This is a genomic window from Pseudomonas sp. S1(2024), assembly GCF_046557535.1.
The window spans coordinates 1-48,909 of sequence record NZ_JBKGFP010000008.1 but is presented as its reverse complement, the minus strand read 5'-3'; the positions used below and the strand labels follow the sequence as shown (position 1 = coordinate 48,909).

At 63.2% G+C, this 48,909-nt stretch carries 47 protein-coding genes and 1 pseudogene; 25 read left to right on the top strand and 23 right to left on the bottom strand.

Features of this window, described 5'->3' with window-relative positions; translation table 11 throughout:
• Positions 1-128: 128 nt before the first annotated feature.
• Positions 129-1,622 (bottom strand): aldehyde dehydrogenase, encoded by a 1,494-nt coding sequence (locus ACLCGK_RS05645; RefSeq protein WP_039612332.1) that lies wholly within the window; start codon positions 1,620-1,622, stop codon positions 129-131.
• Between the two features lie 196 nt (positions 1,623-1,818).
• Between ACLCGK_RS05645 and ACLCGK_RS05640 the strand changes: the two genes are divergently transcribed.
• Complete coding sequence (locus tag ACLCGK_RS05640; protein ID WP_410951458.1) at positions 1,819-2,178, top strand: cupin domain-containing protein; 360 nt, start codon at positions 1,819-1,821, stop codon at positions 2,176-2,178.
• A gap of 215 nt (positions 2,179-2,393) precedes the next feature.
• Here ACLCGK_RS05640 and rpmG read toward each other — a convergent pair whose 3' ends face one another.
• Positions 2,394-2,549: a 50S ribosomal protein L33 gene (gene rpmG, locus ACLCGK_RS05635; protein ID WP_003253507.1), complete on the bottom strand. Its 156-nt coding sequence runs from the start codon at positions 2,547-2,549 to the stop codon at positions 2,394-2,396.
• A 10-nt stretch (positions 2,550-2,559) separates the two neighbouring features.
• Complete coding sequence (gene rpmB / locus ACLCGK_RS05630; RefSeq protein ID WP_003258972.1) at positions 2,560-2,796, bottom strand: 50S ribosomal protein L28; 237 nt, start codon at positions 2,794-2,796, stop codon at positions 2,560-2,562.
• Positions 2,797-3,157: 361 nt separating this feature from the next.
• Between rpmB and ACLCGK_RS05625 the strand changes: the two genes are divergently transcribed.
• Positions 3,158-4,765, top strand: a complete 1,608-nt coding sequence (locus ACLCGK_RS05625) for an ABC transporter substrate-binding protein (protein ID WP_100412836.1) — start codon at positions 3,158-3,160, stop codon at positions 4,763-4,765.
• Positions 4,766-4,888: 123 nt separating this feature from the next.
• Here ACLCGK_RS05625 and radC read toward each other — a convergent pair whose 3' ends face one another.
• Entirely contained in the window at positions 4,889-5,569 is a 681-nt protein-coding gene (radC, locus tag ACLCGK_RS05620; protein WP_189121452.1) for a RadC family protein, read from the bottom strand.
• Between the two features lie 128 nt (positions 5,570-5,697).
• On the opposite strand from radC, the gene coaBC reads away from it, so the two are divergent.
• From coaBC to argB, 4 genes and pseudogenes are all read left to right on the top strand, one after another.
• Positions 5,698-6,909 carry a bifunctional phosphopantothenoylcysteine decarboxylase/phosphopantothenate--cysteine ligase CoaBC gene (gene coaBC, locus ACLCGK_RS05615; protein WP_003253409.1) on the top strand — a complete coding sequence of 404 codons (1,212 nt, stop codon included), beginning with the start codon at positions 5,698-5,700 and terminating at the stop codon, positions 6,907-6,909.
• A 5-nt stretch (positions 6,910-6,914) separates the two neighbouring features.
• Positions 6,915-7,370 carry a dUTP diphosphatase gene (gene dut, locus ACLCGK_RS05610; protein WP_061550240.1) on the top strand — a complete coding sequence of 152 codons (456 nt, stop codon included), beginning with the start codon at positions 6,915-6,917 and terminating at the stop codon, positions 7,368-7,370.
• A gap of 144 nt (positions 7,371-7,514) precedes the next feature.
• A pseudogene (locus ACLCGK_RS05605) lies at positions 7,515-8,882 on the top strand (phosphomannomutase/phosphoglucomutase); the annotation flags it as partial.
• Positions 8,883-8,912: 30 nt separating this feature from the next.
• On the top strand, positions 8,913-9,818 hold the full coding sequence (gene argB, locus ACLCGK_RS05600; RefSeq protein WP_003258198.1) for an acetylglutamate kinase: 906 nt from the start codon (positions 8,913-8,915) through the stop codon (positions 9,816-9,818).
• A gap of 180 nt (positions 9,819-9,998) precedes the next feature.
• Here the strand turns inward: argB and pyrE are convergent, their stop codons facing one another.
• Positions 9,999-10,640, bottom strand: a complete 642-nt coding sequence (gene pyrE, locus ACLCGK_RS05595) for an orotate phosphoribosyltransferase (protein WP_003253405.1) — start codon at positions 10,638-10,640, stop codon at positions 9,999-10,001.
• A gap of 80 nt (positions 10,641-10,720) precedes the next feature.
• Here pyrE and ACLCGK_RS05590 point away from each other — a divergent pair, with 80 nt between their 5' ends.
• Entirely contained in the window at positions 10,721-11,500 is a 780-nt protein-coding gene (locus ACLCGK_RS05590) for an exodeoxyribonuclease III (RefSeq protein WP_003253401.1), read from the top strand.
• Between the two features lie 132 nt (positions 11,501-11,632).
• Here the strand turns inward: ACLCGK_RS05590 and ACLCGK_RS05585 are convergent, their stop codons facing one another.
• Both ACLCGK_RS05585 and rph read right to left on the bottom strand, forming a co-directional pair.
• Complete coding sequence (locus tag ACLCGK_RS05585) at positions 11,633-12,001, bottom strand: DUF4870 domain-containing protein (RefSeq protein ID WP_003258195.1); 369 nt, start codon at positions 11,999-12,001, stop codon at positions 11,633-11,635.
• Positions 12,002-12,024: 23 nt separating this feature from the next.
• Positions 12,025-12,747, bottom strand: a complete 723-nt coding sequence (gene rph / locus ACLCGK_RS05580; protein WP_013974792.1) for a ribonuclease PH — start codon at positions 12,745-12,747, stop codon at positions 12,025-12,027.
• Between the two features lie 228 nt (positions 12,748-12,975).
• On the opposite strand from rph, the gene ACLCGK_RS05575 reads away from it, so the two are divergent.
• Positions 12,976-13,839 (top strand): YicC/YloC family endoribonuclease, encoded by an 864-nt coding sequence (locus tag ACLCGK_RS05575; RefSeq protein ID WP_015272331.1) that lies wholly within the window; start codon positions 12,976-12,978, stop codon positions 13,837-13,839.
• A 13-nt stretch (positions 13,840-13,852) separates the two neighbouring features.
• On the top strand, positions 13,853-14,473 hold the full coding sequence (gene gmk / locus ACLCGK_RS05570) for a guanylate kinase (RefSeq protein ID WP_024087917.1): 621 nt from the start codon (positions 13,853-13,855) through the stop codon (positions 14,471-14,473).
• Between the two features lie 72 nt (positions 14,474-14,545).
• Here the strand turns inward: gmk and ACLCGK_RS05565 are convergent, their stop codons facing one another.
• The 3 genes from ACLCGK_RS05565 to ACLCGK_RS05555 form a co-directional block, all read right to left on the bottom strand.
• On the bottom strand, positions 14,546-16,087 hold the full coding sequence (locus ACLCGK_RS05565; RefSeq protein ID WP_013974795.1) for an APC family permease: 1,542 nt from the start codon (positions 16,085-16,087) through the stop codon (positions 14,546-14,548).
• Between the two features lie 112 nt (positions 16,088-16,199).
• Positions 16,200-16,973 carry a gamma-glutamyl-gamma-aminobutyrate hydrolase family protein gene (locus ACLCGK_RS05560; protein WP_015272333.1) on the bottom strand — a complete coding sequence of 258 codons (774 nt, stop codon included), beginning with the start codon at positions 16,971-16,973 and terminating at the stop codon, positions 16,200-16,202.
• A 4-nt stretch (positions 16,974-16,977) separates the two neighbouring features.
• On the bottom strand, positions 16,978-18,360 hold the full coding sequence (locus ACLCGK_RS05555) for a glutamine synthetase family protein (RefSeq protein WP_015272334.1): 1,383 nt from the start codon (positions 18,358-18,360) through the stop codon (positions 16,978-16,980).
• A gap of 207 nt (positions 18,361-18,567) precedes the next feature.
• Between ACLCGK_RS05555 and ACLCGK_RS05550 the strand changes: the two genes are divergently transcribed.
• The 5 genes from ACLCGK_RS05550 to ACLCGK_RS05530 all read left to right on the top strand — a co-directional run bounded on the left by ACLCGK_RS05550 (position 18,568) and on the right by ACLCGK_RS05530 (position 23,317).
• The gene (locus tag ACLCGK_RS05550) at positions 18,568-19,440 is read left to right on the top strand and encodes a LysR family transcriptional regulator (protein ID WP_013974798.1); all 873 of its coding nucleotides are present in this window, start codon (positions 18,568-18,570) and stop codon (positions 19,438-19,440) included.
• 250 nt (positions 19,441-19,690) lie between these two features.
• Complete coding sequence (rpoZ, locus tag ACLCGK_RS05545) at positions 19,691-19,954, top strand: DNA-directed RNA polymerase subunit omega (RefSeq protein WP_003253383.1); 264 nt, start codon at positions 19,691-19,693, stop codon at positions 19,952-19,954.
• A 59-nt stretch (positions 19,955-20,013) separates the two neighbouring features.
• Positions 20,014-22,122, top strand: coding sequence for a bifunctional GTP diphosphokinase/guanosine-3',5'-bis pyrophosphate 3'-pyrophosphohydrolase (spoT, locus tag ACLCGK_RS05540; RefSeq protein ID WP_410951457.1), 2,109 nt, complete (start codon positions 20,014-20,016; stop codon positions 22,120-22,122).
• A 23-nt stretch (positions 22,123-22,145) separates the two neighbouring features.
• A complete protein-coding gene (locus ACLCGK_RS05535) occupies positions 22,146-22,526 on the top strand; it encodes a RidA family protein (protein ID WP_009684531.1) in 381 nt (126 codons plus the stop codon).
• Between the two features lie 59 nt (positions 22,527-22,585).
• Positions 22,586-23,317, top strand: coding sequence for a hypothetical protein (locus ACLCGK_RS05530; protein WP_410951456.1), 732 nt, complete (start codon positions 22,586-22,588; stop codon positions 23,315-23,317).
• Positions 23,318-23,458: 141 nt separating this feature from the next.
• Here the strand turns inward: ACLCGK_RS05530 and ACLCGK_RS05525 are convergent, their stop codons facing one another.
• Positions 23,459-24,328 carry an SDR family oxidoreductase gene (locus ACLCGK_RS05525; RefSeq protein WP_410951455.1) on the bottom strand — a complete coding sequence of 290 codons (870 nt, stop codon included), beginning with the start codon at positions 24,326-24,328 and terminating at the stop codon, positions 23,459-23,461.
• Positions 24,329-24,518: 190 nt separating this feature from the next.
• Between ACLCGK_RS05525 and exbB the strand changes: the two genes are divergently transcribed.
• The 6 genes from exbB (at position 24,519) to ACLCGK_RS05495 (ending at position 31,238) form a co-directional block, all read left to right on the top strand.
• Positions 24,519-25,493 (top strand): tonB-system energizer ExbB, encoded by a 975-nt coding sequence (gene exbB / locus ACLCGK_RS05520; RefSeq protein ID WP_013974802.1) that lies wholly within the window; start codon positions 24,519-24,521, stop codon positions 25,491-25,493.
• A 3-nt stretch (positions 25,494-25,496) separates the two neighbouring features.
• Positions 25,497-25,925 carry a TonB system transport protein ExbD gene (gene exbD, locus ACLCGK_RS05515; RefSeq protein WP_013974803.1) on the top strand — a complete coding sequence of 143 codons (429 nt, stop codon included), beginning with the start codon at positions 25,497-25,499 and terminating at the stop codon, positions 25,923-25,925.
• Positions 25,922-26,653, top strand: a complete 732-nt coding sequence (locus tag ACLCGK_RS05510) for an energy transducer TonB (protein WP_410951454.1) — start codon at positions 25,922-25,924, stop codon at positions 26,651-26,653. The genes exbD and ACLCGK_RS05510 overlap by 4 nt, the downstream gene beginning before the upstream one ends.
• Positions 26,654-26,747: 94 nt before the next feature.
• Positions 26,748-27,674, top strand: coding sequence for a hydrogen peroxide-inducible genes activator (locus tag ACLCGK_RS05505; protein WP_013974805.1), 927 nt, complete (start codon positions 26,748-26,750; stop codon positions 27,672-27,674).
• Positions 27,675-27,677: 3 nt separating this feature from the next.
• Positions 27,678-29,756 (top strand): ATP-dependent DNA helicase RecG, encoded by a 2,079-nt coding sequence (gene recG / locus ACLCGK_RS05500; protein WP_410951453.1) that lies wholly within the window; start codon positions 27,678-27,680, stop codon positions 29,754-29,756.
• Between the two features lie 78 nt (positions 29,757-29,834).
• Positions 29,835-31,238 carry an aminoacyl-tRNA deacylase and HDOD domain-containing protein gene (locus tag ACLCGK_RS05495; RefSeq protein ID WP_015272341.1) on the top strand — a complete coding sequence of 468 codons (1,404 nt, stop codon included), beginning with the start codon at positions 29,835-29,837 and terminating at the stop codon, positions 31,236-31,238.
• A gap of 129 nt (positions 31,239-31,367) precedes the next feature.
• Here the strand turns inward: ACLCGK_RS05495 and ACLCGK_RS05490 are convergent, their stop codons facing one another.
• The 4 genes from ACLCGK_RS05490 to ACLCGK_RS05475 all read right to left on the bottom strand — a co-directional run bounded on the left by ACLCGK_RS05490 (position 31,368) and on the right by ACLCGK_RS05475 (position 33,709).
• Positions 31,368-31,742, bottom strand: coding sequence for a helicase (locus tag ACLCGK_RS05490; protein ID WP_003258183.1), 375 nt, complete (start codon positions 31,740-31,742; stop codon positions 31,368-31,370).
• Positions 31,743-31,890: 148 nt separating this feature from the next.
• Positions 31,891-32,190, bottom strand: a complete 300-nt coding sequence (locus tag ACLCGK_RS05485; RefSeq protein WP_013974808.1) for an HU family DNA-binding protein — start codon at positions 32,188-32,190, stop codon at positions 31,891-31,893.
• Positions 32,191-32,376: 186 nt separating this feature from the next.
• Complete coding sequence (locus ACLCGK_RS05480; RefSeq protein WP_410951452.1) at positions 32,377-33,525, bottom strand: NAD(P)/FAD-dependent oxidoreductase; 1,149 nt, start codon at positions 33,523-33,525, stop codon at positions 32,377-32,379.
• Between the two features lie 16 nt (positions 33,526-33,541).
• Entirely contained in the window at positions 33,542-33,709 is a 168-nt protein-coding gene (locus tag ACLCGK_RS05475) for a rubredoxin (RefSeq protein ID WP_003253349.1), read from the bottom strand.
• A gap of 227 nt (positions 33,710-33,936) precedes the next feature.
• Between ACLCGK_RS05475 and ACLCGK_RS05470 the strand changes: the two genes are divergently transcribed.
• Both ACLCGK_RS05470 and ubiA read left to right on the top strand, forming a co-directional pair.
• The gene (locus ACLCGK_RS05470; RefSeq protein WP_015272344.1) at positions 33,937-34,494 is read left to right on the top strand and encodes a chorismate--pyruvate lyase family protein; all 558 of its coding nucleotides are present in this window, start codon (positions 33,937-33,939) and stop codon (positions 34,492-34,494) included.
• Positions 34,494-35,384 (top strand): 4-hydroxybenzoate octaprenyltransferase, encoded by an 891-nt coding sequence (ubiA, locus tag ACLCGK_RS05465; RefSeq protein ID WP_015272345.1) that lies wholly within the window; start codon positions 34,494-34,496, stop codon positions 35,382-35,384. The genes ACLCGK_RS05470 and ubiA overlap by 1 nt, the downstream gene beginning before the upstream one ends.
• A gap of 26 nt (positions 35,385-35,410) precedes the next feature.
• On the opposite strand, the gene ACLCGK_RS05460 is transcribed toward ubiA, so the two are convergent.
• Positions 35,411-35,782, bottom strand: coding sequence for a hypothetical protein (locus tag ACLCGK_RS05460; protein WP_024087921.1), 372 nt, complete (start codon positions 35,780-35,782; stop codon positions 35,411-35,413).
• A gap of 172 nt (positions 35,783-35,954) precedes the next feature.
• Here ACLCGK_RS05460 and phoB point away from each other — a divergent pair, with 172 nt between their 5' ends.
• The 3 genes from phoB to ACLCGK_RS05445 all read left to right on the top strand — a co-directional run bounded on the left by phoB (position 35,955) and on the right by ACLCGK_RS05445 (position 39,514).
• Positions 35,955-36,644 carry a phosphate regulon transcriptional regulator PhoB gene (phoB, locus tag ACLCGK_RS05455; RefSeq protein WP_003253341.1) on the top strand — a complete coding sequence of 230 codons (690 nt, stop codon included), beginning with the start codon at positions 35,955-35,957 and terminating at the stop codon, positions 36,642-36,644.
• A 48-nt stretch (positions 36,645-36,692) separates the two neighbouring features.
• A complete protein-coding gene (gene phoR / locus ACLCGK_RS05450) occupies positions 36,693-38,000 on the top strand; it encodes a phosphate regulon sensor histidine kinase PhoR (RefSeq protein ID WP_023661986.1) in 1,308 nt (435 codons plus the stop codon).
• 173 nt (positions 38,001-38,173) lie between these two features.
• A complete protein-coding gene (locus tag ACLCGK_RS05445) occupies positions 38,174-39,514 on the top strand; it encodes a hemolysin family protein (protein WP_013974815.1) in 1,341 nt (446 codons plus the stop codon).
• A 100-nt stretch (positions 39,515-39,614) separates the two neighbouring features.
• Here ACLCGK_RS05445 and ACLCGK_RS05440 read toward each other — a convergent pair whose 3' ends face one another.
• The 7 genes from ACLCGK_RS05440 to ACLCGK_RS05410 all read right to left on the bottom strand — a co-directional run bounded on the left by ACLCGK_RS05440 (position 39,615) and on the right by ACLCGK_RS05410 (position 48,718).
• Positions 39,615-40,511 (bottom strand): M23 family metallopeptidase, encoded by an 897-nt coding sequence (locus ACLCGK_RS05440; RefSeq protein WP_013974816.1) that lies wholly within the window; start codon positions 40,509-40,511, stop codon positions 39,615-39,617.
• Positions 40,512-40,709: 198 nt separating this feature from the next.
• Positions 40,710-41,612 carry a response regulator gene (locus tag ACLCGK_RS05435; protein ID WP_410951451.1) on the bottom strand — a complete coding sequence of 301 codons (903 nt, stop codon included), beginning with the start codon at positions 41,610-41,612 and terminating at the stop codon, positions 40,710-40,712.
• Between the two features lie 164 nt (positions 41,613-41,776).
• On the bottom strand, positions 41,777-42,547 hold the full coding sequence (gene phoU, locus ACLCGK_RS05430; RefSeq protein WP_013974818.1) for a phosphate signaling complex protein PhoU: 771 nt from the start codon (positions 42,545-42,547) through the stop codon (positions 41,777-41,779).
• 150 nt (positions 42,548-42,697) lie between these two features.
• Positions 42,698-43,531, bottom strand: a complete 834-nt coding sequence (gene pstB, locus ACLCGK_RS05425; RefSeq protein ID WP_003258171.1) for a phosphate ABC transporter ATP-binding protein PstB — start codon at positions 43,529-43,531, stop codon at positions 42,698-42,700.
• A gap of 72 nt (positions 43,532-43,603) precedes the next feature.
• Positions 43,604-45,220 (bottom strand): phosphate ABC transporter permease PstA, encoded by a 1,617-nt coding sequence (gene pstA, locus ACLCGK_RS05420; RefSeq protein ID WP_182329544.1) that lies wholly within the window; start codon positions 45,218-45,220, stop codon positions 43,604-43,606.
• 71 nt (positions 45,221-45,291) lie between these two features.
• Positions 45,292-47,580 carry an ABC transporter permease subunit gene (locus ACLCGK_RS05415; protein WP_015272350.1) on the bottom strand — a complete coding sequence of 763 codons (2,289 nt, stop codon included), beginning with the start codon at positions 47,578-47,580 and terminating at the stop codon, positions 45,292-45,294.
• Between the two features lie 139 nt (positions 47,581-47,719).
• Entirely contained in the window at positions 47,720-48,718 is a 999-nt protein-coding gene (locus ACLCGK_RS05410) for a phosphate ABC transporter substrate-binding protein PstS (protein WP_013974822.1), read from the bottom strand.
• Between the last annotated feature and the right edge of the window lie 191 nt (positions 48,719-48,909).

The following is a 48,909-nucleotide window of genomic DNA, read 5'->3' as shown; positions in this document are numbered from 1 at the left end:
CAGGCAGGTAGCTTTATTGGGGCTGCTGTGCAGCCCTATCGCGGCACAAGGCCGCTCCTACAGGGAAACGCATACCCCTGTAGGAGCGGCCTTGTGCCGCGAATGGGCCGCGAAGCGGCCCCACGGGATTACAACTTGATCCAGGTCGCCTTCAGCTCGGTGTACTTCTCCAGCGCATGCAGCGACTTGTCACGGCCGTTGCCCGACTGCTTGAAGCCACCGAACGGCGCGGTCATGTCGCCGCCGTCGTACTGGTTGACCCAGACGCTGCCAGCGCGCACGGCGCGGGCGGTCTTGTGGGCCTTGGAGATGTCCGAGGTCCAGATGCCAGCGGCCAGGCCATACGGCGTGTCGTTGGCGATGGCGATGGCTTCTTCGGCAGTATCGAAGGCGATCACCGACAGCACCGGGCCGAAGATTTCTTCCTGGGCGATCTTCATGGCGTTGGTCACGCCGTCGAAGATGGTCGGCTCGACATAAGTGCCACCGGTTTCTTCCAGGGTGCGCTTGCCGCCAGCAAGCAGCTTGGCGCCGTCCTTGTGGCCAGCCTCGATGTACGACAGCACGGTGTTCATCTGCTGGGTGTCGACCAGGGCACCGACGGTGGTCTGTGGGTCCAGCGGGTTGCCTGGCTTCCAGCCTTTCAGGGCCTCGACCACCATCGGCAGGAACTTGTCCTTGATCGAACGCTCGACCAGCAGGCGCGAGCCGGCGGTGCACACTTCGCCCTGGTTGAAGGCGATGGCGCTGGCGGCAGCTTCGGCGGCAGCTTGCAGGTCCGGAGCGTCGGCGAAGACGATATTCGGGCTCTTGCCGCCTGCCTCCAGCCAGATGCGTTTCATGTTCGATTCGCCCGCATAAACCATCAGCTGCTTGGCGATCTTGGTCGAACCGGTGAATACCAGGGTGTCGACGTCCATGTGCAGGGCCAGGGCCTTGCCCACAGTGTGCCCGTAGCCTGGCAGCACGTTCAGCACGCCAGCCGGGATACCGGCTTCAATGGCTAGCTGGGCGATGCGAATGGCCGTCAGCGGCGACTTTTCGGACGGCTTGAGTACTACCGAGTTACCGGTGGCCAAGGCCGGGCCGAGCTTCCAGCAGGCCATCAGCAGCGGGAAGTTCCACGGTACGATGGCTCCGACCACACCCACCGCTTCGCGGGTGACCAGGCCGAGCTGGTCATGCGGGGTCGGGGCGACTTCGTCGTAGACCTTGTCGATGGCTTCGGCAGTCCAGTGGATGGCATTGGCCGCGCCAGGTACGTCGATGCTGGAGGAGTCGCCGATCGGCTTGCCCATGTCCAGGGTTTCCAGCAGCGCCAGCTCTTCGACGTTCTTGCGCAGCAGGTCGGCGAAGCGGATCAGCTTGGCCTTGCGCTTGGCCGGGGCCAGCTGCGACCACACGCCAGAATTGAAGGTGGCACGGGCGTTTTCCACAGCGCGGTTGGCATCGGCCAGGTCGCAGCTGGCAACCTTGGCCAGGAAGCGTCCGTCGACCGGGCTCAGGCACTCGAAGGTTTCACCAGATGCGGCATCGGTGTATTCGCCGTTGATGAAGGCACGGCCTTCGATCTTCAGTTGCTGGGCACGTTGTTCCCAGTCCGCACGAGTCAGGGTGGTCATACGAAACTCCTCCTCTTGTATAGGTGCAACGCCGCACTGAGGACTCACAGGCGTTGTCAGAATTCTGCCCAAGCGTCGAGGGCATTTTAGCTACCGACACCCTAAACCAGCCCGTGTAAACTATCAATATATTTGACACGAATGGCTCAAAAGCCTACTCATGTGCATTTTATTAAACAACAACAGGAGCCGAACCATGAGCATCGACAGCATCATCGACTTCGCGCAGGTCATTACCGAGGCCGAACGCTACCGCCCGGCGGCGGAAAAAATCCTCAAGGGCGAGCCAGACCAGGCGGTCTACAACCATTATTCCAGCCCGTGCGGGCAGTTTGCCGCGGGCGTGTGGGAAGGCGAGGTCGGGCAGTGGAAGGTGAACTACACGGAGAATGAGTACTGCGAGATCGTCCAGGGCGTTTCGGTGCTGCGTGACCAGGACGGCGGAGCCAAGACCCTGCGTGCCGGTGACCGGTTTGTCATCCCGGCCGGCTTCAAGGGCACCTGGGAGGTGCTGGAGCCTTGCCGCAAGATCTATGTGATGTTCGAGCAGAAATGATCTGAGGCTGTGCCGGCCTCTTCGCGGGTGAACCCGCTCCCACAAGGATTTGTTGTGCTGTCCTTTTCAGGGGTAACCCCGCCCCAAAAGGCGTTCCACCACCCTAAAGGCTTGTGATGTACCTGTGGGAGCGGGTTTACCCGCGAAGAGGCCAGCACAGGCATAAAAAAACCCGCGTCCTTTCGGATGCGGGTTTTTTTCAGGTCGCCGATCAATTACTTGATCTTGGCTTCCTTGTACACCACGTGCTTGCGAACAACCGGATCGTATTTCTTGATCTCGATTTTGTCCGGAGTGGTGCGCTTGTTCTTGTCGGTGGTGTAGAAGTGGCCAGTGCCAGCACTCGAAACCAGACGGATCAATTCACGCATGACGTTCTCCTTAGAACTTTTCGCCGCGAGCGCGCAGCTCGGCCAGCACTACGTCGATACCACGCTTGTCAATAACGCGCATGCCTTTGGCAGATACGCGCAGACGCACGAAACGCTTCTCGGATTCAACCCAGAAACGGTGGTGCTGCAGGTTCGGCAGGAAACGACGACGGGTTTTGTTGTTTGCGTGGGAAATGTTGTTCCCGGTTACTGGACCCTTACCAGTAACTTGACAGACTCTCGACATGACTCAGCCCTCTAAAACCACATGCCCAACCCGGCATGGGTTGGCCGCTTAATCTCTCAGTCTTTGGCGCCTGGGCGCCGTGATTCTGGAGGTCTTATCGGCCGCATTCGCTGATGCGACAGGCCGAGCCCCTAGAAAAGAGCGCTGCTTTATACCAGAAAGACTCGGCCGCAACAACATTAGATGAATATTGACACGAGCCCCGACGCGCCGGGCCAGCATAGCGGCAGGCCCCGCCAGCCGTCGACCGCTCGTCGCCAATTTTGTAAAAAAGGGTGTGGTCATTTCCCGACGGGCACACTAGGGTAGGCCTTTTCCAGACTGCACTGGCAGATGGGCCACTGACAGCCAAGGAGCCACTATGCGTGCCGCCGCCCTTTCCTTATTGTTCAACTCCTTGTTCGCCGCAGGCGCCCTGATCGCCGCCAGCGTTGCCCAGGCCGCCCCGCTGAGCGTCTGCAGCGAGGCCAGCCCCGAAGGCTTCGACGTGGTGCAGTACAACTCACTGACCACCACCAACGCCACAGCCGATGTGCTGATGAACCGCCTGGTGGAGTTCGACGCGGCGCAAGGCAAGGTGGTGCCGAGCCTGGCGGCCAGCTGGACGGTATCGGCCGACGGCCTGATCTACGACTTCACCCTGCGCGATGATGTGAACTTCCACACCACCGCCTACTTCAAGCCAAGCCGCCCACTGAACGCCGACGATGTGCTGTTCAGCTTCCAGCGCATGCTCTACCCCGCCCATGCCTGGCACAAGACCGCGCCGGGCGGCTACCCGCATGCCCAGTCGCTGCAACTAGGCAGCCTGATCAAGGCGATCGAGGCACCCGCGCCAAACACCGTGCGCTTCACCCTCAACCACCCGGACGCCACGTTCCTGGCCACGTTGAGCATGGGCTTCGCATCGATCTACTCCGCCGAGTACGCGGACAAACTGCTCAAGGCCGGCACGCCGGAGAAGCTCAACAGCCAGCCGATCGGCACCGGGCCGTTCATCTTCCAGCGCTTCCAGAAGGACGCCGTAGTACGCTATCGCGCCAACCCTGACTACTTCGCCGGCAAGCCGGCGGTCGATCCGCTGATCTTTGCCATCACCACCGATGCCAACGTGCGCCTGCAGAAACTCAAGCGCGGCGAGTGCCAGGTCGCGTTGTCGCCCAAGCCGCTGGACATTGCCGAAGCTGGCAAGGACGGCAACCTCAAGGTGGCCACCACCCCGGCGTTCATGACAGCCTTCGTCGCCATCAACAGCCAGCACCCGCCGCTGGACAAGCCGGAGGTGCGCCAGGCCATCAACCTGGCCTTCGACAAGCAGGCCTACCTCAAGGCCGTGTTCGAAGACTCCGCGGTGGCCGCCAACGGCCCCTACCCGCCCAATACCTGGAGCTACGCCAAGGACCTGCCCGGCTACCCGCTGGACCTGAAGAAAGCCAAGGCCCTGCTGACCAAGGCCGGCCTGGCCGAAGGCTTCAGCACCACGATCTGGACCCGCCCGTCGGGCAGCCTGCTCAACCCCAACCCCAGCCTCGGTGCGCAGATGCTGCAGGCCGACCTGGCCAAGATCGGCATCAAGGCCGAAATCCGCGTGATCGAGTGGGGCGAGCTGATCCGTCGCGCCAAGGCGGGCGAGCATGACCTGCTGTTCATGGGCTGGGCGGGCGACAACGGCGACCCGGACAACTTCCTCAGCCCGCAGTTTTCCTGCGCGGCGGTGCAGTCGGGGACCAACTTCGCACGCTTCTGCGACAGCCGCCTGGACCAGTTGATCAGCGCCGGACGCACCACCAACGACCAGAGCGTGCGCAGCCGGCTTTACCAGCAGGCACAGACGCTGATCCAGCAGCAGGCGCTGTGGGTGCCGCTGGCGCACCCGACAGCGGCGACGCTGCTGCGCCAAGGGGTCGAGGGGTACCAGGTGAGCCCGTTCGGGCGGTTGGATTTCAGCAAGGTGTCAGTGAACAAGTAAGCCTGCACCGGCCTCTTCACGGGCTTGCCCGCTCCCACAGGGACCGCGCCAACTTTCAACATGGCACTATTCCTTTAGGAGCGGGTTTACCCGCGAAAAGGCCGGGACAGACAGCACAAGTGCCTAAGCCACAATCCACCCATGCTCGACCATCGACAGCGGCTCCCCGTCGCCGATGATGATGTGATCCAGCACCCGCACATCGATCAACGCCAGCCCCCGCTTCAACGACAGGGTCAAATGCACATCATCCTGGCTCGGCTCGTTGTTGCCTGAAGGATGGTTGTGGCACAGGATCAACGCCGCCGCGTTGTGCAGCAGTGCCCGCCGCACTACCTCCCGCGGGTAGACACTCGCCCGGTCTATCGTGCCCCTGAACAGGATCTCGAACGCCAACGGCCGGTGCTTGGTATCCAGAAACAGGCAACCGAATACTTCACTGATCTCATGGCGCAGCATGGCCTTGAGATAACGCCGCACCGCCGCTGGGCTTTCGAGAGCCGCTGCGCGCTCGATGTCCTCATCCAGATAACGCCGGCCAATTTCCAAAAGCGCCTGCAACTGTGCGTATTTCACAGCGCCAATGCCCGGCTCGCGAAGCACTGCTGCGCGATCGGCCTCGAGAAACTGCCTGAGCCCACCAAAACGCCCCAGCAGCCCCCGCGCAAGGTCCAGCACATTCCGCCCGGCAACCCCCGACCCCAACAGCACGGCGAGCAGTTCGGCATCCGACAGCGCTGCCGCCCCGCGCTGCAGCAACTTCTCCCTCGGCCGCTCTTCAGCCGGCCACTCCCTGATATTCATCCCGCTCCTCTGCCCTTGCTGCGGCCCATTTCGGCCCTGTGTTAATCTATTTCGCCTCGTACATGCGACGTTCTGCCGCAGGCATTTTCAAACGTCGCCGCCCGCTCTCACTGGAAAAAGGCAAGCCTATGCAGCGGCTGTATCGCAAGCGCATCGTTCTCGGCGTGGGTGGCGGCATTGCCGCCTACAAAAGCGCCGAACTGATTCGCCGACTCCTGGAGCACGGCGCGCAGGTGCGCGTCGTCATGACCCGTGGTGGTGCAGAGTTCATCACCCCGCTAACCCTGCAAGCGCTGTCAGGCCACCCGGTGCACATGGATCTGCTCGACCCTGCCGCCGAAGCGGCCATGGGCCACATCGAACTGGCCAAGTGGGCTGACCTGGTGCTGATCGCCCCGGCCACCGCCGACCTCATGGCGCGCATGGCCCAAGGCATGGCCGACGACCTGCTGACCACCTTGGTACTGGCTACCGATGCCACTGTCGCCGTGGCCCCGGCCATGAACCAGGCCATGTGGCGCGACCCGGCCACCCAGGCCAACCTCGAACTGCTCAAGAGCCGGGGCATCCAGGTGTTCGGCCCAGCGTCCGGCAGCCAGGCCTGTGGCGACGTCGGCCTGGGCCGCATGCTCGAAGCCACCGACCTGGCCTGGTGTGCCGCGGAAAGCTTCAAGCGCCAGGCCCTGACCGGCAAGCACGTGCTGATCACTGCCGGCCCGACCCAGGAGAACATCGACCCGGTGCGCTACATCACCAATCATAGCTCCGGCAAGATGGGCTTCGCCTTGGCTGAAGCGGCCGCCGAAGCCGGGGCTCGGGTCACCCTCGTCACCGGCCCGGTGCACCTGCCGACCCCCGACCGGGTCAGCCGTATCGACGTGGTCAGCGCGCGGGACATGCTCGCGGCCTGTGAAGCGGCCATGCCATGCGACCTGTTCATTGCCTCTGCGGCGGTAGCGGACTACCGCCCGGAAGTCGTTGCCACGCAAAAACTCAAGAAAGATCCTACGACCGGCGACGGCATGCTGCTGCAGATGGTGCGCAATCCCGATATCCTTGCCACCATCGCTGGCCGCGCCGACCGCCCGTTCAGCGTCGGTTTCGCCGCCGAGACCGAGCACTTGCTCGATTACGCCACGCGCAAGCTAAAGGACAAGAACCTCGACCTGATCGTCGCCAATGATGTGGCCAACCCCAGCATCGGCTTCAACAGCGAGGAAAACGCCTTGACCGTGATCGACCGCCAGCAGCACCAGACCCTCTTCGCGCAGACCAGCAAGGGCAAGATTGCCCGGCAACTGGTCGCCTTCATCGCCGAACGACTCAATCAGGTTCAATAAGTTACATGCACGCTCTTCAAGCCAAGATCCTCGACCCACGCCTGGGCACCGAATTCCCCCTGCCGCAGTACGCCACCCCCGGCTCCGCCGGCCTGGACCTGCGCGCCCTGCTCAAGGAAGACACCATCCTCGAGCCAGGCCAGACCCTGCTGATCCCCACCGGCCTGTCGATCTACATCGGCGACCCTGGCCTGGCGGCGGTGATCTTGCCGCGCTCGGGCCTGGGCCATAAGCACGGCATCGTGCTGGGCAACCTGGTCGGGCTGATCGACTCGGACTACCAGGGCGAGTTGATGGTGTCGTGCTGGAACCGCGGCAACACACCGTTCACCATCGCCGTTGGCGAGCGCATTGCCCAGCTGGTGCTGGTACCGGTGGTACAGGCCCATTTCGACATCGTCGAAGCGTTCGATGAAAGCCAGCGCGGCGCTGGCGGCTTCGGCCATTCCGGCAGCCACTGAGCCGAGAAATGACCGTTCAGGCCAAGGATGGCGAACTCTCTGGCGAAACCACCGTCCAAGCGTTCAGTTTGCGCCTGCCCAGAAAGCCTTTGACTAATGGAGCTTCCAGAGATGAACGACATGGCCCACCTGGTCCCCGCCGCACTGCCAGACAGCATTTTCCGCGCGTATGACATTCGCGGCGTGGTCGGCAAAACCCTTCACGCCGAAACCGCCTACTGGATCGGCCGCGCCATCGGCGCGCAGAGCCTGGCCCAGGGCGAACCGCAGGTTTCGGTCGGCCGCGATGGCCGCCTGTCCGGCCCGATGCTGGTCGAACAGCTGATCAAGGGCCTGGTCGATGCCGGCTGCCAGGTCAGCGACGTCGGTCTGGTGCCCACCCCCGCCCTGTATTACGCAGCCAACGTGCTGGCCGGCAAGTCCGGTGTAATGCTGACCGGCAGCCACAACCCGTCGGACTACAACGGCTTCAAGATCGTCATCGCCGGCGATACCCTGGCCAACGAACAGATCCAGGCCCTGCTGACTCGCCTGAAAACCAACAACCTGAGCCGCGCCGACGGCCGTGTGGAAAAGGTCGAGATCCTCGACCGCTACTTCCAGCAGATCGTCGACGACGTGAAGCTGGCCAGAAAGCTCAAGGTGGTGGTGGACTGTGGCAATGGCGCCGCTGGCGTGGTCGCACCGCAACTGATCGAAGCTCTGGGCTGCGAAGTAATCCCGCTGTTCTGCGAGGTCGACGGCAACTTCCCCAACCACCACCCGGACCCAGGCAAGCCGGAAAACCTCGAGGACCTGATCGCCAAGGTCAAGGAAACCGGCGCCGACATCGGCCTGGCCTTCGACGGTGACGGCGACCGCGTCGGCGTAGTGACCAATACTGGCAGCATCGTCTACCCCGACCGCCTGCTGATGCTGTTTGCCCAGGACGTGCTGTCGCGCAACCCGGGCGCCGAGATCATCTTCGACGTCAAATGCACCCGCCGCCTGACCCCGCTGATCGAGCAGCACGGTGGCCGCGCACTGATGTGGAAGACCGGTCACTCGCTGATCAAGAAAAAGATGAAGCAGACCGGCTCACTGCTGGCCGGCGAGATGAGCGGTCACATCTTCATCAAGGAACGCTGGTACGGTTTCGACGACGGCATCTACAGCGCCGCGCGCCTGCTGGAGATCCTCAGCAAGACCGGGCAGAGCGCCGAAAACCTGTTCGCCGCCTTCCCGAACGATATTTCCACGCCGGAAATCAATATTGATGTGACCGACGAGGGTAAATTCAGCATCATTGATGCACTGCAACGCGACGCCGACTGGGGCGAAGCCAACCTGACCACCATCGACGGTGTACGGGTGGATTACGCCCACGGCTGGGGCCTGGTTCGCGCCTCCAACACCACCCCGGTGCTGGTACTGCGCTTCGAGGCCGACAGCGACGCCGAATTGCAACGTATCAAGGATGTTTTCCGTACCCAGTTGCTGCGGGTTGAGCCTGAGCTGCAACTGCCGTTCTGACCGACTATCTGTTCCTTACAGGAGCCCTGCATGACCCTCGATCGCGATGCCGCTTCCCATGTAGCCGAGGTTTTGTCCGAAGCACTGCCTTACATCCGCCGCTTTGTCGGCAAGACCCTGGTGATCAAGTACGGCGGCAACGCGATGGAAAGCGAGGAGCTCAAGACCGGCTTCGCCCGTGACATCGTGCTGATGAAGGCTGTGGGCATCAACCCGGTGGTGGTCCACGGTGGTGGCCCGCAGATCGGCGACCTGCTCAAGCGCCTGTCGATCGAAAGCCACTTCATCGACGGCATGCGCGTCACCGACTCGGCGACCATGGACGTGGTGGAGATGGTGCTGGGTGGCCAGGTCAACAAGGACATCGTCAACCTGATCAACCGCCACGGCGGCAGCGCCATCGGCCTGACCGGCAAGGACGCGGAGCTGATCCGCGCCCGCAAGCTGACCGTCAGCCGCCAGACGCCCGAGATGACCACCCCGGAAATCATCGACATCGGCCACGTGGGCGAAGTGGTGAGTGTGAACACCGACCTGCTGAACATGCTGGTGAAGGGCGACTTCATCCCGGTGATCGCGCCGATCGGCGTGGGTGCCAACGGTGAGTCGTACAACATCAACGCCGACCTGGTGGCGGGCAAGGTAGCCGAGGCGCTGAAGGCCGAGAAGCTGATGCTGCTGACCAACATCGCCGGCCTGATGGACAAGCAGGGCGAGGTACTGACCGGCCTGACCACCGAGCAGGTCAATGAACTGATCGCCGACGGCACCATCTACGGCGGCATGCTGCCGAAGATCAAGTGCGCGCTGGATGCCGTGCAGGGCGGTGTGAATAGCTCCCACATCATCGACGGCCGCGTGCCGAATGCGGTGCTGCTGGAGATCTTCACCGACAGCGGCGTGGGTACCCTGATTACCAACCGCAAGCAGCGCTGATTGGTTGGTTAGCCTGCACTGGCCCTATCGCCGGCAAGCCAGCTCCCACAGAGATCCCACAAGATATGAAACCTGTGGGGTATTTGTGGGAGCTGGCTTGCCGGCGATGAGGCCGGTGCAGACAGAAACAAAAAAGGCGACCTTCACAAGAAGGTCGCCTTTTTCATTTCCAGGCCCGAATCAGATACCGTACTGCGCCCGGTAAGCCTCGACCGCCGGCAGATGCTGCTTCAGCTGCGGGTCATCGGCCAGGAACTCCAGCACCTGGGTCAGCGAAACGATGCTGACCACCGGAATACCGAAGTCGCGTTCCACTTCCTGGATCGCCGACAGCTCGCCATTGCCACGCTCTTCGCGGTTCAGCGCGATCAGCACGCCAGCGGCCTTGGCCTGCTGGGCATTGATGATTTGCATGACCTCACGAATGGCGGTACCGGCGGTGATCACGTCGTCGATGATCAGTACGTCACCGGCCAGCGGTGCACCGACCAGGCTGCCACCTTCACCGTGGTCCTTGGCTTCCTTGCGGTTGAAGCACCATGGCACATCGAGCTGATGCTGATCGGCAAGGGCCACGGCAGTTGTCGCTGCAAGCGGGATACCCTTGTAGGCCGGGCCGAACAGCACATCGAACGGGATCTTGCTGTCGACGATGGCTGCGGCATAGCAACGGCCCAGTTCGGCCAGGGCGGAACCGGTGTTGAACAGGCCGGCATTGAAGAAATACGGGCTGGTACGCCCCGATTTCAGGGTGAATTCACCGAAACGCAGTACCCCGCGATCGATGGCAAAACGGATGAAGTCGCGCTGATACGGCTGCATGGATAGTCCCGGACACCACGGATTTAGCTAAATGGGTTGAGCTCGGGTATCATACACGCACGAGATTTTTGGGGCCATTTATGCGGATCATCAGTGTGAACGTAAATGGCATTCAGGCTGCGGCCGAGCGTGGTTTGCTCAGCTGGCTGCAAGCCCAGAATGCCGACGTCATCTGCCTTCAGGATACCCGCGCCTCGGCCTTTGAACTCGATGACCCAGCTTTCCAGCTCGATGGCTATTTCCTTTATGCCTGCGACGCGGAGGTGCCTGCCCAAGGTGGTGTGGCCCTGTATTCGCGCATGCAGCCCAAGGCAGTCATCACCGGCCTGGGCTTCGAGACAGCCGACCGCTACGGGCGTTACCTGCAAGCAGATTTCGACAAAGTCAGTATTGCCAGCCTGCTGCTGCCTTCGGGTATGAACGGCGACGAAGACTTGAACCAGAAGTTCAAGTTGATGGACGACTTCGCCAAGTACCTGGACAAACAGCGTCGCAAGCGTCGCGAATACATCTACTGCGGCTCGTTCTACGTGGCGCAGCAGAAGCTCGATATCAAGAACTGGCGTGACAGCCAGCAGTCGCCGGGTTTCCTGGCGCCGGAGCGTGCCTGGATGGATGCGATCACCGGCGAGATGGGTTACGTCGACGCCCTACGCGAAGTCAGCCGTGAAGGCGACCAGTACAGCTGGTGGCCGGACAACGAGCAGGCCGAGATGCTCAACCTGGGCTACCGGTTCGACTACCAGATCCTCACCCCGGGCCTGCGCCGCTTCGTGCGCAATGCCCGCCTGCCGCGTCAGCCGCGCTTCTCCCAGCATGCGCCGCTGATTGTCGACTATGACTGGACGTTGACCATTTGAATGCGATTGGGGCTGCTTTGCAGCCCATCGCCGGCAAGCCAGCTCCCACAGGTACACCACAGGTTTCAAAAACTGTGGTGATCCTTGTGGGAGCTGGCTTGCCGGCGATGGGCCGCAGAGCGGCCCTAACTGCTATTTGATCGGCCGCCAGATCATCGGGTAGCGATACGGCTTGCCCTCATTCGCCCGCACAGCCGCAATGATGATCAGGATCATCACCGCGACCATCAGCATGGCGAACAGCACCAGCCCGATGAAAACGAACATCAGCAGGAAGCAGATGAACCCGGCAATGGTCACGCTGATCTGAAAATTCAGCGCCTCTTTGCCCTGGGCGTCGATGAAAGGGTCTTGCTCGCGCTTGAGGTGCCAAAGCACCAGCGGGCCCAGCAAGTGCCCGAGCGGCACCACCAGGCCCAGCAGCGCGGAGAGGTGGCAGAACATCGCCCACTGCCGGATTTCGGCATTGGGCGGGGTGATCGACAGGTTCGATTCGCTCATGCCCCGCACCTCCCTGGCTGGGTTCAGTCGGCCAGTGCCGCCTGCTGCAGTTCGAAGATCTCGCTCATGCCCTTCTGCGCCAGGGCGAGCATGGCGTTGAAGTCTTCAGGCTGGAACGGCGCACCTTCAGCAGTACCCTGCACTTCGATGAAACCACCGGCGCTGGTCATGACCACGTTCAGGTCGGTTTCGGCGGCGGAGTCTTCCAGGTAGTCCAGGTCGAGCACCGCTTCGCCCTGATACATGCCCACCGACACTGCGGCGATCATGTGCTTGAGCGGGTTGCCGGCTTTCAGGCCACCGCGCTTCTTGATCACCGCCAGGGCATCGCACAGAGCGACCATTGCACCGGTGATGGACGCGGTACGGGTGCCACCATCGGCCTGGATCACGTCGCAGTCGACGTACAGGGTGATATCACCGAGCTTGCTCATGTCCAGCGCGGCGCGCAGCGAACGGCCGATCAGACGCTGGATTTCCAGCGTGCGGCCACCCTGCTTGCCACGGCTGGCTTCACGCTGGTTACGCTCGCCGGTGGAGCGCGGCAGCATGCCGTACTCGGCAGTCAGCCAGCCTTGGCCCTGGCCTTTGAGAAAGCGCGGCACACCGTTTTCCACGCTGACCGTGCAGATGACCTTGGTGTCACCGAACTCGACCAGTACCGACCCTTCGGCGTGCTTGGTGTAGTTGCGGGTAATGCGGATCGAGCGGAGCTGATCGGCGGCGCGACCACTTGGACGTTTCATCTGGGATACCTGTACTGGGACTTTGAATCTGCCGAGCATTATAGAGCCCATGGCCCGGGGAAGACATGCCTATTGTCGCGCCCGGCACAGCCCGTCGCCTTTTCCTACCGGCCAGGCCACCCGTCGGTAACATGGGTGGATTGGGCGCCGAGGCCCCACTGCGCTACAATCCTGCGCCTTGCAGCCGAGAGGCTCCCACCGTTCATTCATATACGCGAGGTACTCCCCATGGTGCACAGCATGACCGCTTTTGCTCGTGTCGAGCGCGCCGGCAGCCAAGGCACCCTGGTCTGGGAGCTGCGTTCGGTCAACCACCGTTACCTGGAGCCGCACCTGCGCCTGCCCGAGGCCCTGCGCGACCTCGAAGGCGCCGTGCGTGAAGGGCTGCGCCAAGGCCTGTCGCGGGGCAAGGTAGAATGCACCTTGCGCCTCAACGAAGACAGCAACGGCAAACCGCTGAAGGTGGACCGCGAGCGCGCCGCGCAGCTGGTTGCCGCCGCCGAGGAAGTGGCCGGCCTGATCAAGCAGCCGGCACCACTGAACCCGCTGGAGGTGCTGTCCTGGCCAGGCGTGTTGGTGGCCGACGCCAACGATCCGCAGGCATTGAATACCGAAGCCATGGCGTTGTTCGATGAGGCGCTGGCCGAGCTCAAGGCCGGGCGTCAGCGTGAAGGCCTGGAACTGGCCCGGCTGATCAACGAACGCCTGGACAACATGGCCAGCGAAGTCACCACCCTGCGCGCCCTGGTGCCGCAGATGCTGGCAGCACAGCGGCAGAAGATCCTCGACCGCTTCGGCGATATGCAGGCCGAACTCGACCCGCAACGTCTGGAGCAGGAGATGGTGCTACTGGCCCAGAAGAGCGACGTGGCCGAGGAGCTCGACCGCCTCAGCACCCACGTCACCGAAGTGCGCCGCGTGCTCAAGGGTGGCGGTGCTGCCGGGCGGCGCCTCGACTTCCTGATGCAGGAACTCAACCGCGAGGCCAACACCCTCGGCTCCAAAGCCTTCGACCCACGCAGCACGCAAGCGGCGGTCAACCTGAAGGTATTGATCGAACAGATGCGTGAACAAGTACAGAACATCGAGTAAGGCCACCCCGACCATGAAGCACAGCAGCGGCACTCTCTACATCGTTTCGGCCCCTTCGGGCGCCGGCAAGACCAGCCTGGTCACTGCCCTGACCCAGGACGACTCGCAAATCCGCGTCTCGGTCTCGCACACCACCCGCGCCATGCGCCCGGGTGAGCAGCACGGGGTGAACTACCACTTCGTCGTCCACGAGGAATTCAAGGCTCTGATCGACCAAGGCGACTTCCTGGAGCATGCCGAGGTGTTCGGCAACTTCTACGGCACCTCGCGCAGCGCCATGCAGCAGACCCTGAACCAGGGTTACGACCTGATCCTGGAAATCGACTGGCAAGGCGCCCAGCAGGTACGCAAGCTGATGCCGCAGGCTTTGTCGGTGTTCATCCTGCCACCAAGCCAGCAGGCACTGCGCGAGCGCCTGGACGGCCGCGGGCAGGACAGCGAAGAAATCATCGCCGGGCGCATGAAGGAAGCGGTCAGCGAGATGGTGCACTACGACGAGTATGACTACGTGATCATCAACGATGACTTCGACGAGGCGCTGGAGGACTTGAAGGCAGTGTTCCGCTCGAACCGCCTGCTGCTGAACAAGCAGCAACAGCGCAACAGCGGGCTTCTGAAAGAACTGCTCTCCTGAAAGACCCATGGGGCTGCTTTGCAGCCCTTCGCGGCGGTTCGGCGCGAAGGGCCGCAAAGCGGCCCCAATCATTTATTCCTGCAATGGCAAGGTAGCCTGCTGACGCAGGGTAGCCCCCAGGAAGTACGCCGGCGCGCGCAGCCGCGACAGCATCATCAGCACGATCCCCAGCACCGAGATGATCGCGGCGATCACGAACACCAGCCCCAGCCCGCCCACATGCGAGCCGCTGCCGAAGTCCGGCGAGGCGCTGTCGATGGCGGTACGCACGAAGATAACCGACAAGATCACCCCACCCACCAGCGGGCACAAGCCGCGCATCAGGAAGTGGCGCAGGCTGTCGAACAGGCTGTGGCGGAAGTACCAGACACAGGCGAAGGCCGTCAGCGAATAGTAGAAGCAGATCATCATGCCCAGTGCAGTGATGGTATCCGCCAACACGTTCTCGCTCAGGGTGCGCATGGTCACGTAGAACAGGCCCGCGGCCACGCCGGCGCAGATGGTGGCGTAACGCGGGGTCTGCGAACGTGGGCAGACGCTGGCGAACTTCTGCGGCACCGCACCGTAGTAACCCATGGCCAACAGTGTGCGCGCCGGCGACACGAAGGTCGACTGCAGCGACGCCGCGGTACTGGCCAGCACGGCGATGGACATCAGGATCGCCAGCGGCCCCATGACCGGGCCGGCCAGGTGAGCGAAGACGTTTTCCTGGATGCGCGGGTTGTTCAGGCCCAGGCCCTGTTCGCTGATACCAGCAAACTGCAGGGTGGCAATGGCGGTGAACAGGTACAGGCCGAGGATCAGCAGCACGGTCCAGGTGGCCGCCTTGCCCGGCACCTCGTCGCTGCCGACCGATTCCTCGCTGACAGTCAGGCACACGTCCCAGCCCCAGAAGATGAAGATCGACAGAGACAGCCCGGCGGCAAAGGCCGAGAAAGATTCGACGCCGAACGGGTTGAACCAGGCGAAATCGAATTCCAGCGGTGGCGGCGCTGTGGTTTCGCCGAAAGCGGCAAAGGCAAAGCCGATCAGCACCAGCAACTGCAGGGCCACCAAGCCATATTGCACCGTCATGGTGGTGGTCATGCCACGGCAGCAGATCCACACCGCCAGGGCGATGAACACGCAACAGGTGGTTATGTTGATGAGCAGGTTGTCGGCCAATGCCGCCAGTTCATGCTTGCCGGTAATCTGACCAAGGAACAGATAGAAGAAGTCGACCGCCACCCCTGCCAGGTTCGACAACACGATGGTGGTGGCGACCACCAGACCCCAGCCACCGATCCAGCCGATCATCGGACCGAAGGCACGCGCCGACCAGGTAAACGAAGTACCGCTGTCCGGCTCCGCCGAGTTCAGTTCGCGGTAGCCCAAGGCTACCAACAGCATCGGCAGGAAGCCGACGATGAATACCGCTGGCAGGTGCGCGCCCACTTCACGCACGGTCGGGCCAAGGGCGCCGGTCAGGGTGTAGACCGGGGCGATGGTGGAAATGCCTAGCACCACGCTGGCCAGCAAGCCCAGCCGGCCGGTGGCCAGCCCCTTGCTGCGCTGGGTGTTGCCCGCGTCGGCCGCCACATCGGGTGGGCGGCCGGCTTCTGTGTAATTGCTCATGAGTATTTGCCGTAAATTTTGGAATTGTTTTACAGGCCTTGCGTACAAGGCCCGCTTTCACTCATTGAAAGCTTGCTGCCGGGAACAAGTCATCCGAGACCTTCGGGTGACGTCAGAGTGCCTCCTGCCGTGCGCCCTCCCGTGTTGCATAAGCAAAACAGGCCTCGCGAAACGCCTGGAACAGGCGCAACGAGACCGGGTTTTCGGTAAATCGCCACTCCGGGTGCCACTGCACGCCGAGCACAAAGCCCGGCGCGGCAGGCATGGACACCGCTTCGATCAGGCCATCCGGGGCCCGTGCCTCGACGCGCAGGCCTGGGGCCAGACGGTCGATGCCCTGGCTGTGCAACGAGTTGACCTCAAACTGCGCCGCCAGGCCCAGGCGCTCGAACAACCCGCCAGGCTCGATGCCGACAAGGTGACGAGGGCCGTATTGCACCTCCAGAGGTGCGTCCTCTGGTTCACGGTGGTCCAGGTAGCCGGGCAGTTCCTGCACGCGCTGGTGCAGGCTGCCGCCCAGGGCCACGTTCAATTCCTGGTAGCCACGGCAAATACAGAACACCGGCACACCGGCGGCAATGGCCGCCTGCAACAGTGGCAGGGTCAGGCGATCGCGTGCCAGATCGTGTCGGGTACCCGCCGCGCTGGGGGCGCCATTGTAATGATGCGGTTCGATATTTGAAGGTGAGCCGGTAAAAACAATGCCGTGCAGACGGGCCAGCAGCGCCTGCGTGTCGCTGCCCCCGTCACGGGCCGGCAAGATCAATGGCAAGCCGGCAAAGCCGGCTGCCTCGACATACTTGTCGCCTACCGTATGCGACGAGTTCTTCCCCACCTGCTGGCGGCAGGCGCTGACACCGATCAAGGGGACCGCATTTGCGCTCATGGGCTTACACCGTGTGCAGGTACCAGTTGTACTCGAGATCGGAAATCGACACTTCGAACTCGGCCAGTTCGCTTTCCTTGCAGGCCACGAAGATATCGATGTAGTCCGGGCTGATGTATTGGTTGAGGACTTCGCTGTCGTCCAGCGCGCGCAGGGCATCGCGCAGGTTGTTCGGCAGGCTCTGCTCCAGCTGTTCGTAGGAGTTGCCTTCGATCGGTGCCTGCGGCTCGACCTGGTTGGTCAGGCCGTGGTGAACACCGGCGAGGATCGCCGCGAGCATCAGGTAGGGGTTGGCGTCGGCACCGGCCACGCGGTGCTCGAGGCGCACGTTGTCGCTGCTGTCGGTTGGCACGCGCACCGCCACGGTACGGTTGTCCAGGCCCCAGCTTGGCGCATTGGGCACGTAGAACTGCGCGCCGAAGCGGCGGTAGGAGTTGATGTTCGGGCAGAGGAAGGCCATCGACGCCGGCATGGTCTCCAGCACACCACCGATGGCGTGGCGCAGCGCGTCGCTTTGCAGCGGGTCGTCGCTGGCGAAGATGTTCTTGCCGGTTTTCTTGTCCAGCAACGAAATGTGCACGTGCAGGCCATTGCCTGCCTGGCCCGGGTAGGGCTTGGCCATGAAGGTGGTGTCCATTTCATGGTCGTAGGCAACGTTCTTGATCAGGCGCTTGAGCAGGATCGCGTAGTCGCAGGCCTTCAGCGGGTCGGCAACATGATGCAGGTTGACCTCGAACTGTGCCGGTGCGCTTTCCTTAACGATGGCGTCGGCTGGCAGGCCTTGCTCCTTGGCCGCTTCGAGCATGTCCTGCAGGCAGTCGGCATATTCATCGAGGTCGTCGATCAGGTACACCTGGGTCGACTGCGGGCGTTTGCCGGAAATCGGCGAGCGCGGCGGCTGCGGGCGACCGTTGAGATTGTCCTGGTCGATCAGGTAGAACTCCAGCTCGAACGCGGCGCAGATATCCAGGCCCAGGTCATCGAACTTGCTCACCACCTGGCGCAGTACTTCGCGCGGGTCGGCGAAGAACGGCTGGCCATCCAGTTCGTGCATGGTCATCAGCAGCTGGGCGGTGGGGCGCTTCTGCCACGGCTCGTCCGACAGCGTGCCGGGGATCGGGAAGCAGATGCGGTCGGCATCGCCGATGTCCAGGCCAAGGCCGGTGCTCTCGACGGTGGACCCGTTGATGTCCAGCGCGAACAGCGATGCCGGCAGGTTGATGCCCTTCTCGTACACCTTGTGCAGGCTGGCCCGCTCGATGCGCTTGCCACGTACCACGCCGTTCATGTCGGAGATCAGCAGGTCGACGTACTGCGTGTCCGGATGGGCCTGGAGGAAGTCATTCATCTCGCTGGAAGAACTGGCGCACGGGGTTACCGACGTCATGGCTGTACATCCTTTGATTTGCTGCGGCGATGTGGGGGATACGGCTGGCGCCTCACGGGCGACGATGGTTGCAGCTGTTGTTCTTTTCACTTTCCCATCGTGGGGATTGGTTACCCGACCGGGCGCATTGATTCCCGGGGGCCGTTTCACTATAAAATGGCCAAAACGCAACAGACATTGGCAATTCGGCAAGCAGAGCGTGCACCAATGCAATATCAGATTACCCATGCCGACCTCTCCCTGGTCCTGGCCCTGGAACGTGGCCGCTCGCTGGCCAAGGCTGCCGAGTTGCTCAAGGTCGATGTTTCGACGGTGTTCCGCTCGATCCGCCGGCTGGAGTCGGCGCTGGGCACCGCCTTGTTCGTCAAGAGCCGCAAAGGCTACCTGCCGACCGACACCGCCCAGGCCCTGGCCGAGCAGGCCGAGCGCGCCGAGCAGGCGCTGGAGGCGGCGCGCATCGCCATGACCAGTGGCGAGCAGGTTGTAAGCGGCACGGTACGACTGACCTGTACCGAAGCGGTGATGCACAGCCTGCTGCTGCCGGCGCTGGCCGAGTTCATGCCCAACTACCCGGCCTTGTCGCTGGAGATGGGCACCTCCAACACCTTCGCCAACCTCAGCCGGCGCGATGCCGACATTGCCCTGCGCCTGACCAACACGCCACCGGAGCACCTGGTGGGCCGCAACCTGGGGTCCACCTCCTACGTGGTTTGCGGGCAGCCGCAGTGGCGCGAACGTCTGGCCGAGTCGCCTGCCAGCGTGCCGTGGATCGCCCCCGACGACTCGATGCAGGACCACCCTACGGTGGTCTGGCGCAACCAGCAGCACCCGGGGTTGAGCCCGCGCTACCAGTGCAGCGGCATGTCGACCATTGCTCAACTGGTCACGGCCGGGCTCGGCGTGGCAGCGCTGCCGGACTACATGGTGCATGCTCTGCCCGGGGTGGATGCGCTGAGCGGGCCGCTGCCGGGTTGCGACACCCAGCTGTGGCTGCTGACCCGGCCGGACTGCCGGGCGTTGCGCTCGGTGCAGACCTTGTTCGAGGAACTGACCCCGCGGTTGCGTGACGCGATGCTCTGAGGTTATCGTCAGGCTCAAGTATTGATAGTGTCTGTTCCGGCCTTTTCGCGGGCACGCCCGCTCCCACAGGTAACGCGGCGGCGGTGAGAACTGTGCAGGACTTGTGGGAGCGGGCGTGCCCGCGAAGAACTCCACACCGATCTACCCGACAAAACAGCGCTTCCCTATTGGCTGGTGATTTTTTAAACTATCGAGTCCGCCTGCCCATTATCGGGCTGCACGCCCACCGCAATTGCTACTGAGGAAGACCATGGCCCGCGTAACTGTTGAAGACTGCCTGGAACACGTGGATAACCGCTTTGAGCTGGTCATGCTCTCGACCAAGCGCGCTCGCCAGCTGGCGACCGGCGGCAAAGAGCCACGCGTTGCGTGGGAAAACGACAAGCCGACCGTTGTTGCCCTGCGTGAAATCGCCGAAGGCATCGTCACCAACGAGTTCATCGCCGCTGAAGAGATCGTCACCGAGGATCCGGTGTTCGCCGCGTTCGAGGACGAGAACAACGAGGCTGTCTGATTGATGCCAGGTCGACGTCGCACGGCGCAAGGCCCCCTTCCTCGGCAGGAGGTGAACCCATGCCGGGTATAGAAGCCTTGGCCGAACGGCTGTCGACCTACCTTGGCCCCGAACAGGTCAACCTGGTCCGGCGCGCCTATTTCTACGCCGAACAGGCCCACGATGGGCAGCGCCGCCGCAGTGGCGAGCCCTACGTGACCCACCCGCTGGCCGTGGCCAGCATCCTCGCCGACATGCACATGGACCATCAGAGCCTGATGGCGGCCATGCTGCACGACGTGATCGAAGATACCGGCATCGCCAAGGAAGCCCTCAGCCAGCAGTTTGGCGAGACCGTGGCCGAACTGGTCGATGGGGTCAGCAAGCTGACCCAGATGAACTTCGAGACCAAGGCCGAGGCGCAAGCCGAAAACTTCCAGAAGATGGCCATGGCCATGGCCCGCGATATCCGCGTGATCCTGGTCAAGCTGGCCGACCGCCTGCACAACATGCGCACCCTGGAAGTGCTGTCCGGCGAAAAACGCCGGCGCATCGCCAAGGAAACCCTCGAGATCTACGCCCCCATTGCCAACCGCTTGGGCATGCACACCGTGCGCGTTGAGTTCGAGGACCTCGGCTTCAAGGCCATGCACCCGATGCGTTCGTCGCTGATCCACCGCGCGGTGAAAAGCGCACGCGGCAACCGCAAGGAGATCGTCGCCAAGATCGAGCATTCGCTGGCCAACTGCCTGGCCGCCGACGGCATCGAGGGCGAAGTCAGTGGCCGGCAGAAACACCTCTATGGCATCTACAAGAAGATGCGCGGCAAGCGCCGCGCCTTCAACGAGATCATGGACGTGTACGCCTTCCGCATCGTCGTGGACAAGGTCGATACCTGCTACCGCGTACTCGGTGCGGTGCACAACCTGTACAAGCCGCTGCCCGGTCGCTTCAAGGATTACATCGCGATCCCCAAGGCCAACGGCTACCAGTCGTTGCACACCACGCTGTTCGGCATGCACGGCGTGCCCATCGAAATCCAGATCCGCACCCGCGAGATGGAAGAGATGGCCAACAACGGCATTGCCGCGCACTGGCTGTACAAGTCCAACGACGACGAGCAACCCAAGGGCAGCCACGCCCGCGCTCGCCAGTGGGTCAAGGGCATCCTCGAGCTGCAGCAACGTGCCGGCAACTCGCTGGAATTCATCGAGAGCGTGAAGATCGACCTGTTCCCGGACGAGGTCTACGTGTTCACGCCCAAAGGCCGCATCATGGAACTGCCCAAAGGCTCCACGGCCGTCGACTTCGCCTACGCGGTGCACACCGACGTCGGCAACAGCTGCATCGCCTGCCGCATCAACCGCCGCCTGGCGCCGCTGTCCGAACCGCTGCAAAGCGGCTCGACGGTGGAAATCGTCAGCGCCCCGGGCGCGCGGCCGAACCCGGCCTGGCTCAACTTCGTGGTTACCGGCAAGGCGCGCACGCACATCCGCCACGCGCTCAAGCAGCAGCGTCGCTCCGAGTCCATCAGCCTGGGCGAACGCCTGCTGAACAAGGTGCTCACCGGCTTCGACAGCAGCCTGGAAATGATCCCCCAAGAGCGCATCCAGACCATTCTCGCCGAGTACCGCCTGGAGCTGATCGAAGACCTGCTCGAAGACATCGGCCTGGGCAACCGCATGGCCTACGTGGTCGCGCGCCGCCTGCTGTCGGCCGAAGGCGAGCAGCTGCCGGCACCGGAAGGTCCGCTGGCGATTCGTGGTACCGAAGGGCTGGTGCTGAGCTACGCCAAGTGCTGCACACCAATCCCGGGCGACCCGATCGTCGGCCACCTGTCAGCCGGCAAGGGCATGGTCGTGCACCTGGAAAACTGCCGCAACATCAGTGAAATCCGCCACAACCCGGAAAAGTGCGTACAACTCTCCTGGGCCAAGGACATCACCGGTGAGTTCAATGTCGAGTTGCGTGTCGAACTGGAGCACCAGCGCGGCCTGATTGCCCTGCTGGCCAGCAGTGTCAACGCCGCCGACGGCAACATCGAGAAGATCAGCATGGACGAACGCGACGGCCGTATCAGCGTGGTCCAACTGGTGGTCAGCGTGCACGACCGCGTGCACCTGGCGCGTGTGATCAAGAAGCTGCGTACCCTGACCGGTGTGGTCCGCATCACCCGCATGCGTACGTAGTCCGCCAACCGCAAGGAGTCATCATGAGCAAGACCGTCATCAACAGCGACAAGGCCCCTGCCGCCATCGGCACCTACTCGCAGGCGATCAAGGCCGGCAACACCGTGTACATGTCGGGCCAGATCCCGCTGGACCCGAAGACCATGGAACTGGTCGAAGGCTTCGAAGCCCAGACCGTACAGGTGTTCGAGAACCTCAAGGCCGTGGCTGAAGCCGCTGGCGGTTCGTTCAAGGACATCGTCAAGCTGAACATCTTCCTCACCGACCTGAGCCACTTCGCCAAGGTCAACGAGGTGATGGGCCGCTACTTCGAGCAGCCTTACCCGGCCCGCGCCGCCATCGGCGTTGCCGCGCTGCCGAAAGGCGCCCAGGTCGAAATGGACGCCATTCTGGTCATCGAATGATGCCCTCGGTGACGGGCACCCCGCCCGTCACCTTCCCTCCTTTGCAAGGTTATCCCCTCATGCGTCAAGCACTGCCCCTCGCGCTGGCAGCCCTGCTTCTGGGCGGCTGCGCCAGCCACAAACCCGAAGATTTCAACGGCACCTGGATCAATCAGGACGCCATCAATGCGGCCGTCAAGGGCGGCAGCCTGCGTCAGGCGCTCAATGAGCACGGGCCGGTATTCGAGTGGAAGCTCGACGTAGCCAGCCAACAGGCCAGCTACAGCAATGGTTTCGAAGCGGCCGACGGCCAGCTGAGCGCCACCGACAAGCAATGGCAGGCCAGCTTCCAGGGTGGCCAGACCGAACAGCTGTCGCTCGATGGCGACGAACTGCAGGCGGTCGATCAACGCGGCGGCAAGCAGACCTTCGTTCGCGCCAAAGCACCGGCGGCGACCAATGCGCCACTGGGCAGCACCTTCGAGAAAGCCCTGTACCAGGCCTATCTGGGCGGCAACTGGAAGATCGTCGAAGGCCAGGGCAAAGGTGCCAGCGTGCGCTTCGGCGACACCGGCAACGTCACCGGCCTGCCAGGGCCAGACCGTTTCGCCCTGTGCCTGGCGGGTGATTGCGCGACCATGGGTGGCAGCAATGACAGCCTGTGGCTGGAGCGCAACCAGCGTGGCGCGCCGTTCATCCTCAAGCGCGATGGCGACAAGCTGGAGATCTTCCAGGCAGTGAACCGCGCGCAGCCGGATGAAATGCCAGTGTTGGCGGCCGGCAAGCGCCAGTGGGTGCTGGAGCTGGACTGAAAACCTGCGCGGTCCCTGTAGGAGCGGCCTTGTGTCGCGATGGGGCGCGCAGCGGCCCCGGGATTTCAGCGTCGCCGCATAGAATGCCGGGGCTGCTTCGCAGCCCTATCGCGGCACAAGGCCGCTCCTACAGGGGGCGCATCAGGCCTGAGGCTGGTTTTTACCCTCAAGGATGGCCGCATAACCTTCCCTGTAACTCGGATACATCGGCGCCCAGCCCAATGCCCGCGCCCGGGCATTACTGCAGCGCTTGCTGCCGGTACGGCGCACCCGCTGCTCATCCGACCACTCGGTTATCCCCATGTACGCCCGCAGCCAGGCCACCACATCGGCCAGCGGCGCCGGGTCGTCGTCGACGCCGATGTAGCAGTCGTCGAGCACCTTGCCGTCGGCATCGGCCTGCAACAGGAACGCCAACAGGCTGGCAGCATCCTCAGCATGGATGCGGTTGCCATACAGCGGTGGCTCCTCGGCCACGCGATAGCCCTGGCGCACCTGACTGAGCAGCCACTCGCGGCCGGGGCCATAGATGCCGGTCAGGCGCACCACACTGGCCGGGATGCCGCTGGCCAGTGCCAGCCGCTCAGCCTCCAGCATCAACCGCCCGGAATAACCTTCAGGCTCGGTGGCCGCGCCTTCTTCGATCCACTCGCCGTCCTTCTGTGCATACACGCTGCTGCTGGACACGAACAGCAGCCGTCGTGGGCATTGCCCGCGCTCGGCCAGCCAACCCAGCACATGGCGCAAACCGTCGACATAGGCTGCCTGGTAACCCGCCTCGTCATGCTGGCTCGCCGCCACGCAATACACCAGGTAGTCCGGCGCGTGCTGCGGCCAGGCGTCTGGAAGCGATGGCACGGACAAGTCCGCTGCCACCGGCACGACCCCCGCAGGCAACTGCCCGACCGAGCGACGCAGGCCGCTCACCTGCCAACCGCGCGCAAGCATCTGCCGGGCAAGGCGCCCGCCTACATCACCACATCCCACCACCATCACGGAAAGGTCTGACATCTCTAAACTCCCTAGACCAATTGATCAGCCCGACCACGCTACACGATGGATGGCTAGACCATAGGCGAAAAAAGCAACAAGATTACTTTTGTTAACAAGAATTACTTGCAATAATGGCCGCCAAATTGTTCTCGGCCTACCTCGAGGCCTTGGAGAACGTTAACTTCATTCTTCATCAGGTCCGGCCAGCATGACACGTACTCAACCTTCCGCTTCGCCAACCCCGTCGCGCGCCTGGCGCGCCATCGCCGCGCTGACACTCAGCCTGGTGCTGGCCCCAGTGGCCATGGCCGATGAGCCAACCGCCAATGCTGCCGCGCCTGCTGCCGCTACCGCACCGGCTGCTCCGGCAGTTGCTCCAGCCGCAGCACCGGCCGGCGGTGCTGTTGCCGCCACCCCGGTTGATGCCCCGGTCGCTGCAGACCCGAGCGTCGAGGCTCTGGTTGAAGACACCTCGCTGGGCATGGCCCACGACCTGTCCCCTTGGGGCATGTACAAGAACGCCGACGTGGTGGTGAAGGCGGTGATGATCGGCCTTGCCATCGCCTCCATCATCACCTGGACCATCTGGATTGCCAAAGGCTTCGAGCTGATGGGCGCCAAGCGTCGCCTGCGTGGTGAAATCGCCCTGCTGAAGAAATCCGCCAGCCTCAAGGAAGCCAGCGACGTTTCCAACAAGGAAGGCACCCTGGCCCACACCCTGGTCCACGACGCACTCGAAGAGATGCGCCTGTCGGCCAACGCCCGCGAAAAAGAGGGCATCAAGGAGCGCGTCAGCTTCCGCCTGGAGCGCCTGGTACACGCCAGCGGTCGCACCATGAGCAGCGGCACCGGCGTACTCGCCACCATCGGCTCCACTGCGCCATTCGTCGGCCTGTTCGGTACCGTTTGGGGCATCATGAACAGCTTCATCGGCATCGCCAAGACCCAGACCACCAACCTGGCCGTGGTTGCCCCAGGTATCGCCGAAGCCCTGTTGGCCACCGCCCTGGGTCTGGTCGCCGCAATTCCGGCCGTGGTCATCTACAACGTCTTCGCCCGCTCCATCGCCGGCTACAAGGCCCAGGTGTCCGACGCCTCCGCCCAGGTGCTGCTGCTGGTCAGCCGCGATCTGGACCACCAGGGCAGCGAGCGTGTTGCCCCGCACATGGTGAAAGTGGGGTAAGCCATGGGCCTGCATCTCAACGAAGGTGGCGACGACCTCGCCGAAAACCACGAAATCAACGTTACGCCGTTCATCGACGTGATGCTGGTGCTGCTGATCATCTTCATGGTCGCAGCCCCCTTGGCCACGGTCGACATCAAGGTCGACCTGCCGGCCTCGACCGCCAAGCCGGCGCCGAGGCCCGAGAAACCGGTGTTCGTCAGCGTCAAGGCCGACCAGAAGCTGTACGTCGGTGATGACCAGGTCCCTGCCCCCGACCAGCTTGGCCCGATGCTCGACGCCAAGACCAAGGGCGACAAGGAAACCACCATCTTCTTCCAGGCTGACAAAGGCGTGGATTACGGTGACCTGATGGAAGTGATGAACAACATGCGCGCGGCCGGCTACCTGAAAGTCGGTCTGGTAGGTCTAGAGACGGCAGCCAAGAAATGACAAGAACGCGCTCGAACATGGCGCGCTACGGTGGCAGCCTGGCGATCGTGCTGGGCGTGCACGTGGTCGCCGTGCTGCTGACGCTCAACTGGTCGGTGCCCCAGGCCATCGAACTGCCACCGGCAGCCATGATGGTTGAGCTGGCGCCGTTGCCGGAGCCTGCGCCACCACCGCCCCCGAAAGCGGCGCCGCAGCCACCGGCACCGGTCGAGGAACCGCCGCTGCCGAAGCTGGCCGAGGCACCCAAGCCCAAGATCGCCATTCCCAAGCCGCCCAAGCCAAAGGCCAAGCCACAGCCGCCCAAGCCCGAGAAGAAGCCTGAGCCGCCGAAGGAAGCACCGCCGACCGAACAAACGGTAGACGCACCACCCAGCAACGCGCCACCGCAGAAGTCCGCGGCACCGGCACCGAGCATTGCGTCCAACAGCAAAGCCCTGCCGACCTGGCAGAGCGACCTGCTGCGTCACCTGGCCAAGTACAAGCGTTACCCGGAAGACGCGCGCCGTCGCGGGCTGCAGGGCATAAACCGCTTACGTTTCGTGGTCGACGCCGAAGGCAAGGTGGTGTCGTACTCCATGGCCGGAGGTTCGGGTAGTGCCGCTCTGGACCGGGCGACCCTGGAAATGATCCGTCGGGCCGGCACGGTACCCAAGCCGCCACCCGAGTTGCTGAACAATGGCACGATCGAAGTCGTGGCCCCGTTCGTCTACTCGCTGGACCGCCGCTGAGACTTTTGTTTCTGTCACAAATCGGCAAGTCTGATAACGTGCGTCTATCGATTGCAGCCGCTATGCTGGGCTCGCAACTTCATGGACGCACGTTATGACCCTCACAGAATTACGCTACATCGTCACACTCGCCCAGGAACAGCATTTCGGGCATGCCGCCGAACGCTGCCACGTGAGCCAGCCGACCCTGTCGGTCGGTGTGAAGAAGCTCGAGGATGAGCTTGGCGTGCTGATCTTCGAGCGCAGCAAGAGCGCGGTCCGCCTGACCCCGGTCGGCGAAAGCATCGTCGCCCAGGCGCAAAAGGTACTGGAGCAGGCCCAGGGCATTCGCGAGCTGGCCCAGGCCGGCAAGAACCAGCTGACTGCGCCACTCAAGGTCGGTGCCATCTACACCGTCGGCCCGTATCTGTTCCCGCACCTGATTCCGCAGCTGCACCGCGTGGCACCGCAGATGCCGCTTTACATCGAAGAGAACTTCACCCACGTACTGCGCGAAAAGCTGCGCAACGGCGAACTGGACGCGGTGATCATCGCCCTGCCGTTCAACGAAGCCGACGTGCTGACCCTGCCGCTGTACGATGAGCCGTTCTGCGCCCTGATGCCGGCTGACCACCCGTGGACAGCGAAAAAGACCATCGACACCGCCATGCTCAACGACAAGAGCCTGTTGCTGCTCGGTGAAGGCCACTGCTTCCGCGACCAGGTACTGGAGGCCTGTCCAACGCTGAACAAGGGCGGTGAAGGCTCCAAGCACACCACGGTGGAGTCCAGCTCGCTGGAAACCATCCGTCACATGGTGGCCTCGGGCCTTGGCGTGTCGATCCTGCCGCTGTCGGCGGTGCACAGCCACCACTACGCCCCCGGTGTCATCGAGGTTCGCCCACTGACCGCACCGGCACCATTCCGCACCGTAGCCATCGCCTGGCGCGCCAGCTTCCCGCGGCCGAAGGCCATCGAGATCCTCGCCGACTCGATCCGCCTGTGCTCGGTCGCCAAAGCCCCTGCGGAACAACCGGCCTGAGTCATGAGTGAGCTGTCGAAGGTCCCGGTGACGGTACTCAAGGGGGTTGGCGAGGCCATGGCGGAGAAGCTCGCCAAGGTCGGCCTGGAGAACCTGCAGGACGTGCTGTTCCACCTGCCCCTGCGCTACCAGGACCGCACCCGCGTGGTGCCGATCGGTCAACTGCGCCCTGGCCAGGACGCAGTGATCGAGGGCGTGGTCAGCGGCGCCGACGTGACCATGGGCAAGCGCCGCAGCCTGGTGGTGCGCCTGGGTGACGGCAGCGGTGTGCTGAGCCTGCGCTTCTACCACTTCAGCAACGCGCAGAAGGAAGGCTTCAAGCGTGGCACCCACCTGCGCTGCTACGGCGAAGCACGCCCCGGCGCTTCGGGCCTGGAAATCTACCACCCGGAATACCGGGCGCTGAACGGCGACGAACCGCCGCCACCGGTCGAGCAGACCCTGACGCCGATCTATCCGTCCACCGAAGGCCTTACCCAGCAACGCCTGCGGCTGCTGTGTCAGCAGAGCCTGGGCCTGCTGGGCCCGCGCAGCCTGCCGGACTGGCTGCCCGACGAACTGGCCCGGGACTACCAGCTGGCGCCGCTGGACGATGCCATCCGCTACCTGCACAACCCGCCGGCCGACGCCGACCTCGACGAGCTTGCCGAAGGCCAGCACTGGGCCCAGCACCGCCTGGCCTTCGAAGAACTGCTGACCCACCAGTTGTCGCAGCAACGCCTGCGTGAAAGCCTGCGCAGCCTGCGCGCGCCAGTGCTGCCCAAGGCCCAGCGCCTGCAGGCACAGTACCTGGCCAACTTGGGTTTCCAGCCGACCGGCGCACAGCAGCGGGTGGCCAACGAAATTGCTTACGACCTCAGCCAGCAAGAGCCGATGATGCGCCTGGTGCAGGGCGATGTGGGTGCCGGCAAGACCGTGGTCGCCGCCCTGGCCGCGCTGCAGGCCCTGGAAGCCGGCTACCAGGTGGCCCTGATGGCACCCACCGAGATCCTCGCCGAACAGCACTACATCACCTTCAAGCGCTGGCTCGAACCGCTGGGCATCGAAGTCGCGTGGCTGGCCGGCAAGCTAAAGGGCAAAGCCCGGGCAGCCGCCCTGGAGCAGATCGCCAATGGCGCGCCAATGGTGGTCGGCACCCATGCGCTGTTCCAGGAAGAGGTGAAGTTCAAGCACCTGGCCCTGGCGATCATCGATGAACAGCACCGTTTTGGCGTGCAGCAACGCCTGGCCCTGCGCAAGAAGGGCGTGGCCGGGGAATTGTGCCCGCACCAGCTGATCATGACCGCCACACCCATTCCGCGCACCTTGGCCATGAGCGCCTACGCCGACCTGGACACCTCGGTGCTCGACGAACTGCCACCCGGACGCACCCCGGTGAACACCGTGCTGGTGGCCGATAGCCGCCGCTTCGAAGTGGTCGAGCGGGTGCGCGCCGCCTGCGCCGAAGGGCGCCAGGCCTACTGGGTGTGCACACTGATCGAAGAATCCGAAGAGCTTACCTGCCAGGCCGCCGAAAGCACCTACGAGGAGCTGGGCAGCGCCTTGGGCGAGCTGCGGGTAGGGCTGATCCACGGGCGCATGAAGCCGGCGGAAAAGGCTGAGATCATGGCTGAGTTCAAGGCCGGCAACCTGCAGTTGCTGGTCGCCACCACGGTCATCGAGGTGGGCGTGGATGTGCCCAACGCCAGCCTGATGATCATCGAGAACCCAGAGCGCCTGGGCCTGGCACAGCTGCACCAGTTGCGTGGCCGGGTTGGCCGGGGCAGCGCCGTCAGCCATTGCGTGCTGCTGTACCACCCACCACTGTCGCAGATCGGCCGCGAGCGGCTAGGGATCATGCGGGAAACCAACGACGGCTTCATCATCGCCGAAAAGGACCTGGAGCTGCGTGGCCCGGGCGAGATGCTCGGCACCCGCCAGACAGGCCTGTTGCAGTTCAAGGTCGCCGACCTGATGCGTGACGCCGACCTGCTGCCGGCCGTGCGCGACGCCGCCCAGGCCCTGATCGCACGCTGGCCGGAGCACGTCAGCCCGCTGCTCGATCGCTGGCTGCGTCATGGCCAGCAATATGGCCAAGTGTGACGCTGGTCCCATAATGGATCCAGATTTGCCCAGAGGCTGGTTATACTTCGCGTTTAAAGGAATCAGTGGATACGGACCATGACTGAAGTTGCCCTGGACACCGCAACCCCACACGCTCCCTCGGTCATCCGGCTGCTGCTCGACAAACTCGGCGTGGCCTACCGCGAGGTGGTCGAACATCCGCACCTGCCGGCAGCGTCGCGGGTACAGGCCGTGCTGCTCGACGACGAGGTCGGCGCCCTGATGGTGCTATTCCCGCAGAGCCAGCTGCTGGACCTCAACCGCCTGGCCGAACTGACCGGTCGCAAGCTCACTGCGGTGTCGGTGCCTCGCCTGAAGCAGATGCTGGACAAGCACCAGCTCAAGGCCCTGCCAGGCATTCCGGCGCTGACCAGCTCGCCGTGCCAGTACGAAAAGAGCCTGCTCGACGCCGAAACCGTGTTTATCCAGTCTGGCGAAGCCGGCCTGCTGCTGGAAATCGAACGCGCACACTTCAAGCGGATGCTGGCCAAGGCCAGCGCCAGCAGCTTCGGCCAGGAAGTCGAGGCAATCAACCCCAACCTCGACCGCCCCGATGATGACACCCGGGAAATCACCAACGCCGTCCAGGCCTTCACTGCCCGGCGCATCCAGAAGCGCCTGGAAGAAACCATCGAAATCCCGCCGCTGGCCGACACCGCGCAAAAGATCATCAAGCTACGGGTAGACCCCAACGCCAGCATCGACGATATCACCGGCGTGGTCGAAACCGATCCGGCGCTGGCGGCACAGGTGGTGAGCTGGGCGGCATCGCCCTACTACGCCTCTCCGGGCAAGATCCGCTCGGTGGAAGACGCCATCGTGCGTGTGCTGGGCTTCGACCTGGTGATCAACCTGGCCCTGGGCCTGGCGCTGGGCAAGACCCTGAGCCTGCCGAAAGACCACCCGCAGCAAGCCACGCCGTACTGGCAGCAGTCGATCTACACCGCCGCGATCATCGAAGGCCTGACCCGCGCCATGCCACGGGCCGAGCGCCCTGAGGCCGGCCTGACCTACCTGGCCGGGCTGCTGCACAACTTTGGCTACCTGCTGTTGGCGCACGTTTTCCCGCCGCACTTCTCGCTGATCTGCCGCCACCTGGAGGTCAACCCGCACCTGTGCCACACCTATGTGGAACAACACCTGCTGGGCATCAGCCGCGAGCAGATCGGTGCATGGTTGATGAAGCTGTGGGACATGCCGGAAGAACTGTCCGCCGCACTGCGCTTCCAGCACGACCCGGCCTATGAAGGCGAGTTTTCGGCGTTCCCCAACCTGGTGTGCCTGGCTACACGATTGCTGCGCTCGCGGGGGATTGGCTCGGGGCCACAGCAGGAGATTCCAGACGAATTGCTGGAGCGGCTGGGGATTACCCGGGACAAGGCCGAGGATGTGGTGAACAAGGTGCTCGAAGCAGAGAGCCTGCTGCGTGAGCTGGCTTCGCAGTTCCACGCCCCGCATTAAGCATTAACGCGTAACCTGTGGGAGCGGGCGTGCCCGCGAACACCGGCGAAGCCGGTGCCATGCACCGCGTCGTTTGTTTCGCGGGCATGCCCGCTCCCACAGGTAAAGCATCGACATCCCCGTTGGGTTTCAGCCCTTCTTCTTCGGCTTCAGGTACTTCATCAATCCCTGGAACCACATCACCAGCGCCGGGTTGCCCTTGATCTGGATGTGCTTGTCCTGAATCCCCTGCATGAACGCCAATTGCTTGTTACCTGCCTGCATGGTGGTGAAACCATAGGCAGCGTCCTTGAAGGCGATGGCGAACGCTGGCTGCGGGTGCGCACCGCCCTTGCTGCTGATGCGTTCGTTGTTGACTATGAAGTGCCGGGCGACCTTGCCGTCCAGGGTCTGCATCTGGAACACCAGGTCCTTGCCCTTGAGCTGCTGCTGGAACGCCGGGTTGTTGCGGCTGGCCCTGGCCATCAACAGCCCCATGGCCCAGAGAAGAAAGCGGAACTTCATCAACGCGCCTCGAATTAAAAGTGACTAAGGCGCGCAGTCTATCCTTTTCCAGAACTATTTATGCAAGTTCGAAACATTTTGCCTGCAGAAAGCACAACGGGCGCCCTGGGGCGCCCGCTTGGCTGACACTGGAGTTGTCAGGGAGCGATCACTTGCCTTTCTTGGCCGGCTTGACGGGGGCGTTGACGCTGTCGCGCAGGTTCTTGCCTGGCTTGAAAGCCACGGTATTGCTGGCCTTGATCTTGACCGGTTCACCGGTTTGCGGGTTCTTGCCGGTACGCGCACCGCGATGACGTTTTTCGAAGGTGCCGAAACCGACCAGGGTCACGGTGTCCTTGTCCAGGGCACCCGTGATGCTGTCGAGAATCGCGTTCAAAACCTGATTGGCCTTTTCCTTGGTCAGATCGGCCTTTTCGGCGATGACGGCGGCGAGTTCTGGTTTGCGCATAGTGAAGCCTCTTTGACGGAATTCTTGTTGTTATGCCGTGCTGCCCTGGGAGCAGCGCTCAAGGCACCGCAGGCTCTAATCTGCGGCAGACGGAAGTGAGGATGGCACGTGCACAGGGGCCGCGCCAGTATCTGGGCGGCCATTGTGCAAGCAACAACAGGATAAATCCGACAGAACGCCAGCTATTTACGCCATCACGGCCGGCAGCTGGCGATTCAGGGCCAGCTTTTCCATCACGGCCGCCCCGGTGAGGGCGTAGCCCAGCAGCTTGCCCTCTGCATCAAGGCAGAGCACCTTGAGGTCACTGCCCTGCCCCTCTACCTGCCAGGTGCCTTCGTGGCCCAGGGGCGGCGACGAGACCACCAGCGGGCAGGCCGGGGTTTTCACGGTGATCGGCATCGGCCCGTAGGCGACCGTTGTCGGCTTGCCGGCCAGGGTTTGCGCCAGGGCCCGGGCACAGCTCATCAGCGGCATCACATAAAGCAGGTTGATGCCATCGACTTCGGCACAGTCGCCAAGGGCAAAGATATTGGCGTGGGACGAGCGCAACTGGCGGTCCACGCAAACGCCGCGGTTGGTCTGCAGGCCAGCAGCGGCAGCCAAGTCGGTGCGCGGGCGCAGGCCGATGGCCGAAACCACCAGGTCACAGGTGATCACGCTGCCGTCGGACAAGTGCGCCTCCAGGCCCTGCGCCACCTGCTGCAGGCGGGTCAGTACCGGACCGAGGTGAAAGCGCACGCCCAGGCCTTCCAGCCCGGCCTGCACGGCAGTGGCAGCAGCCGGGTGCAGCAGGGTCGGCATGACTTGCTCGCACGGCGCCACCACATCGACCTGGAAGCCGCCCAGGCTCATGTCGTTGGCGAATTCGCAGCCGATCAGGCCGGCACCGAGGATCAGCACACGCTGTTTGCCGACGGCGGCGGCACGGAAGCGCGCGTAGTCTTCCAGATCGTTGATCGGGAACACCCGATCGCCGCCATCACCTTCGATCGGCACCTGCACCGTCTGCGCCCCCCAGGCCAGCACCAGATCGCGGTATTCCACCGCCTCTTCACCTATCCACAAGCGCTTGTGGCCCGGGTCGATGCCGCTGATGCGGGTATGGGTGCGAATCTCGGCATTCAGTTGCTCGGCCATGGCGCCCGGCTCGGCCATGCACAGGCCGTCGGCGTCCTTCTGCTTGGCAAAGCCGGTGGACAGCATGGGCTTGGAGTAGGAACGACCGTCATCGGCGGTGATCAGCAGCAGCGGCGTCTGCGCATCGAGCTTGCGAAATTCACGGGCCAGGTTGTAGCCCGCAAGGCCGGTACCGATGATTACCACAGGGGACGTCATGTCGTGCTTTCCTCGATTAGCCGATGGAGATCATTTCAAAGTCGCTCTTGCCCACGCCGCAGTCGGGGCACAGCCAGTCTTCAGGCACGTCTTCCCAGCGTGTGCCGGGGGCGATGCCGTCGTCGGGCCAGCCTTCGGCTTCGTCGTAGATCAGGCCACAGACAATACATTGCCACTTCTTCATCAGGTCTTTTTCCTCGGTTCAAGCTGGAGCTTTGTGTTGCTGCTGATGGCCTCTTCGCGGGTGAACCCGCTCCTACAGCGACCGCGTAGCCTGTGGGAACGGGTTTACCCGCGACGAAGCCTGCGCGCAATTCGTGGGGCTTTGTAGCGGCCCTGTCAGCAGTATGCAAGCAGTCCGGGCAATCATGCTAAGCTCGCCGCCTCTCTGGTTGTAACAAGCAGACCGACGTGTCGTACGAATCCCCGCAAGCAGCCGCTGTCGCGTGGCTGCCGTATTCACGGCTGGCGACCGACATCGACCAGCCCACCCTTGACTGGCTGTTCGACGAGGGCTCGCTGACCCGTCGCCTGACCCGCCTGTCCAACGATCACTTCTCCGTTACCCCGCTGTTCGAGGGCTGGCAGCCGCTGCGCGATGACGAATGCCAGGCACTGGGCATCGCCGCCGGTGCCGAAGGCTGGGTGCGCGAGGTGTACCTGCGCGGCCATGGCCAACCCTGGGTGTTCGCCCGCAGCGTCGCCAGCCGCAGCGCCCTGGAGCGCGGCGGGCTGGACCTTGAAACCTTGGGCAGCCGTTCGCTGGGCGAGTTGCTGTTCTGCGACCAGGCATTCATCCGCCACCCCATCGAGGTGTGCAGTTATCCACAGGCCTGGCTGCCGAGCGAGGCCGCCCATACTGCGCTGTGGGGCCGCCGGTCGCGCTTCGAACGTGGCGGCCTGGACCTGCTGGTGGCAGAGGTGTTTCTGCCGGCATTGTGGCAAGCGGCCAAGGAGGAAAACCGCTGATGTACCTGCAACTGCTGAAGTCTCTCAACCGCCTGCACCCACGGGCCTGGGACTTTGTCCAGCTCAGCCGCATGGACCGGCCAATTGGTATCTACCTGCTGCTGTGGCCGACCTTGTCGGCGGTGTGGATTGCTGGCAACGGTTCACCAACCCTGGCCAACGTGCTGATCTTTGGCCTCGGTGTGGTGCTGATGCGCGCCGCAGGTTGCTGCATCAACGACTTTGCCGACCGCAAGGTGGACGGCCACGTCAAACGCACCGCCGACCGCCCCCTGGCCAGCGGCCGGGTCCGCCCGCGCGAAGCATTGGCGCTGTTCGCCATCCTGGTCGGAGTGAGCTTCCTGCTGGTGCTGTGCACCAACAGCCGCACGGTGTGGCTGTCGTTCGGTGCGGTAGCTCTGGCGTTCTGCTACCCGTTCATGAAGCGCTACACCTATTACCCGCAGGTGGTGCTGGGGGCGGCGTATTCCTGGGGCATTCCCATGGCCTTCACCGCAGCGGGTGGCGAGCTGCCGGCCAGCGCCTGGCTGCTGTATATCGCCAACCTGCTGTGGACGGTGGGCTACGACACCTACTACGCCATGGTCGACCGTGATGACGACCTGAAGATTGGCGTGAAGTCGACCGCCATCCTGTTCGGCGATGCCGACCGCACCATCATCCTGACCTTGCAGCTGCTGTCGCTGGGCTGCCTGTTGCTGGCCGGCAGCCGCTTCGAGCTGGGTGGCTGGTTCCACCTGGGGCTGCTGGGCGCGGCGGCGTGCTTTGCCTGGGAGTACTGGTCGACGCGCAAGCTGGACCGGGAGTCGTGCTTCAAGGCGTTTCTGCACAATCACTGGGCGGGGATGCTGGTGTTTATCGGGGTAGTATTGGATTACGCACTGCGTTGAAGCTGAGGGCCCTATCGCCGGCAATCTCAAGGCTTGGCAACGTGCCAGACGTCCTTCATGCCGTCACCGGTCATGTCGCCGGCTTTTTTGTCCTTGATGAAGGTGTACAGCGGCTTGCCGTCATAGGCCCACTGCTTGCTGCCATCATCGCGCATTACTACTGTCCACTTGTCCTTGGCCGGTTCGTCATTGGCCTTCACCATCAGCGGCGGCCAGTTTTTTGCGCATTCGCCATTGCACATCGACTTGCCGCCCGCATCCTTGTCGAAGGTGTACAGGGTCATGCCGGCATGATCGACCAACATGCCGCCCTTCTCCATCGCATGGTCGGCCAAGGCCACCCCCGGGAGCGCCAGCGCAGTGAAAAGGGCCATCCAGCTCAGCGTTTGTCGTGTCATTGGATTCACCATTGTTTCGGGGGGATTGGGTTCAAGTTGCCGCAAACACGGCCCTTTCAAGCCTAGTTCAGTCACGGAATGTCGCCAGAACGGCCAACACCCTGTCACACAGCTGCAATAATTCCGTTATCTAATGCGGGCCAAGACACCGTATCCAGGAGAGGTTTTGAGCATGGTTGGCAGGAACATTCTGATCGTCGACGACGAAGCACCAATTCGCGAGATGATCGCCGTTGCCCTGGAAATGGCCGGCTATGACTGCCTGGAAGCGGAAAACTCCCAACAGGCCCACGCGATCATCGTCGACCGCAAACCGGACCTGATACTGCTCGATTGGATGCTGCCGGGCACCTCCGGTATCGAGTTGGCCCGCCGCCTCAAGCGCGACGAGCTGACCGGCGACATCCCGATCATCATGCTCACCGCCAAGGGCGAAGAGGACAACAAGATCCAAGGCCTGGAGGTGGGTGCCGACGACTACATCACCAAGCCGTTCTCACCACGCGAGCTGGTCGCCCGCCTGAAAGCCGTGCTGCGCCGCACCGGCCCGAGCGACAGCGAGGCACCGATCGAAGTCGGTGGCCTGCTGCTCGACCCGATCAGCCACCGCGTGACCATCGACGGCAAGCCAGCCGAGATGGGCCCTACCGAATACCGCCTGCTGCAGTTCTTCATGACCCACCAGGAGCGCGCCTACACCCGTGGCCAACTGCTGGACCAGGTATGGGGCGGTAACGTCTATGTCGAGGAACGCACCGTCGACGTACACATCCGCCGCCTGCGCAAGGCGCTGGGTGAAGCCTACGAAAATCTGGTACAAACCGTCCGGGGCACCGGCTACCGCTTCTCGACCAAGAGCTGATCGAGCTGAAAGGCGCCAAGCTGCACGTCGTTGTACAAGGACCGTCAATTGAACCAGAACTGGCACGCGACCCTGATTCGCCACCTGCTACTGCTGATTACCGTCTGCCTGATCGGTGGGCTGGTCAGTGGCTACTATGGCTGGAGCCTGGCCATCGGCCTGGCGCTCTACCTGGGCTGGACCCTCAAGCAACTGCTGCGCCTGCATGACTGGCTGCGCAACCACCAACCCGACGAAGCACCGCCCGATGGCTACGGGCTGTGGGGCGAGGTGTTCGACAGCATCTACCACTTGCAACGCCGCGACCAGCGTGTACGCGGCCGCCTGCAGGCGGTGATCGACAGGGTGCAGGAGTCTACTGCCGCACTGCGAGACGCAGTGATCATGCTCGACAGCGATGGCAACCTGGAATGGTGGAACCGCGCCGCCGAGACCCTGCTGGGCTTCAAGACCCCACAGGACGGCGGCCAGCAGGTGACCAACCTGGTGCGCCACCCGCGCTTCAAGGAGTACTTCGAGGCGGGAAACTACCTCGAGCCGCTGGAAATCCCTTCGCCGATCAACGACCGCATGCGCGTGCAGTTGCACATCACCCGCTACGGCAACAACGAGCACCTGATGCTGGTGCGCGACGTTACCCGCATCCACCAGCTGGAGCAGATGCGCAAGGACTTCGTCGCCAACGTGTCCCACGAGCTGCGCACGCCGCTGACGGTCATCACCGGCTACCTGGAAACCCTGCTGGACAACGTCGAGGACGTGAACCCGCGCTGGAGCCGAGCCCTGCAACAGATGAGCCAGCAAGGCTCACGCATGCAGACACTGCTCAACGACCTGTTGCTGCTGGCCAAGCTTGAGGCCACCGACTATCCGTCGGACAACCACCCGGTGGCGGTCGACGCCTTGCTCTGCGCGATCAAGAACGACGCCCAGGCTCTGTCCGGGCCCCGCAAACAGCGCATCACCCTTGAAGCCGCGCCCGGTGTGCAGTTGAAGGGCAGCGAGTCAGAGCTGCGCAGTGCCTTTTCCAACCTGGTGTTCAACGCGGTCAAGTACACCCAGGACGAAGGCAGCATACGGATTCGCTGGTGGGCCGATGCCCAGGGCGCACACCTGTCGGTGCAGGACTCGGGGGTGGGCATCGATGCCAAGCACCTGCCACGTCTGACCGAGCGCTTCTACCGGGTCGACTCCAGCCGTGCGTCGAATACCGGGGGCACCGGGCTGGGGCTGGCGATCGTCAAGCATGTGCTGATGCGCCACCGCGGCAAGCTGGAGATCAGCAGCGTGCCGGGGCATGGCAGTACGTTTACCTGTCACTTCGCGCCGGCACAATTGGCCAACGGCAAGGCTTGAGATCGGGGCTGCTGCGCAGCCCTTCGCGGGCACGCCCGCTCCCACAGGGACCGCAATAAGTCCGCCACCCTTTGCTTTTACGGTCCCAGCCGCTACATTGGACCCCCTGTGCCAGCAAGAGCTGGCACTTTTTTTCTCTCTATCTCGAAGACGGACCCCGTAAAAACTCCATCATGGACCCTTCCCCTGGTATCAGCCTCACCTCGTTATTCGCCGATTTCGGCATGATCATCTTTGCCTTGCTCCTGGTGCTGCTCAACGGCTTCTTCGTTGCCGCCGAGTTCGCCATGGTCAAGCTGCGCGCCACCCGCGTCGAGTCCATCGCCGAGCTGCATGGCTGGCGTGGCAGCATCCTGCGCAAGGTGCACAACCAGCTCGACGCCTATCTTTCGGCCTGCCAGCTGGGCATCACCCTCGCCTCGCTGGGCCTGGGCTGGGTCGGTGAACCGGCGTTCGCCCATCTGCTCGAGCCGCTGCTGGCATACCTTGGCGTGGACACGCCCGAGCTGATCAAGGCCATCTCGTTCTTCGTCGCCTTCTTCGTCATCTCGTACCTGCACATCGTGGTCGGCGAGCTGGCGCCCAAGTCCTGGGCCATCCGCAAGCCAGAACTGCTGTCACTGTGGACCGCCGTGCCGCTGTACCTGTTCTACTGGGTGATGTACCCGGCCATCTACCTGCTCAATGCCAGCGCCAACACCATCCTGCGCATTGCCGGCCAGGGCGAGCCCGGCCCACACCACGAGCACCACTACAGCCGTGAAGAGCTCAAGCTGATCCTGCACTCCAGCCGTGGCCAGGACCCGAGCGACCAAGGCATGCGCGTGCTGGCCTCGGCTGTGGAAATGGGCGAGCTGGAGGTGGTCGACTGGGCCAACTCGCGCGAGGACATGGTCAGCATCGACGCCCATGCGCCGTTGAAGCAGATCCTGGCGCTGGTGCGCCGCCACAAGTTCAGCCGCTACCCGGTGTACGACGCCGAGCGTGAGGAGTTCACCGGCCTGCTGCATATCAAGGACCTGCTGCTGGAACTGGCCGAACTCGAGCACCTGCCCGAAACCATCGACCTCGACGACCTGGCCAGGCCGCTGGAGCGCGTGTCGCGGCACATGCCCCTGGCGCAATTGCTGGAGCAGTTCCGCAAGGGCGGCGCGCACTTCGTACTGGTGGAGGAAGCCGATGGCAAGGTGATTGGCTACCTGACCATGGAAGACGTGCTGGAAGTGCTGGTAGGTGACATCCAGGACGAGCACCGCAAGACCGAGCGCGGCATCCTCGCCTACCAGCCGGGCAAGCTGCTGGTGCGTGGCGACACGCCGCTGTTCAAGGTCGAGCGCCTCCTGGGCGTCGACCTTGACCATATCGAAGCGGAAACCCTCGCGGGGCTGGTCTACGAGACACTCAAGCGCGTGCCTGAAGAAGAGGAAGTGCTGGAGGTCGAAGGGCTGCGCATCATCATCAAGAAGATGAAAGGGCCGAAGATCGTGCTGGCCAAGGTGCTCAAGCTGGATTGAGGGCCATTCGCGGGCTCGCCCGCTCCTACAGGATCGCCAAAGGCCAGGCCTTTCAGATTACCAGTGGGAGCGGGCAAGCCCGCGAAGAAGCCGACACGGATCATGGATTACCCGCAGTGAAGTCAGGCAACCCACCAATCGGCCTGTCGAACCGATAAGGTATCGACTCCAGCGCCAACCCCACATTGCGCTGCACCACGAAATGCAGGTGCGGCCCGGTACTGTTGCCGGTATTGCCCGACTTGGCCAGCATCTGCCCCTGCCGCACTCGTTGCCCCTCCGCCACTACCACCGACCCGCGCATCAGGTGCAGGTAGACGCCCATGGTACCGTCCGGGTGCAGGATCCTGACGAAATTGCCCGAGGGGTTGGGGCCGCGCCCGCTCTGGCTGTTCTCCGTCTTCACCACCACCCCTTCCCGCGCCGCGATGATGGTGGTGCCTTCGGGCATGGCGATGTCCATGGCGTAACGCCCCTTGGGCCCAAAATGACTGACCCGGCCATTGGGGCCCTGGGTCACGCGGAACGGCCCGCCAATCCAGGGGAATGCATAGCGGAAGCCCTGGGGCCGCTTGCCCGGGTCGCCCATGGCCTGTAGCAGGGTCGAGCGGTAGTTCAGCAGCATCCCGGGGCGCCCCCTGAGCACGCTGAGCATTTGCGTGGTGCGCGGCGGCAGTACCCGGCGCACGGTACGCGGGGCATTGCCACCTTGTGCGTTCACCAGGTTGTCCAGGCGCAACTCCACCTCCACTGGCACGTGTAGCTGGTTGCGGGCCGAAAAGCTCACGCCGCCGTTGAAGGTTATCGCGTTCAGCAGAACCTGGCCTTCGGGCACCTCGACCATAGGTACGCGCCGCACAAAGGTTTTGGCACCGGGGCCGGGCCGGTCGGAATAGGAGGTCACACGGCCATCATCGGTGATCTCGTAAATGGTCATGCCCAGGCTCGACGCCGAGGCCATGAGCAATGCACAGAACAGCAGCAGGCGGGCGGGCATGATAGTGGCTTTTTGACAGTTACGATCTGTCGAAGCCTAGCAGGGGGTTTTGTGACGGGTATGACAGTTGGTCGGATGGCGTCAACAGGACTGGCCCCATCGCCGGCAAGCCAGCTCCCACAGGAAATGCACAAGGCCCGAGGTTGACGCTGTACATGTGGGAGCTGGCTTGCCGGCGATGGAGCCAGTAGTCATTACTCAGGCGCCCGGGGTGAAATGCTTCTGCGCCGTCCCGCGGGCAATCAGCCGCGACAGGTAGTCGAGCTTCTGGGCATCCTGGTCGACGAACTTGAAGGTCAGTTGCAACCAGTCACTGTCGGGCTTGGGTTCCAGTGCCGCGACGGCATGCAGGTAGCCGTTCAGGCGCGCAACTTCGGCGTTCTCGCCCTGCTCCAGGTCCAGCACCGCGCCTTCCAGCACCTGTGGCAGCGCTTCGCCACGGCGCACCACCAGCAGCGCCTCTTTCAGGCTCAGCGCCTTGATCACGCACGGCTGCATGCCGCCGGCCAGGCGCAACTGGCCCTGGCCACGGCCGGTCGGCGCGGGAGTGGCGGGCCGGGGGGCATTGGCCACTGGCCTGGCGGGTGCGGTTGCAGGTGCCGGAGCTGGCGCCGCAACCTTCACCGCTTCAGGCTTGCCGGCTGTCAGCGCATTCAGCGAGTCATTGGCGAACGCCGAGTTGACCCGTGCCGGGCCGCTGGACATCAGGCTGTCGAGCTTGCCGATCTTGGTCAGGGCCTTTTTCACCTTGGTCAGCAATTGCTCGTTGGTGAATGGCTTGCCGACAAAATCGGAAACGCCCGCCTGAATCGCCTGGATGACGTTTTCCTTGTCGCCACGGCTGGTCACCATGATGAATTGCAGGTTCTTCAACTCAGGCTGCTGGCGGCACCAGGTGAGCAGTTCCAGGCCGGACATTTCCGGCATTTCCCAGTCGCACAGAACCAGGTCGAACGCTTCCTTGCCCAGCATGGCCATTGCCTTGCGACCGTTGACGGCGTCGTCGATGGTCATGCCCGGGAAGGCATTGCGCAGGCATTTGCGGACCAGATCACGGATAAACGGGGCGTCATCCACGACCAGCACATTCACTTTACTCATCGATACTCCTTCTGAATCCCGACTAGCCTACCGCCGAATAATGGCCACTTGCTACAACCTGGTCACGCCGGGACTTCTTCACATCGTTCGCGGGTGCCTGCCGGCTCCTCGACCGCAAACGAAAACGCCCGGCCAAGGCCGGGCGTCGATGCTCGGGAGCAACCTTACTTATCGTCAGGTTCAGCCGGAACATTAGCGTTTTCGCCGTCGGAAACAGCAGTGCCTTGCACTTCTGCCGTCATGCGCTTGAGGCCCATGTGACGCACGTCGGTGCCGCGCACCAGATAGATCACCAGCTCGGAGATATTGCGCGCATGGTCGCCGATACGCTCCAGCGAACGCAGGACCCAGATCACGCTCAGTACCCGCGAGATCGAGCGCGGGTCTTCCATCATGTAGGTCACCAGCTCACGCAGGGCGGTCTTGTATTCGCGGTCGATGGTCTTGTCGTACTGGGCCACCGACAGTGCCAGGTCGGCGTCGAAGCGGGCAAAGGCGTCCAGCGCGTCACGGACCATGTTGCGTACCTGGTCGCCGATGTGGCGCACCTCGACATAGCCGCGCGGTGACTCGCCTTCCTCGCACAGCTGGATGGCGCGGCGGGCGATCTTGGTCGACTCGTCACCGATGCGCTCCAGGTCAATCACCGACTTGGAGATGCTGATGATCAGACGCAGGTCGGAGGCCGCCGGCTGACGACGGGCGAGGATGCGCAGGCACTCCTCGTCGATGTTGCGCTCCATCTGGTTGATCTGCTCGTCGACTTCGCGCACTTGCTGGGCCAGGCCCGAGTCGGCTTCGATCAGCGCAGTGACTGCGTCGTTGACCTGTTTTTCGACCAGGCCGCCCATGGCCAGCAGGTGGCTACGCACCTCTTCGAGCTCGGCGTTGAACTGCTGGGAAATGTGATGCGTAAGGCTTTCTTTGTTGATCATCGTTCGCTCCGCGAAGAAGCTGCAAGCTTCAAGTAGTTCATGTCATTCCCTGTGGGAGCGGGCGTGCCCGCGAACACCGGCGAAGCCGGTGCCACACACCGCGGCGCCTGCTTCGCGGGCACGCCCGCTCCCACAGGGGTCGCGCGGCTGCTAGCCGTAGCGACCGGTGATGTAGTCTTCGGTCTGTTTCTTCGCCGGGTTGGTGAACAGGGTGTCGGTATCCCCGAATTCGACCAGTTTGCCCATGTACATGAACGCGGTGTAGTCCGAAACACGGGCCGCCTGCTGCATGTTGTGGGTCACGATGACGATGGTGTACTTGGATTTCAATTCGTAGATCAGTTCCTCGACTTTCAGGGTCGAGATCGGGTCCAGTGCCGAGCACGGTTCGTCGAGCAGCAGCACTTCCGGCTCCACGGCGATGGTGCGGGCGATGACCAGACGCTGCTGCTGGCCACCGGACAGGCCCAGTGCCGAATCGTGCAGGCGGTCCTTGACCTCGTCCCACAGTGCCGCGCCCTTCAGCGCCCATTCGACCGCTTCGTCCAGCACGCGCTTCTTGTTGATGCCCTGGATCCGCAGGCCGTAGACCACGTTTTCGTAGATGGTCTTTGGGAACGGGTTGGGCTTCTGGAACACCATGCCCACACGACGGCGCAGCTCGGCCACGTCTTCGCCCTTGCGGTAGATGTTATTGCCATACAGGTTGATGGCGCCTTCCACGCGGCAACCATCAACCAGATCGTTCATGCGGTTGAAGGTGCGCAGCAGGGTCGACTTGCCGCAGCCGGACGGGCCGATAAAGGCGGTCACGCGCTGCTTGGGAATGTTCATCTGCACATCGAACAGCGCTTGTTTGTCACCGTAGAACAGGCTCAGGCCCGGCACTTCGATGGCTACGGTTTCTTCGGCCAGGCGCAGGCTCTGCTTGTCGCGGCCCAGGGCAGACATGTCGATGCCGTGGGTATGGGATTCTTGCTGCATGGTCAACTCCATACGCTAACAATTCGTTTCAAAGGGCCGCCCGTTTCACGGGCGGCACGCTTGCAATCAGGATCAGCTGTCGAGGGCCTTGTACTTCTCGCGCAGGTGGTTACGGATCCACACGGCCGAGAGGTTGAGGGCCGCGATCACCAGCACCAGCAGCAACGCCGTGGCGTATACCAGCGGCCGCGCGGCTTCTACGTTGGGGCTCTGGAAGCCGACGTCATAGATATGGAAGCCCAGGTGCATGATCTTCTGGTCCAGGTGCAGGTACGGGTAGTTCCCGTCCACCGGCAGGGATGGAGCCAGCTTTACCACACCCACCAGCATCAACGGCGCCACTTCACCGGCGGCGCGGGCCACGGCTAGGATCATGCCGGTCATCATCGCCGGGCTGGCCATCGGCAGGACGATCTTCCACAGGGTTTCGGCCTTGGTAGCGCCCAGGGCCAGCGAGCCTTCGCGCACGGTGCGCGGGATACGCGCCAGGCCTTCCTCGGTGGCCACGATCACCACCGGCACGGCCAGCAGCGCCAGGGTCAGCGATGCCCACAACAGGCCTGGGGTACCCAGGGTTGGCGCCGGCAGAGCTTCGGGGAAGAACAGGCGGTCGATCGAGCCACCCAGCACGTAGACGAAGAAGCCCAAGCCGAACACGCCGTAGACGATCGCCGGCACACCCGCCAGGTTGTTCACCGCGATGCGGATCAAGCGGGTCACCGGGCCCTGTCTGGCGTATTCGCGCAGGTACACGGCAGCCAGCACACCGAACGGGGTGACGATCACGGCCATGATCAGGGTCATCATCACGGTACCGAAGATGGCCGGGAAGATACCGCCCTCAGTGTTGGCTTCACGCGGGTCATCGCTGAGGAACTCCCAGACCTTGGTGAAGTAGGTGCCCAGCTTGGTGAACCCCGACATGGCGTTAGGCTGGATGGCGTGCACCACCTTGCTGAGGTTGATTTCCACTTCACGGCCGTTGCCATCACGTGCCACCAGGCTGTCGCGGGCGAAGGCCTGGTGCAGGCCGGTCAGGCGGTCTTCGATGGCCTTGTAGCGACTGTTCAACTCAGCGCGCTCGGCGTCCATATCGGCCTGGGCGGCGGCGTCCAGCTTGCCGTCCAGCTCCAGCTTGCGCGCTTGCAGACGCAGGCGCTCGAGGCCATGGTTGATGGCGCCGATGTCTTTCTTTTCGAGGCTTTGCAGTTCGCTGTTGAGCTGGTTGGCGCGCTTGAGGCGGGCCTGCAGCTCGGCCCAGGCCGCAGCGCCTTCGGCGACCACGCGGCCGTCTTCCTTGACGCTGACCAGGTAGCCGTAGAAGTTGCCCCACTCGCGGCGCTCCAGGGCGACCAGGTCGGTCGGGTGCCTTTCGTCGACCAGCCAGTCGCCGACCACCCAGGTGAAGTCGCTGCCGTTGAGGTCGCGGTTGCCCACCTTGATCAGCTCACGGGTCATGAACTCCGGGCCTTGGTCAGGCACTGGCAGGCCAGCGCCCTTCAGGCGGGCACGGGGTACTTCTTCCTTTTGCACCACTTCGCCAATGACGACATGGTCGGCCTGGCCCGGCACCTTGTAGGTAGCCTGGACAAGATCGGCCGGCCAGAAGTGGCCCAGGCCGCGCACGGCAATCACCGCCAGCAGGCCAACGGTCATGATCACTGCCATGGCTACCGCGCCGCCGCTCATCCAGACGCCTGGGGCGCCGCTCTTGAACCAGCCTTTGAGGGAATCCTTTTTCACGGATCGCTACCTTTCTATCAAAGCGACGAGTATTTCTTGCGCAGACGCTGGCGAATCAGCTCGGCCAAGGTGTTCATGATGAAGGTGAACATCAGCAGCACCAGCGCGGCCAGGAACAGCACGCGGTAGTGGCTGCCGCCGACTTCCGATTCCGGCATTTCCACCGCCACGTTGGCGGCCAGGGTGCGCATGCCCTCGAACAGGTTCAGCTCCATCACCGGGGTGTTGCCGGTGGCCATCAGCACGATCATGGTCTCGCCCACCGCACGGCCCATGCCGATCATCAGCGCCGAGAAGATACCTGGGCTGGCGGTGAGGATGACCACGCGGGTCAGGGTCTGCCAGGGCGTCGCACCCAGGGCCAGGGAGCCCAGGGTCAGGCTGCGCGGCACACTGAACACGGCGTCTTCGGCGATGGAGTAGATGTTCGGGATGACCGCGAAGCCCATGGCGATACCCACGACCAGGGCATTGCGCTGGTCGTAGGTTATCCCCAGGTCGTTGGTGATCCACAGGCGCATGTCACCGCCAAAGAACCAGTTCTCGAGGTGCGGGCTCATGGTCAGGGCGAACCAGCCGGTGAACAGGATGACCGGGATCAGGATCGCCGCTTCCCAGCCATCCGGGATACGCAGGCGGATCGACTCGGGCAGGCGGGTCCAGGCGAAGCCGGCCAGCAGGATACCGAGCGGCATCAGCAGGAACAGGCTGAACACGCCCGGCAGGTGGCCTTCCAGGTACGGGGCGAGGAACAGGCCGGCGAAGAAGCCGAGGATCACCGTCGGCATCGCTTCCATCAGTTCGATCACCGGCTTGACCTTGCGGCGCATGCCCGGGGCCATGAAGTAGGCGGTGTAGATGGCCGCGGCGATCGCCAGCGGGGCCGCCAGGATCATGGCGTAGAACGCAGCCTTGAGGGTACCGAAGGTCAGCGGCGACAGGCTCAGTTTGGGCTCGAAGTCGGTGTTCGAAGCGGTCGATTGCCAGACGTATTTCGGCTCGTCGTAGTTCTCGTACCAAACTTTGCCCCACAGCGCGCTGAAGGAAATTTCCGGATGCGGGTTGCGCAGGCTAAGTGGCAGCAGCTTGCCGCCTTCTTCGATGATGATGCGGTTGGCACGTGGCGACAGGGCCAGGATGCCAGGGCCTTCGGCGGCCGGCTCGACCAGCAGGGTACGGTGCGCGGTGCTGTGGAACACGCCCAGCTCGCCTGCGGCGTCGAGGGCGACGAAGCCCTTGCGGCGCTCTTCGGCGTCGATCTGTACGACCGCGGCCTTGCCCATCTGGAAGGTGCGGATCAGCTTGAAGCGCGATTCGCCATCCGGGTCACGGGCCATGAACCACTGGGCCAGGCCGCCCTTGGAATCACCGATGATCAGCGAGATGCCGCCGACCAGCTGGGCGGTGGCGGTAATTTCGGTGTCGGCGCTTTCAGACAGTTTGTAGCGGCCGTTGAGGCTCTTGTCGCGCAGGTTGAACACGTCCGCGGTGGCACGGCCGTTGATCACGTACAACCACTGCTGACGCGGGTCGATGAAGATGTTCTTCACCGTTTCGGTCATCTGCGGCAGTTCGATGCGGTTCTGCTCGGTCGTGACCTCTTCGGTCATCATGTTCTCGGTGCGGGTCAACTCGACCACCTGCAGGTGCGCGCCGGTGGAAGCAGCCAGCAGCAGGGTGTCGCCATTGACGTTTACGCTGACATGATCCAGCGCACGCCCCTGCTCGTCGAGCACGAACGGCTGCTCGCCGTACGGGTAGTCGATGCCGGGGGCGATGGTTTTCTTGTTGTCCGGGTAGGTGATCTTGTAGGTGTGGTGAAACACCAGCGCCTGGCCATTGGACAAGCCCAGCACCACCAGCGGGCTACCCGGCTGGTCGGCACTGATCGAAGTGACCTGGGTGCCTGCCGGCAGTGGCAGGTCGACACGCTTGAGCTCGTTACCGGTCTTGGTATCGAAGAACAGTGCCTGGCCCTTGTCCGAAACACGCATGCCCACCAGGTTCTGCTCTTCAAGCGCGATCATCAGCGGCTTGCCGGCATCCTGTTGCAGCCAGGTCGGCTCCAGGGCTTTCTTGCTGGTCAGCTCGGCGCCCTGGAACAGCGGCAGCACCACATAGGCCAGATAGAAGAAGATCAGGGTGATAGCCGCCAATACGGCAAGCCCGCCCACCAGTACATACCAGCGGGTCAGGCGGTCCTTTAGCGCGCGCATGCGGCGCTTGCGTTGCAACTCCGGCGTATTGAAATCAATCCGCACGGGCTGGGAGTTTTGGGTCATGTTGGAATTGGCCAGATCATTCATGCGCACACCCTAGCGGTCCCGTGTGACAAAAACATTACAAATTGGTGACGCACGAAAGCCCGCCGCACAGGAAACCTGGCTTCGGACTGAAATTTCGTGGAAGAGGCCGGGCGTCAGCGCCGGCCTCCCCCTCAGTTACTTACTTCTTTGCGACGTTACCTGCGTGGGACAGGCCCAGGTCAGCCAAGGTCTTGTCGACGACTTTGGCCGGCAGCGGAATGTAGCCATCCTTCACCACGACCTGCTGGCCAGCTTGCGACAGCACCAGCTTGACGAACTCGGCTTCCAGCGGGGCCAGAGGCTTGTTCGGCGCCTTGTTGACATAGACGTACAGGAAGCGCGACAGCGGGTAGGTGCCGTTCAGAGCGTTGGCTTCGTTGTCTTCAACGAACTCGCCGCCTTCCTTCTTGGCCAGGGCCACAGTCTTGACGCTGGCGGTCTTGTAGCCGATGCCCGAGTAGCCGATGCCGTTCAGCGAGGAGCTGATCGACTGCACGACCGAAGCCGAGCCAGGCTGTTCGTTGACGTTAGGCTTGAAGTCGCCTTTGCACAGGGCTTCTTCCTTGAAGTAGCCGTAGGTGCCCGATACCGAGTTACGGCCGAACAGCTGTACTGGCTTGTTGGCCAGGTCGCCGGTCACGCCCAGGTCACCCCAGGTCTTGACGTCGGCTTTGCCACCGCACAGGCGGGTGGAAGAGAAGATGGCGTCGACCTGGGCCATGGTCAGGCCTTTGATCGGGTTGTCCTTGTGCACGAACACAGCCAGGGCGTCTACGGCGACCGGGATGGCGGTCGGTTTGTAGCCGTACTTCTGCTCGAAGGCCTGCAGCTCGACGTCCTTCATCTTGCGGCTCATCGGGCCGAGGTTGGCGGTGCCTTCGGTCAGCGCGGGTGGCGCGGTGGAGGAGCCGGCAGCCTGGATCTGGATGTTTACGTTCGGATATTCCTTCTTGTAGGCCTCGGCCCACAGAGTCATCAGGTTGGCGAGGGTGTCCGAACCGACGCTGGAGAGGTTGCCCGAAACACCGGTGGTCTTGGTGTAGGTCGGGATCGCAGGATCGACAGCGGCTACCGCGTTGGCGGTTGCAACGCCAGCGGCGGCAAAGGTGAGGGCCGCCATCAAACGCTTCAGTTTCATGCCTTGCTCCTAGCAGGAATATTGGGGTGTTGGATGGAACGGGCCCAAGTATCTGCAGGCCGCATGAATACGATATGACTTGAATATGACAATTGGATGAAAGGCCATCATCAAAAGCAGGTCTGGCCTCTTCGCGGGCATGCCCGCTCCCCCCAAGGCGGTGTGGCCCCCTTGTGGGAGGGGGGGTCCTA

Excerpts from the sequence above, each read along its gene's own strand:
- ACLCGK_RS05415 (WP_015272350.1), bottom strand. The coding sequence starts at position 47,580 with ATGAATGATCTGGCCAATTCCAACATGACCCAAAACTCCCAGCCCGTG.
- ACLCGK_RS05460 (WP_024087921.1), bottom strand. The coding sequence starts at position 35,782 with ATGACACGACAAACGCTGAGCTGGATGGCCCTTTTCACTGCGCTGGCG.
- ACLCGK_RS05530 (WP_410951456.1), top strand. The coding sequence starts at position 22,586 with ATGCGTCAAGCACTGCCCCTCGCGCTGGCAGCCCTGCTTCTGGGCGGC.
- ACLCGK_RS05490 (WP_003258183.1), bottom strand. The coding sequence starts at position 31,742 with ATGAAGTTCCGCTTTCTTCTCTGGGCCATGGGGCTGTTGATGGCCAGG.
- pstA (WP_182329544.1), bottom strand. The coding sequence starts at position 45,220 with ATGAGCGGCGGCGCGGTAGCCATGGCAGTGATCATGACCGTTGGCCTG.
- ACLCGK_RS05565 (WP_013974795.1), bottom strand. The coding sequence starts at position 16,087 with ATGAGCAATTACACAGAAGCCGGCCGCCCACCCGATGTGGCGGCCGAC.
- ACLCGK_RS05585 (WP_003258195.1), bottom strand. The coding sequence starts at position 12,001 with ATGAGCGAATCGAACCTGTCGATCACCCCGCCCAATGCCGAAATCCGG.
- rpmG (WP_003253507.1), bottom strand. The coding sequence starts at position 2,549 with ATGCGTGAATTGATCCGTCTGGTTTCGAGTGCTGGCACTGGCCACTTC.
- ACLCGK_RS05475 (WP_003253349.1), bottom strand. The coding sequence starts at position 33,709 with ATGAAGAAGTGGCAATGTATTGTCTGTGGCCTGATCTACGACGAAGCC.
- pyrE (WP_003253405.1), bottom strand. The coding sequence starts at position 10,640 with ATGCAGCCGTATCAGCGCGACTTCATCCGTTTTGCCATCGATCGCGGG.
- exbB (WP_013974802.1), top strand. The coding sequence starts at position 24,519 with ATGACACGTACTCAACCTTCCGCTTCGCCAACCCCGTCGCGCGCCTGG.
- ACLCGK_RS05560 (WP_015272333.1), bottom strand. The coding sequence starts at position 16,973 with ATGAGCGCAAATGCGGTCCCCTTGATCGGTGTCAGCGCCTGCCGCCAG.
- coaBC (WP_003253409.1), top strand. The coding sequence starts at position 5,698 with ATGCAGCGGCTGTATCGCAAGCGCATCGTTCTCGGCGTGGGTGGCGGC.
- gmk (WP_024087917.1), top strand. The coding sequence starts at position 13,853 with ATGAAGCACAGCAGCGGCACTCTCTACATCGTTTCGGCCCCTTCGGGC.
- ACLCGK_RS05445 (WP_013974815.1), top strand. The coding sequence starts at position 38,174 with ATGGACCCTTCCCCTGGTATCAGCCTCACCTCGTTATTCGCCGATTTC.
- ACLCGK_RS05485 (WP_013974808.1), bottom strand. The coding sequence starts at position 32,190 with ATGCGCAAACCAGAACTCGCCGCCGTCATCGCCGAAAAGGCCGATCTG.
- ACLCGK_RS05510 (WP_410951454.1), top strand. The coding sequence starts at position 25,922 with ATGACAAGAACGCGCTCGAACATGGCGCGCTACGGTGGCAGCCTGGCG.
- ubiA (WP_015272345.1), top strand. The coding sequence starts at position 34,494 with ATGTACCTGCAACTGCTGAAGTCTCTCAACCGCCTGCACCCACGGGCC.
- ACLCGK_RS05435 (WP_410951451.1), bottom strand. The coding sequence starts at position 41,612 with ATGAGTAAAGTGAATGTGCTGGTCGTGGATGACGCCCCGTTTATCCGT.
- ACLCGK_RS05640 (WP_410951458.1), top strand. The coding sequence starts at position 1,819 with ATGAGCATCGACAGCATCATCGACTTCGCGCAGGTCATTACCGAGGCC.
- ACLCGK_RS05505 (WP_013974805.1), top strand. The coding sequence starts at position 26,748 with ATGACCCTCACAGAATTACGCTACATCGTCACACTCGCCCAGGAACAG.
- ACLCGK_RS05625 (WP_100412836.1), top strand. The coding sequence starts at position 3,158 with ATGCGTGCCGCCGCCCTTTCCTTATTGTTCAACTCCTTGTTCGCCGCA.
- ACLCGK_RS05550 (WP_013974798.1), top strand. The coding sequence starts at position 18,568 with ATGCAATATCAGATTACCCATGCCGACCTCTCCCTGGTCCTGGCCCTG.
- pstB (WP_003258171.1), bottom strand. The coding sequence starts at position 43,531 with ATGCAGCAAGAATCCCATACCCACGGCATCGACATGTCTGCCCTGGGC.
- radC (WP_189121452.1), bottom strand. The coding sequence starts at position 5,569 with ATGAATATCAGGGAGTGGCCGGCTGAAGAGCGGCCGAGGGAGAAGTTG.
- ACLCGK_RS05480 (WP_410951452.1), bottom strand. The coding sequence starts at position 33,525 with ATGACGTCCCCTGTGGTAATCATCGGTACCGGCCTTGCGGGCTACAAC.
- ACLCGK_RS05525 (WP_410951455.1), bottom strand. The coding sequence starts at position 24,328 with ATGTCAGACCTTTCCGTGATGGTGGTGGGATGTGGTGATGTAGGCGGG.
- phoB (WP_003253341.1), top strand. The coding sequence starts at position 35,955 with ATGGTTGGCAGGAACATTCTGATCGTCGACGACGAAGCACCAATTCGC.
- ACLCGK_RS05555 (WP_015272334.1), bottom strand. The coding sequence starts at position 18,360 with ATGACGTCGGTAACCCCGTGCGCCAGTTCTTCCAGCGAGATGAATGAC.
- ACLCGK_RS05410 (WP_013974822.1), bottom strand. The coding sequence starts at position 48,718 with ATGAAACTGAAGCGTTTGATGGCGGCCCTCACCTTTGCCGCCGCTGGC.
- ACLCGK_RS05535 (WP_009684531.1), top strand. The coding sequence starts at position 22,146 with ATGAGCAAGACCGTCATCAACAGCGACAAGGCCCCTGCCGCCATCGGC.
- spoT (WP_410951457.1), top strand. The coding sequence starts at position 20,014 with ATGCCGGGTATAGAAGCCTTGGCCGAACGGCTGTCGACCTACCTTGGC.
- ACLCGK_RS05575 (WP_015272331.1), top strand. The coding sequence starts at position 12,976 with ATGGTGCACAGCATGACCGCTTTTGCTCGTGTCGAGCGCGCCGGCAGC.
- ACLCGK_RS05440 (WP_013974816.1), bottom strand. The coding sequence starts at position 40,511 with ATGCCCGCCCGCCTGCTGCTGTTCTGTGCATTGCTCATGGCCTCGGCG.
- phoU (WP_013974818.1), bottom strand. The coding sequence starts at position 42,547 with ATGATCAACAAAGAAAGCCTTACGCATCACATTTCCCAGCAGTTCAAC.
- rph (WP_013974792.1), bottom strand. The coding sequence starts at position 12,747 with ATGAAACGTCCAAGTGGTCGCGCCGCCGATCAGCTCCGCTCGATCCGC.
- rpmB (WP_003258972.1), bottom strand. The coding sequence starts at position 2,796 with ATGTCGAGAGTCTGTCAAGTTACTGGTAAGGGTCCAGTAACCGGGAAC.
- ACLCGK_RS05495 (WP_015272341.1), top strand. The coding sequence starts at position 29,835 with ATGACTGAAGTTGCCCTGGACACCGCAACCCCACACGCTCCCTCGGTC.
- ACLCGK_RS05645 (WP_039612332.1), bottom strand. The coding sequence starts at position 1,622 with ATGACCACCCTGACTCGTGCGGACTGGGAACAACGTGCCCAGCAACTG.
- rpoZ (WP_003253383.1), top strand. The coding sequence starts at position 19,691 with ATGGCCCGCGTAACTGTTGAAGACTGCCTGGAACACGTGGATAACCGC.
- ACLCGK_RS05590 (WP_003253401.1), top strand. The coding sequence starts at position 10,721 with ATGCGGATCATCAGTGTGAACGTAAATGGCATTCAGGCTGCGGCCGAG.
- recG (WP_410951453.1), top strand. The coding sequence starts at position 27,678 with ATGAGTGAGCTGTCGAAGGTCCCGGTGACGGTACTCAAGGGGGTTGGC.
- exbD (WP_013974803.1), top strand. The coding sequence starts at position 25,497 with ATGGGCCTGCATCTCAACGAAGGTGGCGACGACCTCGCCGAAAACCAC.
- dut (WP_061550240.1), top strand. The coding sequence starts at position 6,915 with ATGCACGCTCTTCAAGCCAAGATCCTCGACCCACGCCTGGGCACCGAA.
- argB (WP_003258198.1), top strand. The coding sequence starts at position 8,913 with ATGACCCTCGATCGCGATGCCGCTTCCCATGTAGCCGAGGTTTTGTCC.